The sequence below is a fragment of the Streptomyces sp. NPDC107581 genome (assembly GCF_055657175.1).
The window spans coordinates 208,043-264,662 of record NZ_JBVKBH010000011.1 but is presented as its reverse complement, the minus strand read 5'-3'; the positions used below and the strand labels follow the sequence as shown (position 1 = coordinate 264,662).

At 69.3% G+C, this 56,620-nt stretch carries 51 protein-coding genes, 1 tRNA gene and 2 pseudogenes (2 of these 54 cut by a window edge); 31 read left to right on the top strand and 23 right to left on the bottom strand.

All coding sequences use genetic code 11. The features are described 5' to 3' along the window. A protein-coding gene (locus ACZ7P3_RS27715) for a glycosyltransferase family 39 protein (RefSeq protein WP_472085761.1) crosses the window boundary here: on the top strand, positions 1-1,179 show its 3' portion. 306 nt of this gene lie to the left of the window's left edge; the window shows 1,179 of its 1,485 coding nt (coding positions 307-1,485); its start codon lies off the left edge, out of view; its stop codon occupies positions 1,177-1,179. Between the two features lie 270 nt (positions 1,180-1,449). On the opposite strand, the gene ACZ7P3_RS27710 is transcribed toward ACZ7P3_RS27715, so the two are convergent. Continuing rightward, entirely contained in the window at positions 1,450-2,139 is a 690-nt protein-coding gene (locus ACZ7P3_RS27710; protein WP_472085760.1) for a DUF8175 domain-containg protein, read from the bottom strand. 246 nt (positions 2,140-2,385) lie between these two features. Continuing rightward, a protein-coding gene (locus tag ACZ7P3_RS27705) for an IS5 family transposase (RefSeq protein ID WP_472085759.1) occupies positions 2,386-3,194 on the bottom strand; the annotation gives its coding sequence in 2 pieces (ribosomal slippage) (positions 2,386-2,874 and positions 2,877-3,194; 807 coding nt in all). A gap of 907 nt (positions 3,195-4,101) precedes the next feature. On the opposite strand from ACZ7P3_RS27705, the gene ACZ7P3_RS27700 reads away from it, so the two are divergent. Then, positions 4,102-4,635, top strand: coding sequence for an NUDIX hydrolase (locus tag ACZ7P3_RS27700; protein WP_472085758.1), 534 nt, complete (start codon positions 4,102-4,104; stop codon positions 4,633-4,635). Here the strand turns inward: ACZ7P3_RS27700 and ACZ7P3_RS27695 are convergent. Then, complete coding sequence (locus ACZ7P3_RS27695; RefSeq protein WP_472085757.1) at positions 4,613-5,953, bottom strand: hypothetical protein; 1,341 nt, start codon at positions 5,951-5,953, stop codon at positions 4,613-4,615. The two genes, ACZ7P3_RS27700 and ACZ7P3_RS27695, sit on opposite strands and share 23 nt — an antisense overlap. Positions 5,954-6,076: 123 nt before the next feature. Between ACZ7P3_RS27695 and ACZ7P3_RS27690 the strand changes: the two genes are divergently transcribed. From ACZ7P3_RS27690 to ACZ7P3_RS27680, 3 genes are all read left to right on the top strand, one after another. Continuing rightward, positions 6,077-6,307: a hypothetical protein gene (locus tag ACZ7P3_RS27690; protein WP_472085756.1), complete on the top strand. Its 231-nt coding sequence runs from the start codon at positions 6,077-6,079 to the stop codon at positions 6,305-6,307. A gap of 248 nt (positions 6,308-6,555) precedes the next feature. Continuing rightward, positions 6,556-6,999, top strand: coding sequence for a glycine-rich domain-containing protein (locus ACZ7P3_RS27685; protein ID WP_472085755.1), 444 nt, complete (start codon positions 6,556-6,558; stop codon positions 6,997-6,999). A 71-nt stretch (positions 7,000-7,070) separates the two neighbouring features. Further along, positions 7,071-7,907: a protein kinase family protein gene (locus tag ACZ7P3_RS27680; protein ID WP_472085754.1), complete on the top strand. Its 837-nt coding sequence runs from the start codon at positions 7,071-7,073 to the stop codon at positions 7,905-7,907. 1,724 nt (positions 7,908-9,631) lie between these two features. Here the strand turns inward: ACZ7P3_RS27680 and ACZ7P3_RS27675 are convergent. Next, the gene (locus ACZ7P3_RS27675) at positions 9,632-10,060 is read right to left on the bottom strand and encodes a GntR family transcriptional regulator (RefSeq protein WP_472085753.1); all 429 of its coding nucleotides are present in this window, start codon (positions 10,058-10,060) and stop codon (positions 9,632-9,634) included. Positions 10,061-10,227: 167 nt separating this feature from the next. Between ACZ7P3_RS27675 and ACZ7P3_RS27670 the strand changes: the two genes are divergently transcribed. The 6 genes from ACZ7P3_RS27670 to ACZ7P3_RS27645 all read left to right on the top strand — a co-directional run bounded on the left by ACZ7P3_RS27670 (position 10,228) and on the right by ACZ7P3_RS27645 (position 14,872). Then, entirely contained in the window at positions 10,228-10,602 is a 375-nt protein-coding gene (locus tag ACZ7P3_RS27670) for an SCO3933 family regulatory protein (RefSeq protein ID WP_472085752.1), read from the top strand. Next, the gene (locus ACZ7P3_RS27665) at positions 10,599-10,838 is read left to right on the top strand and encodes a hypothetical protein (RefSeq protein ID WP_472085751.1); all 240 of its coding nucleotides are present in this window, start codon (positions 10,599-10,601) and stop codon (positions 10,836-10,838) included. Before ACZ7P3_RS27670 ends, ACZ7P3_RS27665 begins: the two co-directional genes overlap by 4 nt. 2 nt (positions 10,839-10,840) lie before the next feature. After that, positions 10,841-12,253, top strand: coding sequence for an FtsK/SpoIIIE domain-containing protein (locus ACZ7P3_RS27660; RefSeq protein WP_472085750.1), 1,413 nt, complete (start codon positions 10,841-10,843; stop codon positions 12,251-12,253). Positions 12,254-12,301: 48 nt separating this feature from the next. Then, positions 12,302-13,099, top strand: a complete 798-nt coding sequence (locus ACZ7P3_RS27655; protein ID WP_472085749.1) for a DUF2637 domain-containing protein — start codon at positions 12,302-12,304, stop codon at positions 13,097-13,099. 148 nt (positions 13,100-13,247) lie between these two features. Further along, entirely contained in the window at positions 13,248-14,726 is a 1,479-nt protein-coding gene (locus ACZ7P3_RS27650; RefSeq protein ID WP_472085748.1) for a replication initiator, read from the top strand. Next, positions 14,717-14,872 carry a hypothetical protein gene (locus tag ACZ7P3_RS27645; RefSeq protein ID WP_472085747.1) on the top strand — a complete coding sequence of 52 codons (156 nt, stop codon included), beginning with the start codon at positions 14,717-14,719 and terminating at the stop codon, positions 14,870-14,872. Before ACZ7P3_RS27650 ends, ACZ7P3_RS27645 begins: the two co-directional genes overlap by 10 nt. Here the strand turns inward: ACZ7P3_RS27645 and ACZ7P3_RS27640 are convergent. Then, positions 14,866-16,491: a recombinase family protein gene (locus tag ACZ7P3_RS27640; protein WP_472085746.1), complete on the bottom strand. Its 1,626-nt coding sequence runs from the start codon at positions 16,489-16,491 to the stop codon at positions 14,866-14,868. The two genes, ACZ7P3_RS27645 and ACZ7P3_RS27640, sit on opposite strands and share 7 nt — an antisense overlap. A gap of 45 nt (positions 16,492-16,536) precedes the next feature. On the opposite strand from ACZ7P3_RS27640, the pseudogene ACZ7P3_RS27635 reads away from it, so the two are divergent. Together ACZ7P3_RS27635 and ACZ7P3_RS27630 are read left to right on the top strand one after the other, a co-directional pair. After that, positions 16,537-17,625, top strand: a pseudogene (locus tag ACZ7P3_RS27635) (PTS fructose transporter subunit IIC); the annotation flags it as partial. Between the two features lie 112 nt (positions 17,626-17,737). Beyond that, positions 17,738-17,989 (top strand): hypothetical protein, encoded by a 252-nt coding sequence (locus tag ACZ7P3_RS27630; RefSeq protein WP_472085745.1) that lies wholly within the window; start codon positions 17,738-17,740, stop codon positions 17,987-17,989. A gap of 122 nt (positions 17,990-18,111) precedes the next feature. Here ACZ7P3_RS27630 and ACZ7P3_RS27625 read toward each other — a convergent pair whose 3' ends face one another. The 5 genes from ACZ7P3_RS27625 to ACZ7P3_RS27605 all read right to left on the bottom strand — a co-directional run bounded on the left by ACZ7P3_RS27625 (position 18,112) and on the right by ACZ7P3_RS27605 (position 23,575). After that, positions 18,112-18,717: a dihydrofolate reductase family protein gene (locus ACZ7P3_RS27625; RefSeq protein ID WP_472085744.1), complete on the bottom strand. Its 606-nt coding sequence runs from the start codon at positions 18,715-18,717 to the stop codon at positions 18,112-18,114. A gap of 156 nt (positions 18,718-18,873) precedes the next feature. Continuing rightward, positions 18,874-19,620, bottom strand: a complete 747-nt coding sequence (locus ACZ7P3_RS27620) for a DUF6227 family protein (RefSeq protein WP_472085743.1) — start codon at positions 19,618-19,620, stop codon at positions 18,874-18,876. 157 nt (positions 19,621-19,777) lie between these two features. Continuing rightward, positions 19,778-20,998: a L,D-transpeptidase gene (locus ACZ7P3_RS27615; protein WP_472085742.1), complete on the bottom strand. Its 1,221-nt coding sequence runs from the start codon at positions 20,996-20,998 to the stop codon at positions 19,778-19,780. Between the two features lie 254 nt (positions 20,999-21,252). Continuing rightward, positions 21,253-22,296, bottom strand: coding sequence for a P1 family peptidase (locus ACZ7P3_RS27610; RefSeq protein WP_472085741.1), 1,044 nt, complete (start codon positions 22,294-22,296; stop codon positions 21,253-21,255). 40 nt (positions 22,297-22,336) lie between these two features. Further along, positions 22,337-23,575, bottom strand: coding sequence for a low temperature requirement protein A (locus ACZ7P3_RS27605; protein WP_472085740.1), 1,239 nt, complete (start codon positions 23,573-23,575; stop codon positions 22,337-22,339). A 91-nt stretch (positions 23,576-23,666) separates the two neighbouring features. Here ACZ7P3_RS27605 and ACZ7P3_RS27600 point away from each other — a divergent pair, with 91 nt between their 5' ends. Next, positions 23,667-23,843 (top strand): hypothetical protein, encoded by a 177-nt coding sequence (locus ACZ7P3_RS27600; protein WP_472085739.1) that lies wholly within the window; start codon positions 23,667-23,669, stop codon positions 23,841-23,843. 163 nt (positions 23,844-24,006) lie between these two features. Here the strand turns inward: ACZ7P3_RS27600 and mscL are convergent, their stop codons facing one another. The 6 genes from mscL to ACZ7P3_RS27570 form a co-directional block, all read right to left on the bottom strand. After that, positions 24,007-24,465: a large conductance mechanosensitive channel protein MscL gene (gene mscL, locus ACZ7P3_RS27595; RefSeq protein WP_472085738.1), complete on the bottom strand. Its 459-nt coding sequence runs from the start codon at positions 24,463-24,465 to the stop codon at positions 24,007-24,009. 135 nt (positions 24,466-24,600) lie between these two features. Further along, positions 24,601-25,080, bottom strand: a complete 480-nt coding sequence (locus ACZ7P3_RS27590; RefSeq protein WP_472085737.1) for a hypothetical protein — start codon at positions 25,078-25,080, stop codon at positions 24,601-24,603. A gap of 506 nt (positions 25,081-25,586) precedes the next feature. Continuing rightward, positions 25,587-26,420, bottom strand: a complete 834-nt coding sequence (locus ACZ7P3_RS27585) for an S-methyl-5'-thioadenosine phosphorylase (protein ID WP_472085736.1) — start codon at positions 26,418-26,420, stop codon at positions 25,587-25,589. A gap of 99 nt (positions 26,421-26,519) precedes the next feature. Continuing rightward, positions 26,520-26,846 carry an FmdB family zinc ribbon protein gene (locus tag ACZ7P3_RS27580; protein ID WP_472085735.1) on the bottom strand — a complete coding sequence of 109 codons (327 nt, stop codon included), beginning with the start codon at positions 26,844-26,846 and terminating at the stop codon, positions 26,520-26,522. Positions 26,847-26,913: 67 nt separating this feature from the next. Continuing rightward, positions 26,914-28,209, bottom strand: coding sequence for an MFS transporter (locus ACZ7P3_RS27575; protein ID WP_472085734.1), 1,296 nt, complete (start codon positions 28,207-28,209; stop codon positions 26,914-26,916). A 566-nt stretch (positions 28,210-28,775) separates the two neighbouring features. Further along, positions 28,776-30,332, bottom strand: a complete 1,557-nt coding sequence (locus ACZ7P3_RS27570) for a potassium/proton antiporter (protein ID WP_472085733.1) — start codon at positions 30,330-30,332, stop codon at positions 28,776-28,778. Between the two features lie 217 nt (positions 30,333-30,549). Here ACZ7P3_RS27570 and ACZ7P3_RS27565 point away from each other — a divergent pair, with 217 nt between their 5' ends. Then, on the top strand, positions 30,550-33,366 hold the full coding sequence (locus ACZ7P3_RS27565) for a penicillin acylase family protein (RefSeq protein WP_472085732.1): 2,817 nt from the start codon (positions 30,550-30,552) through the stop codon (positions 33,364-33,366). A 130-nt stretch (positions 33,367-33,496) separates the two neighbouring features. On the opposite strand, the gene ACZ7P3_RS27560 is transcribed toward ACZ7P3_RS27565, so the two are convergent. After that, a complete protein-coding gene (locus ACZ7P3_RS27560) occupies positions 33,497-34,132 on the bottom strand; it encodes a 5-formyltetrahydrofolate cyclo-ligase (RefSeq protein WP_472085731.1) in 636 nt (211 codons plus the stop codon). Positions 34,133-34,230: 98 nt separating this feature from the next. Here ACZ7P3_RS27560 and galU point away from each other — a divergent pair, with 98 nt between their 5' ends. From galU to ACZ7P3_RS27525, 7 genes are all read left to right on the top strand, one after another. Next, a complete protein-coding gene (gene galU / locus ACZ7P3_RS27555; protein ID WP_472085730.1) occupies positions 34,231-35,142 on the top strand; it encodes a UTP--glucose-1-phosphate uridylyltransferase GalU in 912 nt (303 codons plus the stop codon). Next, the gene (gene glp, locus ACZ7P3_RS27550; RefSeq protein ID WP_472085729.1) at positions 35,139-36,461 is read left to right on the top strand and encodes a molybdotransferase-like divisome protein Glp; all 1,323 of its coding nucleotides are present in this window, start codon (positions 35,139-35,141) and stop codon (positions 36,459-36,461) included. The genes galU and glp overlap by 4 nt, the downstream gene beginning before the upstream one ends. 149 nt (positions 36,462-36,610) lie before the next feature. Continuing rightward, positions 36,611-37,123: a cyclic pyranopterin monophosphate synthase MoaC gene (gene moaC, locus ACZ7P3_RS27545; RefSeq protein WP_472085728.1), complete on the top strand. Its 513-nt coding sequence runs from the start codon at positions 36,611-36,613 to the stop codon at positions 37,121-37,123. Then, complete coding sequence (locus ACZ7P3_RS27540) at positions 37,120-37,695, top strand: MogA/MoaB family molybdenum cofactor biosynthesis protein (RefSeq protein ID WP_472085727.1); 576 nt, start codon at positions 37,120-37,122, stop codon at positions 37,693-37,695. The genes moaC and ACZ7P3_RS27540 overlap by 4 nt, the downstream gene beginning before the upstream one ends. 20 nt (positions 37,696-37,715) lie before the next feature. Next, positions 37,716-38,396: a GNAT family N-acetyltransferase gene (locus ACZ7P3_RS27535; protein ID WP_472085726.1), complete on the top strand. Its 681-nt coding sequence runs from the start codon at positions 37,716-37,718 to the stop codon at positions 38,394-38,396. Positions 38,397-38,627: 231 nt separating this feature from the next. Next, entirely contained in the window at positions 38,628-39,815 is a 1,188-nt protein-coding gene (sepX, locus tag ACZ7P3_RS27530) for a divisome protein SepX/GlpR (RefSeq protein WP_472085725.1), read from the top strand. Between the two features lie 93 nt (positions 39,816-39,908). Further along, positions 39,909-39,982, top strand: a tRNA-Ala gene (locus ACZ7P3_RS27525). A 49-nt stretch (positions 39,983-40,031) separates the two neighbouring features. Here the strand turns inward: ACZ7P3_RS27525 and ACZ7P3_RS27520 are convergent. Beyond that, the gene (locus ACZ7P3_RS27520; protein WP_472085724.1) at positions 40,032-40,508 is read right to left on the bottom strand and encodes a GNAT family N-acetyltransferase; all 477 of its coding nucleotides are present in this window, start codon (positions 40,506-40,508) and stop codon (positions 40,032-40,034) included. Between the two features lie 152 nt (positions 40,509-40,660). Between ACZ7P3_RS27520 and ACZ7P3_RS27515 the strand changes: the two genes are divergently transcribed. After that, positions 40,661-41,464, top strand: a complete 804-nt coding sequence (locus ACZ7P3_RS27515) for an exodeoxyribonuclease III (protein ID WP_472085723.1) — start codon at positions 40,661-40,663, stop codon at positions 41,462-41,464. A 114-nt stretch (positions 41,465-41,578) separates the two neighbouring features. On the opposite strand, the gene ACZ7P3_RS27510 is transcribed toward ACZ7P3_RS27515, so the two are convergent. After that, the gene (locus ACZ7P3_RS27510) at positions 41,579-42,199 is read right to left on the bottom strand and encodes a MerR family transcriptional regulator (protein WP_472085807.1); all 621 of its coding nucleotides are present in this window, start codon (positions 42,197-42,199) and stop codon (positions 41,579-41,581) included. Between the two features lie 332 nt (positions 42,200-42,531). On the opposite strand from ACZ7P3_RS27510, the pseudogene ACZ7P3_RS27505 reads away from it, so the two are divergent. The 4 genes and pseudogenes from ACZ7P3_RS27505 to ACZ7P3_RS27490 all read left to right on the top strand — a co-directional run. Further along, a pseudogene (locus ACZ7P3_RS27505) lies at positions 42,532-44,028 on the top strand (flavin-containing monooxygenase); the annotation flags it as partial. Between the two features lie 350 nt (positions 44,029-44,378). Next, complete coding sequence (locus ACZ7P3_RS27500; protein WP_472085806.1) at positions 44,379-45,347, top strand: alpha/beta fold hydrolase; 969 nt, start codon at positions 44,379-44,381, stop codon at positions 45,345-45,347. After that, entirely contained in the window at positions 45,344-46,228 is an 885-nt protein-coding gene (locus ACZ7P3_RS27495; RefSeq protein ID WP_472085722.1) for an SDR family oxidoreductase, read from the top strand. Before ACZ7P3_RS27500 ends, ACZ7P3_RS27495 begins: the two co-directional genes overlap by 4 nt. Before the next feature lie 94 nt (positions 46,229-46,322). Further along, on the top strand, positions 46,323-46,586 hold the full coding sequence (locus tag ACZ7P3_RS27490; RefSeq protein WP_472085721.1) for a hypothetical protein: 264 nt from the start codon (positions 46,323-46,325) through the stop codon (positions 46,584-46,586). A 305-nt stretch (positions 46,587-46,891) separates the two neighbouring features. Here ACZ7P3_RS27490 and ACZ7P3_RS27485 read toward each other — a convergent pair whose 3' ends face one another. Continuing rightward, entirely contained in the window at positions 46,892-47,602 is a 711-nt protein-coding gene (locus ACZ7P3_RS27485) for a trypsin-like serine protease (protein ID WP_472085720.1), read from the bottom strand. Between the two features lie 341 nt (positions 47,603-47,943). Next, complete coding sequence (locus ACZ7P3_RS27480; protein ID WP_472085719.1) at positions 47,944-51,516, bottom strand: S41 family peptidase; 3,573 nt, start codon at positions 51,514-51,516, stop codon at positions 47,944-47,946. Positions 51,517-51,672: 156 nt separating this feature from the next. Here ACZ7P3_RS27480 and ACZ7P3_RS27475 point away from each other — a divergent pair, with 156 nt between their 5' ends. Both ACZ7P3_RS27475 and ACZ7P3_RS27470 read left to right on the top strand, forming a co-directional pair. Next, entirely contained in the window at positions 51,673-52,275 is a 603-nt protein-coding gene (locus ACZ7P3_RS27475) for a TetR/AcrR family transcriptional regulator (RefSeq protein WP_472085718.1), read from the top strand. A 103-nt stretch (positions 52,276-52,378) separates the two neighbouring features. Then, a complete protein-coding gene (locus tag ACZ7P3_RS27470; RefSeq protein WP_472085717.1) occupies positions 52,379-54,604 on the top strand; it encodes an MMPL family transporter in 2,226 nt (741 codons plus the stop codon). 75 nt (positions 54,605-54,679) lie between these two features. On the opposite strand, the gene ACZ7P3_RS27465 is transcribed toward ACZ7P3_RS27470, so the two are convergent. Then, positions 54,680-55,078, bottom strand: a complete 399-nt coding sequence (locus ACZ7P3_RS27465; RefSeq protein ID WP_472085716.1) for an ATP-binding protein — start codon at positions 55,076-55,078, stop codon at positions 54,680-54,682. A 140-nt stretch (positions 55,079-55,218) separates the two neighbouring features. Between ACZ7P3_RS27465 and ACZ7P3_RS27460 the strand changes: the two genes are divergently transcribed. Both ACZ7P3_RS27460 and ACZ7P3_RS27455 read left to right on the top strand, forming a co-directional pair. Continuing rightward, positions 55,219-56,067 carry a helix-turn-helix domain-containing protein gene (locus ACZ7P3_RS27460; protein WP_472085715.1) on the top strand — a complete coding sequence of 283 codons (849 nt, stop codon included), beginning with the start codon at positions 55,219-55,221 and terminating at the stop codon, positions 56,065-56,067. Then, on the top strand, positions 56,064-56,375 hold the full coding sequence (locus tag ACZ7P3_RS27455; RefSeq protein ID WP_472085714.1) for a DUF397 domain-containing protein: 312 nt from the start codon (positions 56,064-56,066) through the stop codon (positions 56,373-56,375). The genes ACZ7P3_RS27460 and ACZ7P3_RS27455 overlap by 4 nt, the downstream gene beginning before the upstream one ends. Here ACZ7P3_RS27455 and ACZ7P3_RS27450 read toward each other — a convergent pair. Next, a protein-coding gene (locus ACZ7P3_RS27450; RefSeq protein WP_472085713.1) for a hypothetical protein crosses the window boundary here: on the bottom strand, positions 56,368-56,620 show its 3' portion. The gene runs 248 nt beyond the window's last position; the window shows 253 of its 501 coding nt (coding positions 249-501); the start codon falls outside the window, past its right edge — the gene reads right to left on this strand; its stop codon occupies positions 56,368-56,370. The genes ACZ7P3_RS27455 and ACZ7P3_RS27450 overlap by 8 nt on opposite strands.

Here is a 56,620-nt window from a genome sequence, read left to right as displayed (position 1 = left end):
ATCGGCATGGCTGTCGCAACAGCTGGTGTGTCAGCTATTGCGATGCGCCTGGCTGGATTTAGAACGGCAGTGGCTTCCGGGGTAGTCTTTGCAGCGCTTCCTGTCATTCAGCAGTATAGCCAGGAGGGTCGCTCATACGCTTTGGTCACGGCTGGTGTTGTGTGGGCCATGTACTTTTTCGTGCGCGCCATTCAGACGCGTCATCGCTATCACTGGGTTCTGTACACGGTAACGCTAACCGCTACATCTGCACTGCACGAGTTCGCAATGCTAATCGTTCTGCCTCACGCTCTGATGGCGTACCGAGATCGCTTGTTCCGTCGCTCTGCCGTCGTATCCTTCAGTGTTGCCGGCATTGCAGTTATGCCACTGGCAATATTCTCGCAGACACAAGCCCATGCCCAACTCGGTTGGCTGGGCAAACCTGGTGCGGCACAGTGGTTGCAGTTCGCAGTAATCGCGTGTGTTGGTTGGGGGTGCCGTCTCTTCGCTAACCGCTCACGCCCGTCCACCGTCGGCTCTCTGTTGCCCGACTTGGCCCTTTCGGTACTGGTTATTCCGCCCGCCATCCTTCTGGTGGTGTCTCTGGCGAAACCCTATTATCTGGAGCGCTATGTTCTCTACTCGATGAGTGGCCTAGCTTTGCTGCTCGGATATGCCATCAATGAGGGTTGGACTGCGATCTCCTCGCCGCGATGGTCCCTAGTTCGCCGTTGGACGCTCATTGCGGGAGTGATCGCATGCGCTCTTGGCGTGCTTGTCCCGTGGTCTTTTATCGTCCGTTCGCCGGAGAGTCGTAAGGATGACACAGTCGCCATTGCTGACGCTGTGCAAAGAGTCGCTAAGCCAGGGGATGGCGTTCTGTTCATGCCTGCACGTCGCAGGGAGTGGAAAATGTCCTGGCCTGCCGTATATGGATCGCTAAAGGATATTGCTCTGGAAGATACTCCTGAGGAGTCGGGAACTCTCCAAGGAGTTGAATCGCCTGCCCCCAAGATTAAGCAGGCGATCCTCGCGGAAAAGCGTATCGTGGCGCTGATGGATCCTGCGGGGCAGCCTCTTGACAAGTTCTCCCAAGAAGCCGTCAAGAGAGATGTGTTGAGCCGCCATTTCGTTGAATGCTCGCGTCGGCAAGCCCGCGGGGCCCAAATAGTGGTGTACTCGCGTGGGAGTTGCTAAGAGCTCGTAACACGATCTTGTTGAAGTGGTCTGGCCGGGCGTGACCGTTCTGATGATTCGGCCGTTCGTGATGCTGTGAGTACGCGGCCGTGGATCGTGGACGACGACCTGTGGGCACTGATCGAACCGCTGCTGCCGCCAAGAAAGACCCGATCATGATCGCGTTACGAGCTCATAGACTGGGAACCCACCAAAGCGCGAGCGCCGGCGAACCCGCGGCGGCTGCCCGGTCCGCTGGCATCCGCACTCGGCAAGGCCCTCGACAGCCGCTCAGTTGGTGCCGCTCCAGGTCACGTACCCGGCCAGGCTCGCGACTTGCGAGACACTGGAACTGTCTGCCCCGCTGGCCTGGATCTGGATTTTCCAGTCCCCGTCGAGCCACTTCACCGTGAACGTGGCGACGTTGAAGGTGCCGTTGTCCATTCGGTTGGCGAGGTTGATGACGGCGGTGTCGGGGGTGTAGTCGACGAACTGGAAGCCGGCCAGTTGCCCGTCGCTGCTGCCGTCTCCTACCTCGGGCCCAGCCAGCATCCGAAGATCGCGGTCTACGCCCGGGCCGGGGACGGCCTGTTGCTTGAAGATCTCGGTTGCTTCGCGGTTAGACGCCAAACCCAGCCGGTCGCCGATCTGGGAGGCGGCGATCAGTGCGCCGAGTGGCGTGTGGGCGTAGCAACGGGCGATGGGACCCTCAATCCTGCCTGGGCCGGCGCTCGGTGAAGAGGGCAGCGCATCGCCCTTGATGAGTTGCCAGGTGACGTCTTTGGGCGTGCTGGTGGGCGGGGTCTGGTTGGTGTCGGTCAGCCCGCAGCCGTTTCCCTGGCTGGGACTGGTCGCCTGGGCAGTATGGGACGGGCTGATGTGGGGGCGCCCGTGGCTTGGCGTGGCATCGCCGCCCGCGTGAGAAACCGTTTTGCCGCCACCGCATCCAGCCACGGACAACGTCAAGCTGGCTGCCAGCACCCATACGTGAGCGCGTATCCCACGCCGAAGGTGACGCACGAGACCCCTCCCCAGTTCGGTCAAAGTACGAGGCAGAGCATAGAAGGGTCCGGCCCAACGGGAGACGATCAGCCCAGGACTGGGAAGCGATCTTCAGTAGCCCGCGTTGCCGCAGCCAAGACGCACTCGACAACACCCGGGTGTGACGCTTCCCCGGGGTGTTGTCGTACCAGGGCGATAGCTTGCCGCTATGAGCTCGTCACGCGATCATGATCGGGCCTTCTTGAGGCGTCTCCAGCAGATCAGGCTGCAGGCCAGGGAGACGAAGGCATCGTGGAGCTCGGTGCGGCGTTCCCAGCGGACGGCGAGTCGCTTGAAGTGGTGGAGCAGGGCGAAGGTCTGCTCGACGACGTAACGGAGCTTGCCCAGGCCCTGGATGTTCGGGGCGCCCTTGCGGGAGATGACAGGCAGGATGCGGCGCTTGCGGAGCTCGTCACGGTTCGGATTGGAGTCGTAGCCCTTGTCTCCGAGCAGGGCTTCGGGACGCCTGCGAGGACGGCCGGGGCGGCCGGCGACGGGTGTAATGCCGTCGACCAGGGCAAGGGTCTGGGTGACGTCGTTGACGTTTGCCGCAGTCGTGATGACCTTGAACGGGGTGCCGTGTCCGTCGCAGATCAGGTGGTGTTTGCTGCCCGTCTTACGCCGGTCGACCGGCGACGGACCGGTGTCGGCCCCCCCTTTTTCGCGCGGATGTGGGAGCCGTCCACACAGGCCCGCGACCAGTCGAGTTCGTCCGCCGCGTTCAGTTCGGCGAGCAGGACGCGGTGCAACTGATCGAAGACGTCGGCCTGCTGGCACCGCTCCAGGCGGCGCCAGCAGGTCTGTCCTGAGCCGAACCCCAGTTCCAGCGGCAGCAGTTGCCAGGCTATGTCGTTGCAGAGAACGTAGAGGATGCCCTGCAGACAGAGGCGGTCCGGCACCGGCCGCGGCCCCGGTGACCGCTCGGGCCAGGGCGGCAGCAGCGGTTCGATCAGTGCCCACAGGTCGTCGTCCACGATCCACGGCCGCGTACTCACAGCATCACGAACGGCCGAATCATCAGAACGGTCACGCCCGGCCAGACCACTTCAACAAGATCGTGTTACGAGCTCTAAGTAGCGGACCGGTCGGAATGGTCGCCCCGCGCCACCTACAGTATGAGCGTTATGATCCCCGCAACCAGCAGGACGAGTCCTCCTGTCAGCACTCTGCGCGCTGGGCGAATCGCCATAAGAAGCTGTTCGCTTCTTTCCTTGCGGAGTTCATCGGATCTTTTGTGCCTGGCTGCGGCAGGAGCCGTGCGGGCGAATTCCCGGACGACGATCATGGCCATAACAAATGAGGACAAAAGCATTAGAATGCCGATGCCGAGTTCCCCTAGGGCTATCAGTCTCACGTCGCACTCTCTCCCTTGCTTCATCGAGGCGAAGTCGGTAGATCGTATGTTCATTCCCTGTCGCGTGTCTTGCACCCCTGCCCGTTGAGGACGGTGCACCGTCCGTGGTCCATGGCCGATTCCCACACTTCACGAATTGCGCAATCGTTTACTGGTCGCCGGCGTCAATGACATTGGCGCGACCTCGTGGGCGTGAGCGTGGCCGAGTGCCGTCTTATCGGTGTCCGATGGTCCTTGGATCTGAAGTGGCCAGCGGGGATGTGCGAGAGCGTCCGGGCCTGGTCCGAGGGGCTGGCGTTCGGACTTTTTCGTATCGAGGTCGACGTTGCATGAGACCGCGTAGTCCCCTTCCTGAACCTGTCTCCGCGTGAACGCCACTCCTGGAACTGCTCTGTCGACGCCTTCATAAGGTCTGGTTCGTCCTGGTATGCGTCCTCTAGGGCAGCATTGTGGAATAATCTCGTCGGAGTGACATAAAAGGACTTCACCCGTGTTGCTCGCTCTGTCGGTCTGAGATCCTGAAGGCCGACGCGAGAGGGGCCGCAGGTATGGAGTGGAAGACCCACGGTGAGCGACAGATCTACACCAACAAGTGGGTGAACCTATGTCTGGTTGATGTCCAACAGCCGGACGGGCGCAGGTGGGAGTACCACGTCGTTCGACTCCGGCACCTGGCCGTGGCCGCCGTGGTCAACGATCGTCAAGAGGTCCTGATGATGTGGCGCCATCGCTTCATCACGAACTCGTGGGCCTGGGAGCTGCCCATGGGCCTCGTGGAGGAAGGCGAGACTCCAGAGGAAGCGGCGGCTCGTGAAGTGCTGGAGGAGACGGGATGGCGGCCCGGTCCCATCAAGCCTCTGATCTACGCCGAGCCGGCCAACGGGATCACTGACTCTCAGCACCACGTCTTCCGTGTGAACGGTGCGACCTACGACGGGCCTCCCACCGAGAAGAACGAGTCCGACCGCATCGAGTGGATCCCGCTCTCAGAGGTGCGGGGGATGATCGACCGTCGTGAGGTCGTCAGCAGTGGTTCCCTCGTGGGCCTGCTGTACCTGCTTATGGATGAAGGGATCCGCTGACCGGTGGGAGGAGTTCCCGTAGCCGCGCCTCGAAGGCCAGGGCTACGGGCTCCTGCCTGTGTGGGGCCAACTGGTTGTAGAACTCACGCAGATGGCCGGTGACTCGCTCTGAGGCAACTGCCGACGCGGGCGCCAGGGCCTGCGTGGCCGTGTGGCACGCCTGATCGAGCTTCCCTTGGTCCAACTGCGTACGAGCGAGCCAGAACGTGTGAAACGCCCGTCCGCGCTGTTTCGTGTGGTCTTCTCGCCGCAGTGCGTCTGCGATCAGTGGTTCAGCGGTCGTTGTCTCGCCCAGCCGACCGTGAGCGATGCCGGTGTCGACGATGAGCTTCGGCTCATCGAAGTAGGTCACCCATGACGGGTCCGGGTCGCTCGCCTCGATCTGTTCGAAATGGCGGTGAGCTTCTTTGATCGCCTGGTGCGTGGCGTCCCGGTCTCCGAGAGTGGCATGGGCGAAGGCTTCGCGCATGGACAGCATCGAGAGAACGCGCGGTGTCGTCACCTGGGATGAACGGGCCTGGTCCTGGGCGGCGGTCACGAGGGCCAGTGAGTCGACAGGCTTGTCCTGGTAGGTCGCCTGCAAGCTCATGCAGGCAAGCACGTTGGCCATGAACTGCCGGTCGTCGATCTCCTTTGCCAGTTTCAGAGCCTCGGTGAAGTACGCGCGGGCTTGGCTGTACTGGCGGGCATCGAAGTAGGTCCAGCCGGTCAGACGCGCCAGTTCGGCCGCGATGCCATACAGGTGGTTCTGAATGGATGGCTGCCGGTTGTCCTTCAGGAGCCCTACGACGTATCGGAGCTGCCCGACGATGGCCGGCCTCAAGGCTTCGCCGCCGTGCTGGTCGTCGCGGCGCCAGTAGTCCTCGATGGAGGAGCGGAAGGCTTCAAGTGTGCTCGGGTTGAGGCTGGTTCGGGCGGCAAGCGCAAGGATGCTGTCCACATCCGGGCCTGGCAGAGAAGCAGCCGTCTGCTGCTCCGGCTCCGGCAACTGCGGCGCCTCTCGCTCGGTCACGGCAAGGGCTTGAGGAGTCTCCCAGGGGCGCCGGGCGAGACCAAGCATGTGTCCTGGGAGGCGCAGGCCATCAGAGATGCGCTCCACCACGTCCATGTGCAGCAACTGCCGTCGCCCCGCGATGACTTCGCCTACCCGACTTGGGGTGAGGTCGCATCGCCGGGCGATCAGCGACGGGAAGATGCCTGCCCGCGTCTTCACCAGCCGGAAGACTCGGGAGAAATCCCTGAGCCGACACGCGTCGATCATCTCGGGATCGGTGAGCAGCCTTGCGGGCAGCTCTTGCGGTCGTTCGGCGTCAGGCATTGGCACGCTCCCCACTGCGAGGGCTACGCAACGTCGATGGGTCTCTACTTGCAGCGATGTTACCCAAGTTGGGTAATCAGCCTGACCTTATGGGCGCCCCCCTTGGACCGCGATGCTCCTTCCATGGCGAGCAACCAGCAGACCAGACCGGGCATCGGCGAACTGGCGAAAGACACCGCCAGTGGACGAATCGGCGTCGTCATGGGTGAGGTCGGCGCTCGGGTGCAGATAAGGCGCGTGGGCGGCGGCGTTGAGTGGGACGCCCTGCCGGACAACGTGGTGGCGCTGACGGCGCGGGAGGAGCTGACCACCCGTCTGGCCATCAAGAACGGCAACAGCCGGGACGGCCTGTGATGCGCGCCATCGGTCGGTATGCGGGGGTCCTGTTCATCATCATGATCAGCGGGTCCTGTGGCCTGGTGATCGGCATGGCCCTCGGTACCAGTCAGTAGACCGGCTGCCCCGAACGGGGTGCCATTTCCCCGGCTCCCCCTTCCCCGTTCGGGGCAGCCTTCCAAGCCCTCCGGTAGTCCGTGGTCCATGCCTGGGCGACCGACGCGGGCGTAAGTGCCAGAGCACAGCGACACTCAAGGAGTATTCGCATGACGGCAACGGCCAACGATCAGAGGACCGGTCGCGCGGTGGCTGGTGAGGAGTTGTTCGACAGCCTCGCGCACTTCGTGGTGGTCCACAACGGGCAGACGCGCGAGCGGGCCGAGCGGATCGCGGACCAGTCGGTGGCCTTCGTGGTCACGGCAGCGACCGCCACCGTGCCCATGGTCCCGTCGGACGACGTGGACCTTGGTCTGCACGCGCTGATCCTGCACACGAAGGAGTACGCCGAGCTGTGCGAGCGGTTCGCCGGCCGCTTCCTCCACCACAACCCGAAGCCGGGCGGAGGGGCGCGTGACCCGGAGAAGGTCGCCGCGTCCGCGCACGCGATGAAGGCTGCCGGGTTCATGGTCTTCGACGACCTCTGGACCGTGAACGGCACGAACCTCGCACAGTGCGATTCGGACTGCGGTCGACCGTACGGTCAGGCGTAGCGACAGGACACCAGCGACGCGGCCGGCCTCGGCACGGTGGTTGGCCGCGTCGCCCGGAAGGAGAACAGACGTTGTCCGGGACACCCCCTCAACTGCCGATCGTCGTACTCGACGCACTCATGCCCACGGCTCAACGCTTGATCCTCAATCGCCGGGGCTCCATGGTCTGGGAGGTCGAAAGCCCTCGGGGTCACTACGCCGTGAAGGTCGGATATCCGATCGAGGCAACGGCCGACTGGCCAGCCCAGCCCTGGACGGCGCTCGCACCTGCACGCGAAGGTGCCGTGCTGCATCGCCTCGGGTTCAACGACTTCGCGTACGGCGAATGGGAGGGTGGCACCTGGAACTTCCAGCCGTGGCGCGAAGGACCGGACCTCTACCAGTTGTGGGAGCTCTGCCGTGGCCCGGACTCGCGCATCGAACCGCACCCCACTGTGCCTTTGGGGTGTGTGGAGGCGCTGGCCGAACTCCACGGCAAGGGTTGGGCCCACGGCGACGTGCAGCCCGCGCACTTCATCATCGGTCCGGAACGGACGCACCTCATCGACTTGGCCCTGGCGCATGGCGGTCGTGTGCCGGAGGGGTACGACTTTCCGTTCCGCGGCTGCCTCGTCCATTACGAGGCGCCGGAGATTGCAGCCAGTGTGCTTGCGACAGGAGAGGCAGAGCCCACGCAGGAAGCCGACATTTACGCGCTGGGCGCGTCGCTCCTCATCTCGGCCACAGGCTGGCGGGCGGTCGAGTACCCGGATGACGCACCTCGCCCCGTGCAGCGAAGGGCCGTGGCAGATGGCAAACGGCGGCCTGTGAAGGTGCCCGGTGAGCTGGGCGAACTGATCGGGGCCATGCTCAGCCATGCTCCCGAAGACAGGCCAACGATCTACGAAGTTGGCAAAGCCCTGAGCTGAGCCCTCACGGGTTCACTTCGTCGGCGCTGCGCGCGGCGACCGCCGACCACAACAAGAGACCGGACCACCCCTCAGCCTGGACAGCATTGCGGGTGGTCCGGTCCGGAAGCCCTGTTCAGGACCCCGGTGCCGATGGTACCGGGGTGGTCGGCGTGCTCGAATGCGGGTGCGACTGCAACCCCCCTTCCTTATTGCCGAGTTTGAGAGGGTCACTGTTGCGGTCTGGTCGACAGAATCCCAGTTCTGACCTGAGCCACCGAAAGTCAGCCACGACGGCGGGTGTGCCGAACGAGCACCCGTCACGTGTGTCTCCAGCAACCCCCCCGCCGGCCTCGGCCACGCTATCCATTCTCGTCACGGGGGATGCCCCGGCTGGCCGTTGCGCTCGGTGGCTGCGGAGGGCACTGCGGAATCCGTCGAGCTGGCTGCTGGCCGCGTGGGCTTGGTCGTGGTGCCTGCGTGGTCGTTTCCGCCCGGGTCGACCTGGTGGTGCCGCTGCGGCTGGTGGGGTTGCTCCGTGGCCCCGGTCGTCACGCTGCTTGATGTTGCGCGCTGAGTGGCGGCCGCCGCGTAGCGGTGGCGTAGACAAGGAGCGGGCGGCGGTTTCCGCCGCCAGCGCGCGGCGGTCCGCGCAAGCGGGCCGCCCTTGATCCAGTAAAGAAACTCGTAACAGCTCCGCTGCTGCGCCGCGTTGGCCGCGTCCGACGGATGGTTCCGGCGCTGGCTCCTCGCCCATCGCGCTCGAGCCCCTGCTTGCCCCCGCTTCGCATCGGATTTCACATGTTCCACTCCGCTTGGTGCCGGTTTGCCATTATCTGTCTCGCCGGTCGCCGGAATCTATCCACAGGGTCATTGTCGGAAGCTACTTCCATGAAGGGAATTCCCGCGTTTCGCTTTGTCCGCCGCTTTCTGGTCAGACTGTTTGCTGCTCCGCAAACCCCTTGTGCCGCAAGGGACATCCTCTATTCCGTGCTGCCTGCGGCGGAGCCGTTCATCGCGCGGATAGTTATCCACAGGGGGGTGTCTGTCGTGTGCTCCCGCTCGGTCTCGATCCCGGGTCCACGGTCCACAGAGCATCGCGGCGGCTGTGGCGTGCCTCACATGTGTCACACGCGGGAAGTTTTCGGCACCTGTAGCAGACGACTGGGGTGGTTCGCCGAAAGGGAGGTGTCCGCTTTCGCTGATCTGCTTCCGGTCATGCCGGAGAGTCCGGCAGTGCTTGACGGATGGGAGTACGACAGGTGAACCGGGTCACAGCAGAGAGGGCGCGCCAGGCCCGAAAGGACACCTCTATGGGTGATTCCTGTGAATTGGGTGCGGCTGGTGAGCGGCGAAACATAGCCGACGATCGCCGGTTAGCAAAACCGGGGATTCTCCGGATCCTTGTGGGCGTGCCGATGACGAGCGAAAGGAGGTGGTACGGGTCATGTGCGGTGGTGGGTTTGCGGAAGAAGGGTTCCGCCCGACCGAACCGGCGTCTGTGCGGGTGGTGGGAGTTGACCGTGGGACCGGTGCCCCTGCTGGTCGGGTCAGGCATGCGGTTCGTGGTTTACCCGACTCCGGCGATTCGTGGTCGGTGGGATGGACGGCGCGGGACAGGCACGGAAGCGAAGTGGGGAAACAGGAAATGACCGAGCACGAAATCGCCACGCTGGATGCGGAGTTGACCGACCTGTGCGCGACGGTTGCCCGGTTGGATGCGATGGTCAGGCAGATGGCGGAGGCTATTTCCCCGACTGCTGCGCCTGCACCAGCGCAACGAGGTGAGTCACAGTGGCCTCAAGCTGCTTGACGGCGGCTTTCAGGTCCTGGACATCGGCGGCGAGGGATTCCGGGGTGGGGTCGGGAGCGTGGTCGGCGGCTTCGGCCTCCACCTCCTGGCTCTCCTCGCCCGCCGCGCCCTCCATGGGTGTGCCGGCACTGTTGCGTACGAAGCTGCCCCGGCCCTGAACGCTGTAGATCAGCTCTTCGCTCTTGAGTAGCCGCAGCGCGTTCTGCACGGTCCCGCTGGCGATGCCGTAGCGGTCTTGCAGCACACGGGCTGAGGGGAGCTTGTCGCCGGGCTTGAGGCGGCCGGTGCTGATCTCCCGGCGCAGCACCTCGGCGGCCTGGATGTAAGGCGGCCGGGAGTCGTCTTCGAGCGGCAGTCTCATGCTCGCAGGATACGGCGCTCCCCCTCTTCGGCGATACACCTACGGCACCCCTGCGGCCTAGGTGTATCAATACACACGGGCATGCAAGTGTTGCATCTGTATCAGGTCTGTGGTTACGTAGTGGTGCGGCCGGAACTACTGGCCCATGATCGAAAGGAAGTTCCCCCATGGCGCGCATTCGCGTTGGTCTGCTCGAGTCGACCCGGTTCATGGTCGGCACGATGCCGGTGCCGAAGTACACGGATCAGGAGAAGACGACCCTGGCCACCGACCGTGAGACGGGACAGACGCTCTACACGCTGACGGTCTTCCTGATGGAGGACGAGCGGGCCGAGGCGCTGAAGATCACCGTTGCGAAGGACGGTCTGCCCAACGGCCTCATGCCCGGCGCTCAGGTGCGGCTGGTGGAGCTGTTCGCCACCCCGTGGGCGAACATCTTCAACGGCCAGCTTTCGCAGGGCATCGCCTACCGTGCGGCCTCCCTGGAACTGGGCGCCCCGGCTGCGCCGGTCGTCGACGAGCCCGCAGACCTGGCCGCATGAGCGGCGGCGAACCCCGTTTCTGCCTCGCTCCCTCGCTGTGCCACCACTGCCGGTCCTACCCCCTGGTTCACGCCGGGCCGGATGAGCGGTTCTCCGAGGGGCTGATCAAGTCCGTGGTCGCCGTGCTCGTCGGCTGCGGCTACCCGCCGGTGGAGAACGTCTACGACTGGTCGGACCTGGAGAGGGCCCTTGCGGGCTTCTTGTACACCCACGAAACGAAAGACAACCCGAAGTGACCGTGAATGAAGTAATGGGCTTCGCCTCGGCTGCGGCCGGGGCCGCCCTGGCCCTGATCGCCCTGTGGGCGGTCGTCTGGGTCGTCCGCTATATACGGGCGGACAAGGAAATGAGGGTCAGCATCCGGCAGGCCGTACGGGTCCGTCGGGGCTGGAAGCGCCTGGCTCAGATGGCGGGGCTGTCGGTCACCGACAAGATGCCCACCGCCCTTGCCTCGCTGGCCAACACCGACGGCAAGGCCCCCAGGCCCCGTGTTCTCATCCCCGCCCTCAAGGTCAAGCCGGACCGGTTCGGCGTCGTGGCTCGGGCGAAGTGCCTGCCGAAGGTGAGTCTGGCGGAGTTCCAGAAGGCCACTCCGTACCTGGCCGACGCCTGGGGCTGTGAACGGGTCTCCGTCACTCCTGACGGACCCGGCCGCGTCATCATCCGTGGCGTGCGCACGGACCCCCTGCGCACCAAGACGAAGCACGTGCCGACGGGCGCGGTACCGGCCGATGTGCCGACCTGGCATGTCGGGGTGGACGAGTACGCCCAGCCGGTCAGGGTGGACCTGTCGAACGTGCCTGGCATCACTGTGGCCGGCCTGCCCGGCTACGGGAAGACCTCGCTGATCAACCGTCTGGTCTGTGACTGGGCGCCCTCGCCCGCGATTCAGTTCGTGACCGTGGACGGCAAGGTCTCGACCGCTCGTGAGGGTGACTACGCCTACCTGTCCAAGCGCATGTTCGCCTTCGCGGGGGATGACCTGGGGGAGGCCAACGCCATCTTCAAGCGCCTGGTGAACCTGCGTAGTGCCCGGTCCACCTCGATTGAATCCGTGCTCGGCGTGACCAACTTCTGGGAGGTCGGCCCGAGTGAACAATGGCCGCTCGTCGTGGCCATCGTGGACGAGGCGCACACCTACTTCCGCGAACACAGGGGCTCGGACAAGCGGTCCAAGGAACTGGCCGCGCTGGCGGCGGAGAACGCCCGCCTCGTGGAAGACCTGGTGAAGAAGGGCCGGTCCGTGGGCATCGTGGTGATCCTGGCCACGCAGAAGGCCACGGGCGACGCCATCCCCACCTTTATCCGTGACGTGTGCCCCGTGGGCCTGTCCTTCGCGCAGAAGACCGCCGAAGCCGCCGTGGCCGCCCTGGGCGACGACATCCGCAACTGGCCCGACGCCAACCCCACCAACCTCCAAAACCCCGCCTACGTCGGCGTCGCTGCGATGAAGCACGACGACCGCCCCGGCTTCCTGCGCGTACGCACCCCGTATGTGTCCGCCGCTGACGCCCGCCGCATCGCCGAGGAAACCGCGCACCTGACGCGCGATCCCGCCGACCTGCTCATAGGCCAGCTCCCCGGCGGCGACGTGCGCCGCGTCCTGCTCCTCAAGCCGGACCCCGCCGACGGCACCCCCGAAGCGGCCTGACCCCAGCACCCCGCAACAGCAACGCATGTGGAAGGAGGTGAACACTCTATGAGTGAGGACCGGATCACTCAGCGGACCGTGACCGTCGTCATGGGCGTGATCGCCCTGCTGGCGTTCGTCTTCTCCTTCGGCAACGTCTGGGCCCTGGCCCTGCGCCTGGGGGTCCCCGCCCCCATCGCACCCCTGATCGCCCCCATGGTCGACCTGTCGGTGGTCGGACTCCTGGTCGCCCTGCGCTACCTCTCCCTGCACGGCGTCCCGCCCGAGCAGATGAAAGCCGCCACCCGGCTCATGCACGTCTCCGGCCTGCTGACCCTGGCCCTCAACATCGCCGAACCCCTCACTGCCCGCCACTACGGCCGCGCCGCCGTAGACGCGGTGGCACCCCTGCTTCTGCTCGGATGGGGCGCGGTCGGCCCCCAGCTCCTGCGGGCCTTCCACACCGTCACCACCCCCGACACGCCACCCGTCCCGGATCCGGCCGACGAGCACGCACCCGCCCCGGCGGACGAGCCCAAACCGGCCGCAGCCCCGGTGGTCGCCTCGGCCCTGGTCGCCTCGGCCCCGAGACAGGAACCGGCCCCCGCCGCTCCGGTCGTCGAACCGGCGCCCTCCCCGGCCCCGGTCGAACCGGCTCCGGTGGCTCCTCGCCCGGCCGTACCCGATTCCGCGGTTGCCTCGGCGCCTGCGGTCAAGGTGCCTGAGCCGCTGCTCAACGAGGCCCGTTCCATCGCGGACACCCACCAAGCGGAACACGGCGAGTCCATCACCATCGCCCAGCTCAAGCGGCGACTCGGCGTCGGCCTCCCCATGGCCACCGCCCTACACACGGCCATCACGGCCTGACTTTCCGCCGGCCTTCCCGGTACCCCCTCGCACCGCTGCCCGCACCCGGGCTCGGCCCCCCTATGCCTGCGGGCAGCAGCCCGAGCGCACTGAATCGCTGCTGCCCGCAGGCGCCCAACCCTCACTCCAGGAAGGACACCCCCACAACATGACACGCCTCCTGGACCTGCGCCACGTCATCAGCCCCGCCGCGCGGGACCTGGTCGAGCTGGCCAACCTCCAAGACTTCGACCGCGTGGTCGAGCAGGTCCGCAACGTGCGCGGCTGCTCCCGCCCGGTCAACCTCGTCGGCCACACGGCCACCCTCGACGCCGCCACGAACACCGTGCTGCGCGCCTATTCCACCGCCGACGAACCCACGGGCCGCCTGCTGACCACCTGCGGCAACCGCCGCGCCTCGCGCTGCCCGGCCTGCTCCCGCGTCTACGCCGCTGACACCTACCACCTGATCAAGGCCGGACTCTCCGGCGGCAAGACCGTCGCCGAATCGGTCCGCACACACCCGCGCGCCTTCGTCACCCTCACCGCACCCTCATTCGGCCCTGTCCACAACCGCCCCACCACCAACACGGGCAAGCTGCTGGACTGTCGCTGCGGTGAACGTCACCGCGAGGATGACCCGGCCTTGGGCACGCCGCTGAACCCAGCCACCTACGACTACACGGGCGCCGTGCTGTGGAACGCCCACACCGGGGACCTGTGGCGCCGCTTCACCATCTACCTCCGCCGCGAACTCGCCGCTCATCTCGATATGACGCAGAAGGCGCTGAACGCCGCTCTGCGTGTCTCCTTCGCCAAGGTCGCCGAGTATCAAATGCGCGGCCTGGTCCACTTCCACGCGGTCATCCGCTTCGACGGACCCGACGGCCACACCACCCCGCCCCCGCCTTGGGCCACCCTCGATGCCCTCACACACGCCGTACACGAGGCTGCCCAACGCGCCCGGGTCACCGTGGCCTCCGACGCCATCGGCGAACGCGAAATCACCTGGGGCGACCGCATCGACGTACGAGAGATCACCGCATTCGGGGACGGCGAACTCACTGACGCCAGGGTTGCCGAGTACACAGACGCGAAGGTCGCCGGATACGTCGCCAAGTACGCCACCAAGAGCGCCGAAGGCTCCGGCACCGTAGACCGCTCCTTGGTGTGCCGCCCCTGTGGCGGACGAGGCTACACACGCGGCCCCGACGACTTCCGCGACCTGTGCACCGACTGCGACGGCACCGGACAAGCCGAACCCATCAAGGACCTCAGGGTGCAGCAGCACATACGCCAGATGATCCGCACTGCCTGGGCCCTCGGCCACCTGCCAGAGTTCGCCGATCTCAAGCTCTGGAAGTGGGCTCACATGCTCGGCTTTCGGGGCCACTTCTCCACCAAATCCCGTGCCTACTCCACCACCCTCGGCGCCCTCCGTGACGTACGCCGCGCCTGGCGCCTCGAACAAGCACGCGCCCATGCCGGCCACCCGGCCCCGGACGAGAACACCACCCTCGTCACCGACTCCTCGTGGGCGTACCTGGCCTCCGGCTACCGCCCCGGCGAAGAACTCCTAGCCAACCAAGTCCGCCACGACATCGCCCAAGCCGAACGAGCGAAGACGGAGGGGGCCCCATGGCTGTGATCGCCTCCGTCGTAGTAGACCGCTCACGCATCGAGGATGAAGATCCCATCATGCGTCGCTTGGATGCGTGGGCTGCACAGCACGCAAAAGCTGCCCCCCGCTTGGGCGAAGGGCAGCTTGAGATCCTGCGCGACCTCTTTCAGTGAGGCGTTCGGAAGACCGGTTCCAACAGGTCAGGATCGAACTCCGCGCTGCGTGACCGGCCTTCCGGAATCGGATGGATGATCACGGCCTGAAGGACGGTCGCAGCGGCTTGGCGTCGCTGCCGCATGTCGAAGTCCCTCCACTTCTTCTGCGTGAACCCGGCGAGGAAGTTCTTGGCGGCCTGCTCGGCATAGAACTCGTCCCGGTCCTTCTGAGACTCGCTGATCTGCTCATCGACCTTGTCTCGGAACTCCAGGTACTCGGCAACAGTCAGCCTGCCGTCCTTGTGGAGCTGCTTGTACTCCTCGCGCTGGGCGAGCAGCGCCTTCAAGGTCTCCTCGCCGTACCACGTACGCTCGTCCGGTACCAGCGCGGCGAACTGGTCCTCTAGTACCTTGATCACTAGCGCCTCTATGGCCTTGTCCACGTAGTCGGCCCGACGGCTGACCTTGTTGCAGCGAGGGTCACCGCACCGGTACCGGTCCTGCTTGTTCGTCCCGGTGGGCGGGTTGCCCTTCATCTTCGCGTAGCACCTGTTGCCCTCGGCGTCCACGTAGCCGCAGCGAGCCAGGTTCGTCAGGAAGAAACGCCGCGTCGCCTCGGCCAACCCGCGATAGTCCTTCTTCCCCTCCCGCCTGACCTTCTCCCGGTAGCGGGTGCTGGCCGTGTCGCCATCGAGGTTGAACCACACGGGGCAGCGGCTCACCATCTTCAGCCACTCGTCCGGCGTGCAAATGGTGTCCCACTTGCCCTTCACGGGTTCCCCGGTCTTGCGGTCGCGTACCAACTCGCCGTTGATCACGCGGTAGCCGCACAGCGCGGGATTGGTCAGCATGTACTGCACGGGTGTAGTCGACCAGCGGTTCCCTCGCACGGTGAGGAACCCGCTCTTGTCCAGGTACTCAACGATGGTCGACCAGTGCTTGCCTTCAAGCCCCATGTCCAGAGCCTTCCGCAGTACCGGCGACTCCTCGGGGTGCAACTTCTCGTTGACTTTGCGCCCCGCCTTGGCGTCCGCCCCCAGCCAGCCAAACCGGCGCGGCCCTGTCGGGTGCCCCTCTAGCGCCTGGTCCCGGACGTTGTGCTTGACTCGACGCTTGACCTTGACCACTTCTCGCTCACCCATGGCGGAGGTGAGGAGTCCCCGGATCATCTCGGCGTCGCTGTGCACGTCGAGGATGGTCTTCGTATCGGTCACGGCGTACAGGCCGCGATTGTCCACGGTGAGCGCGCGGTGCAGCTTCAGGTAGTCCTCGGGGAGCCGCACCACCCGCTCTTCCTCGACCACGAAGATGCCGTGGACGGGATAGCCCTCCTCCACCTTGCGGGCGCGGAGATCGCGCACCAGTCGCAGGAACGCCGGCCGCTCGATGTCCGGGTCTGCTGCGGTGATGTGGTTGTCGGTGTACCGGTAGACGACGGCGCACCCGTGCTGCTCGGCGAACTCGTCGCAGTTTCGGTGCTGACGCCCAACGCCGACTTCGTTCCGCTTGTCCAGCGTGATCCGGGCGTATGAGCAGCAGGGCCGCCGGCCCCCAAGCCACTCCTCGAAGGTTCGCCCTTCGGCAAGTGCCCGTTGTAGGTCAGGGTGCAACTGCCACTTGGAAGACGCTTTGGCCACTGCTAGCCTTCCCTCCCAGGTCAAGTGTCTGGCCAAAGGTACACCGTGAGCTACATGGTCCCGTTCGTCGCCGCGGGCGGCCTGCTGATCGCCCTCGGCTACGCGATCGGCGGCTGGAAGGTCGACAAGGCGCCGTCGGTCATCGACCACTTCGTGTGGACCCAGACGGGCAGCTGGGGCGCGCTGCTGTTCCAGATCGGCCTGGTGTCCTTCAACTTCCTCGTCCCCGTCCTCGCCGGCTACATCGCCTACGGCATGGCGGACAGGCCGGGCCTGGTCCCCGGTTTCGTGGGCGGCGCGATCTCGCTGACCATCAACGCCGGCTTCCTGGGCGGCCTGGCGGCCGGTCTGGTCGCCGGCGGGGTGGTGCTGGCGATCCAGAGGATCAGCGTCCCGGCGGCGCTGCGCGGGATCATGCCGGTGGTGGTGATCCCGCTGATCTCCTCGGCGGTCGTCGGCTTCCTGATGTTCGTCGTGATCGGCAAACCCATCGCCTCCGCCCAGAAGGGCCTGACCGACTGGCTCAACGGCCTCACCGGCGCCAACGCGGTCCTGCTCGGCGCCCTGCTCGGCCTGATGATGTGCTTCGACCTGGGCGGTCCGGTCAACAAGGTCGCCTACACCTTCGCCACGGCCGGCATCGCGGTCGCCGGTCCGAGCGACTCGGCGATGAAGATCATGGCGGCGGTGATGGCGGCCGGCATGGTCCCGCCGCTGGCGATGGCCCTGGCCACGACCGTCCGCGGGAAGCTCTTCACACAGACCGAGCGCGAGAACGGCAAGGCCGCCTGGGTGCTGGGCGCCTCCTTCATCACCGAGGGCGCGATCCCGTTCGCCGCGGCGGACCCGCTGCGCGTCATCCCGTCCGCCATGGTGGGCGGCGCGGTCACCGGTGCCCTGTCGATGACCTTCGGCGCCACCCTGCGCGCCCCGCACGGCGGCATCTTCGTGGTCCCGCTGATCGGCAATCCGTTCCTCTACCTGATCGCCATCGCGGCCGGCGTGTGCGTCACCACGGCTCTGGTCGTCATCCTCAAGGGCATGCGCAGGCCGGCCCCGGAGGCCACGGCCACCGACCCCGCCGCGAGCGGGTCCCCGGCGGCGAAGGGGACCGAGCAGGCGATCGCCGCCTGACGGCCCACCATCACCGCTTGTCCCTTTGGTGCGCTGTGAGTTGTTCACGCCACCTGCGAGATACGTCACGGTCCGGGATCAAAGTCCCGGACCGTGGTGTCTACTGGAACGCATGCCTGAGCACGTCTCGACTCTTCAGCTGATCGGCGCGGCCGCCCTCACTGCGGCGGGCGTCGCTTGGGCCGTCGTGGTGACACGTCTGCTGCGCCGCGCCCGTGTCCAGGCCGTCGCCGAATGGCGCTCCGCCGTCCTCCCGGCCCTCCCGCACCAGGCCCAGGTCGGCCCCTCGCAGGAGTCCGTCGAGCTGACCCCGGCGGAACAGGACGCCTTCGCGGGCCTGGTCCGCCGACTCGGCCACCGCTGACCGCAGAGGGCGCCGAAGGCTCCGCCGCGCCCCGGAACTCCCGCCGCGGCCAGGCGGTTCCGTTTGCGCAGGCACGGTATCCGGACGGTCTCCGGTCCGCTCGGTGACCCGGACGAAACCGCCTAGTAGCTGTCGTAGCTGGGCTTGCCGTTCGGCCGGTAGACGCCGACGACGGTGCCGCCCTTCGTCGTCGAGACGCTGACCGGCTCCAGCGCAGTGGGGATCGCTCCGTCGGCGAACAGCCGCTTGCCGGTGCCGATGATCACCGGATGGATGGTCAGCCGGAACTCGTCGACGAGATCGTGCTGCATGAGGGTCTGGGCGAGGTCACCGCTGCCGACGACGTTGATGTTGCCGCCGTCGGACGCCTTCAGCTTGCGTACGGCATCGGCGATGTCGCCCTCCAGCAGCGTGGAGTTCTGCCACTCGACGGACGTCAGAGTCCGAGACGCCACGTACTTGTGCATGCTGTTCATCCGGTGGGTGAACGGGTTGTCGGGATCGGCGGTCGGCCAGTACGACGCGAAGATCTCATACGTCTTGCGGCCGAGCAGCATCGCGTCGGAGTGCTCGTACCAACCGGCGATGGCCGCGCCGACCTCGTCGTCGGCCACCGGTTTCTGCCAGCCGCCGTACTCGAAGCCGCTCTCGGCGTCCTCGTCCGGACCGCCCGGCGCCTGCATGACGCCGTCCAGTGTCAGGAACGTGCAAACGATGATCTGGCGCATGGTGCGCTCCCTTCGTCGACGGATAGACCACGAAGCCGCCGGAAACTCATCGGCGCAACTTCCGCGGTGCAGCACCCGCGCCGTCGGGATGATCCGGACGACAGGGCCCGGCGGCGAGGGGCAAGGGGGGCGGGTGAGAGGCGGGAGCCGCGGGAGCTAGCCCCGTCGCGCCGCGCGCTGCTCCATGGCGTTCCGCGCCGCGTCCGCCGTCGTGTACACCTCGCACATGTGCCGTCCGTCGGGCGTCGCCGTGTGCTCGACCTCCCACAGGGAGACCTCCCGGCCGTCCGGCAGCAGGAACGCGTGCTCGTACAGCGCGAAGCTCAGCCCCGCCCTCGCGGCCCGCCCGGGCCGGCCGAACGCCTGGGTGATCTGATGCGCGGACGCGGTCGCCAGCAGCGCCGCCACCTCCGCGCCCGGCGGATCGGGGTTCTCCGCGCGGCGCAGCAGCCGGCGCGCGTGGTCCGGCGAGTCGTCCGGGGCGTACACGTGCCGGGGCTCGGGAATCGCCGACAGATGCGTCAGCGGCGGCAGCTCGAAGTCCGGGGTGTCCGGCGGCAGCGGGAGCCGGGCGGTGGAGGCGTGCAGCTCCTCCTTGTCCACGTACACCTCGTGATGCGTGTCGCCGCCCGCGGCGGTGTTGTGGACGAGCTCCCACAGGGTCACCGCCGAGCCGTCGGCGAGCAGCCAGGTGTGCCGGTACGTCTCGCAGTGCAGGCCCGCGCTGTGGTGGGCGGAGTGCAGGGAACTGTCGTGCGCCAGTGCGCAGTCGAGCCGCCGTATCACCTCGTCGGGCAGCTCGAAGGAGTTCAGGGCACGGCCGAGGAGTCGCGCGAGATGCTCCTCCGGAGACTCGGGCGACTCGGCTGGTTCGTACGCTGCCGTCTCGTACGGAACGCTCAAGGCTTCTCCCGGCGTTGCTGCATGTCACCTTGTGGGTGCATACCGTAGCCCCTCGGTCGGACATCATGTCCAGGAACCGAGAAAACGTATGACGGGAAAACGCGAAGGCCGCGCGAAATGTTCCCGCGCGGCCTCACATTCCGTCAAAAGCGGCCGGTCAGGCGGCGCTTCCGGCGGTCCAGGCGCTCCATGCCATGTTCCAGCCGTTGAGCCCGTTGTCCGGGGCCACCGTCGTGTCCGGGGAGTGCTTCACGATCACGACGTCCCCGATGAGCGAGTTGTCGTAGAACCACTTGGCGGTGGTGTCGCCCTGCGCGCCCTGCACGTCCGCCATGCCGACGCAGCCGTGGCTGGTGCCCTCGCGGCCGAAGGGCGCGTTGCCCTTGTTGTACCAGTAGTTGCCGTGGATGAACGTGCCGGACTGGGTCAGGCGCATCGCGTGCGGCACGTCCGGGATGTCGTACTCGCCGCCCAGGCCGACCGTCTGGCTGTTCATGCGGGTCTGGGTGAACTTCTCGGAGATCACCATCTGCCCGTTGTACGTGGTGTGCTGCGGGCTGCCCGTGGACACCGGCACCGTCTTGATCGTCTTGCCGTCCCGCACCACCGTCATGGTCTGCGTGTTGACGTCGACCGTGGAGACCTGCGCACGCCCGACCGTGAACGACACCGTCTTCTTCTGCACGCCGGAGATGCCGCTCGCGCCCTGGACCCCGTCCAGGTCGATCTTCATCGTGACCTTGGAGCCGGCCTTCCAGTAGTCCTGCGGCCGGAAGTCCAGCCGCCGGTCGCCGAACCAGTGCCCGACCACCTGCTGACCACTGCTGGAGTTGACCGTGATGTGCGACTGCACGGCCTTCTTGTCGGTGATCGACTTGTCGAAGGTGAACGACACCGGCATGCCCACGCCGACCGTCGAGCCGTCGTCCGGCGTGTAGGTGCCGATGAAGCTGCCGGCCGAGTTGACGGTGGTGAAGATGGAGTTGGCCGCCGCCGTGTGCCCGCCCGCGTCCTTCGCGGTCGCGGCTATCTGGTACTTGGTTCCGCGCTCCAGCTGCTGCTTCGGCTTCCAGCTGCTGCCGTCCGCCGAGATCGCGCCCGGCACGGACTGTCCCGAGCCCGCCACGGTCATCTTCACGTCCGTCAGCTTGCCGCCGCTGACCTTCACTCCGGTCGCGTTGATGGACGCCCCGGTCGAACCGTCCTTGGCCGAGATCGCGATCTTCGCCGTCGACGTCTTGGGGGAGGCGTCGCCGCCCTTGCCGTCGTCGTTCGTGGCGTTGGCGTTGCCGCCGCAGGCGGTCAGGGTGAGGGCGCCGACCATCAGGGCGGCACAGGCCCCCAGTGCGCGCCGCGCTGTAATGTCCGGCGTTGTCACGGGCTGCTCCAGGTTCGTGTGATGTGCGTGATCCGTTCCAGTGCGTGAAGAAAGAGGGCACCGGCCCCTCGGAAGGTTCCCTCCTCGGCCCGTGAACGCCATCACGTGACAGAACCGCGACAATTCAAGCCCCGGAAGCCCCTCCGGCACGCCCCGTTGGCCCTTCCGGGGCACCCGCGGGCTCCTCCGGGAAGTGCCGGAAGCTCCTCCAGGACACTCCGAGGGCTCCTCCGAGGAGCCCTCGGGCCGCCGCCTCAGCCGCCGTGCGCCCGCGGCTGCCCGTACAACTCCCCGTACGACGGCCACACTCCGCCCGGCCCCTCGGTCGACTCCGCGGCGTGCACGGCCCGTACGATCGCGCGCGTCACGAGGTCGGCGCCGGCCGCCAGGAGGTCGTTCAGCGCCAGCGGATGCCCGCCGTCGAGCGGGCGCGCCCCCGTAGCCAGCGCGAACACCGTGTCGCCGTCGTGCAGAAGGTGCACCGGCCGCACGGCGCGGGCGATGCCGTCGTGCGCCGTGCCCGCCATCTTCTGCGCCTGCGCCTTCGTGAGGTCCGCGTCGGTCGCGACCACCGCGAGCGTCGTGTTGAGCGGCGGGGGCGCGCCCTTCGCGGCCAACTCGGCAAGGCGCCGGCGCGCGGCCTCGTGCACACGCTCCTGCGGGTACTGCACACGCCCCTGGAACAACTCCCCGTACAGGACACCGGTTCCGGGGTCGGCCACCGACCCCGCGGCATTCGCCACCACCAGCGCCGCCACGGTGATCCCCGAGTCGAGGACGGTGCTCGCGGTGCCCACCCCGCCCTTGATCGCGCCCACCACGGCCCCCGTACCGGCCCCCACGCACCCCTGCGGCACCCTTGCACCCGGTGTGCCCGCCGCGGCCGCCTCGATCGCCGCGCGGCCCATCGCCGCGTCCGGGCGGGCACGGAAGTTCCCGCCCCGGCCCAGGTCGAAGACGCAGGCGGCGGGGACCACGGGCACGACATGCGCCGGATCCGCCCCCACCGGCACCCCGCGCCCCTGCTCCTCCAGCCAGGCCATGACCCCGGAGGCCGCGTCGAGCCCGTACGCGCTGCCTCCGGTCAGTACGACGGCGTCTACCTTCTGGACCACGTTGCGCGGGTCGAGGGCGTCGGTCTCCTTGGTGCCGGGGCCGCCTCCGCGGACGTCCACGGCGGCGACGGCGCCGCCCTCCGGAGCGAGGACGACCGTGGTGCCGGTGAGCCAGCCGTCCCCGCTGCGGGAGGCGTGGCCCACCCGTACTCCGGCGACGTCCGTCAGTGCGTCAGCTGTCATGGCGGCCAGTCTGGCCCACCGCGGGGCGCCTCGGCAGAGGTCAGGCGGCCGGTGCCGACGCGCCCGTGCGCCGCTCGCGGGCCGCCGTGCGCGCCGTGAGCAGCACCCCGGTCGTCACCGCGGCCGCCGACACGAGCCCCGCCGCCAACACAGCCCAGTCGCCCAGGAAGGTGCAGCAGATCACCAGCAGTGCCGTGACCGGAAGCACCAGCTGCTGAGTGATGCCGATCTTGAAGTGGCGCGAGTGCAGCGCCCAGACCGTCAGCAGGTACAGGGCCGTCGGCAGGGTCACGGCCGCCGAGGCGGACAGCGTCGAGATGTGCGCCTTGCCGACCGCCTGCTCCACCGCCACCTCCAGGCCGGCGCCGATCGCGGCGGCCGAGGCGAAGATCAGATAGTGGCCGTAGCCCCACAGGAACGCCTGGTCGTTGGAGCGCAGATGGCCGTGGATGGGCACCACGAAGTAGATCCACCAGGCGGAGAAGACGATCAGCAGACCGCCCGCCGCGATCGGCAGCAGCCGGCCCAGGGCGTCGTGCTCGGCCACCGCCGACTGCACGGCGACCGTGGCCGCGGCGACCGTCTCCCCGAGCACGATGATCGTGAACAGGCCGTACCGTTCGGCGATGTGGTGCGGATGCCAGGATGTCTGGTGGCCCTTCTCGGCGTACAGCGGCACGCACAGCTCCGCGATCGCCATCACCAGGAACACCCACGGCCGGGCGGGCCCGGGCAGCACGACCAGCCCCAGCCAGCCGACCTGGCACAGCAGTACACCCGTGGCGTATCCGATCGCGGTGCTTCTCTCCGCTCCCTCGGCGTACCGGGCCGCTCTCAGCCACTGCGCGGCCATCGCCAGCCGCATGATCAGATAGCCGAGCCAGACCACCAGGTAGTCGTGCTGGTCGAACGCCCGGGAGATGCCCGCGGCCAGCACCAGCACGCCGGCGATCTGCACGAGGGTGACGATCCGGTAGAGCGCGTCGTCGTTGTCGTACGCGGAGGCGAACCAGGTGAAGTTCATCCAGGCCCACCAGATCGCGAAGAACACCGTCGCGTAGTTCAGGATGCCGGTGCCCGCGTGGCCCTCGGTCACCGCGTGCACGAGTTGTACGCCCGCCTGTGCGATGGCCACGACGAAGCACAGGTCGAAGAAGAGCTCCAGCGGGGAGGAGACCCGGTGCTCCTCGTCGCGCCCGCGTGCGGTGAGCCGACGCAAGGGCCCCTGAGGGTGCTGTGGGCCCGGGGAAGCGGGCGCAGGAGCAGAACTCGACGTCATGCCTCCCAGGACAGCAGAAATCCGCCGCAATTTCTTGTGAACGGATTCACAATCTCCGGAGGACTGGAAGTCCGGGCCGTACTCTTGAGGGATGAGTACCGCCCCCGAATCCGAGCCGCGCGACCCGAAGGCCGCGCTGGTCTTCGACGACCCGCTGAGCCAGCAGTCCTCGGACGACACCGACCGCGGGTGGGGCGAGCGCGGGGACGGCGACAGCGCCGCCGACCTGAAGCGCTTCCTCGACGAGAAGCCGCCCCACCACCTCTGAGTCCCCCGGCCCTCTGGAGTGCCCCACCACTTCTGAGTCCCCCGGCCCTCTGGGGCGCCCCACCACTTCTGAGTCCCCCGGCCCTCTGGGGCGCCCCACCACCTCCGAGACGCCCTGCCCTCTGGAGTGCCCCACCGCCTCCGAGTCGCTCGCGGCGGCGCCGCTAGCGCCTGTCGCGTTCCGGCCCGCGCTGCGCGACCAGTTCGTCGCGGATCTCCTTGAGCACCTCCAGCTCGGTCACCTCGACGACCTCGCGCGTGCCTTCGCGTGCCCTCCTGCGGGCTTCCACGCGTGCCAGGTACTTCGCCATCGGCAGGACCATCAGGAAGTAGACGACCGTCGCCGTGATCAGGAAGGTCAGCGTGGCGCCGAGCACGGAGCCCCACATCAGCCGGATGCCGTGGGTCCCTGTGCACGAGGAGCTCAGGCACGAGCTGTAGTTGTCCAGGTTCTGCGTGCCGATCGCGCCCACCAGCGGGTTGATGATTCCCTTCACCACCGCGCTGACGATGTTCGTGAAGGCCGCGCCGATGACCACCGCGACTGCCAGATCGACGACGTTCCCGCGCATCAGGAAGGCTTTGAACCCCTGCCAGATGTTCGGTTCCTTCTGTGTGCTCACCTCGGGGACTCTCCTTGCCTGCACAGGGTGTGGAACGAAACGCTCCGCAACCTACGGCACGGTGCGGCCATGGTGTCCAGTTCCGTAACTCGATCGATGGACTTGACAACGACTGTCCGACGAGATCGAGGCGGCTCAGCACAGCGTCACCGCCAGCCGTTCCGTGGCGCTCGCGCCGACGAGCCGTGCCGCCGTGGCACGCGGCACCGACAGCACGACCAGTGCTCCGCTCTCGGCCGCACCCTCCACGGGCTCCGGCACCTTCGTCACCCGCACCCCACGCGCGAGCACCCGGGCGCCGCTCCCGTTCGTCGGATCCTCGGCGGCGATGACGTCGACCCGGTCGCCGGGCCGCAGCAGCCGGACGGCGGCCGCGTCGGCGATCCGCACCGGCGCCGTCACCCTGTCCGCCGCCGGCGCCGCCCCGGCCCCGTGCCGGCGTACGGGTTCGGTGACGGGGTGCCCGCGGGCCCGGTCGGCGCGATGCGGGTCCGGCGCGGTCCCCTGCCCGGCCGCCACCAGAGCGGCCGCCGTCACGGCGAGAGCGGCTGCCAGGGTCCGCCCGCGGTGCCGTACGAGCAACTGCAGCCGATAGCGCCCGCCGCGCACGCGCACCGGGGCGAAGTGCGGGATCCCGCAGGTCGCGGGCGCGTCGGTGCCCAGCGGACGCGGCAGCCGCAGGGGAGGCGCGAACGGCTGGTGAGGGCCTGGGGGAGAGAGGACGGAAGGGGTGAGTGATGAAGAGGGGGCGAAAGACGCGTGGGGCGGAGACGGGGCGAAAGGCGCGCGGGACGGAGAGGGGGCGTAAGGCGCGCGAGGCGGAGAGGGGGCGAAAGACGCGCGGGCCGGAGAAGGGGCGAACGGAGTGAGGGACGGCGAGGAAGCGGAAGGGGTGAGGGGGGACGACGGGGCCAAGGGCATGGGGATCACCGCTTGCGACGAGGAATCGGCTTGCGGTTCCACGATGACGCCTCGCGCCGAAGCCCGTCGGAGCCGGTGGACCACTGACCGCTTGTGGACAACTCGCCCACTCGAACGGGTAATTCCACTCGGTCGGCCGCCGTACCGTCCCCAGGTGGGCGGCCCCCGACCGGCTGCCGCCCGACCCGCGACTTCTCCCGTTACGGCAGCTCGAAGCCCGGGTTCATCCCGCCGAGCGCGTTCATGCACAGGCAGTCCCGCGCCCCGGTCTCCGGCAGTGCCGCCACCGCGTCGAACAGCACGCCCCGCAGCCGGTCCACGTTGGCCGCGAACACCTGCAGGACCTCGTCGTGCGAGACGCCCTCGCCGGTCTCGGCGCCGGCGTCCAGGTCGGTGACCAGGGTCAGGGACGCGTAGCACAGTTCGAGTTCACGGGCGAGCGCCGCCTCGGGATGGCCGGTCATGCCCACCACCGACCAGCCCTGCGCCTGGTGCCACAGCGACTCGGCGCGGGTCGAGAAGCGAGGCCCCTCGACCACGACCAGCGTGCCGCCGTCCACGGGCTCCCAGTCCCGTCCGCGGGCGGCCTTCAGGGCGGCGGCCCGTCCCGCGGGGCAGTACGGGTCGGCCACCGACACGTGCACCACGTTGGGCACCGTGCCGTCGGGCAGCGGCAGCCCGTCGAAGTACGTCTGCACCCTGGACTTCGTGCGGTCCACCAGCTGGTCCGGCACGAGCAGGGTGCCCGGGCCGTACTCGGGGCGCAGGCCGCCCACCGCGCACGGACCGAGGACCTGCCGGACACCGACCGAGCGCAGGGCCCACAGGTTGGCGCGGTAGTTGATGCGGTGCGGAGGCAGATGGTGGCCGCGGCCGTGCCGCGGCAGGAAGGCGACCTGCCGACCGGCGATCTCGCCGAGGAAGAGGGAGTCACTGGGCTGCCCGTACGGCGTGTCCACCTGGACCTCGGTCACGTTCTCGAGGAACGAGTAGAAGCCCGAGCCGCCGATTACGCCGATCTCTGCGTTCGCCATGACGAGCACACTAGCTGGCGGCGAACCCCCGGTGGGAGCCGGTACCGGGTACTCCGAAGGCCCTGCCGTCGTGCGACGGCAGGGCCCGGAAGCGAGGTCTCAGGCGGCGGAGGTGCCGGCGGAGCTCGACGAGGACGTCGAGGACGACGTGGATGCCGTCGAGGACGACGTGGACGTCGACGAGGACGACTTCGCGTCGGACGACGAGGCGCTCGACGGCTTCGACGCCGGGCTGCTGCTCGACGTGGAGCCGCGGGAGTCGTTGCGGTAGAAGCCGGAGCCCTTGAAGACAATGCCCACCGCGGAGAACACCTTCTTCAGGCGGCCACTGCAGCTGGGGCACTCGGTCAGGGCGTCATCGGTGAACTTCTGCACCGCCTCGAGGCCCTCGCCGCACTCGGTGCACTGGTACTGGTAGGTGGGCACTGACTTCCTCCTGGCACTCTCACTCGATGAGTGCTAACGACGGTCCATAGTGACGTATTCCCGGGGATCAGTCCACCGTGACCGGCACACGGTGACCGACGCCACGTGCCACGGTGCGGTTCCGGGGCCGGGCGGTCAGCAGTGAGCGCAGGGCCAGCAGGGTGGCCAGCGCCAGCAGGGTGCCGGCCATCGGGACCAGGAATCCCGCGCCGTCCCACAGGCGGTCCTCCAGCTGTCCGGCGATGGTGACGGCCGCCGCCTGGCCGAGCGCGACGGCGCCGGTCAGCCAGGTGAACGCCTCGGTGCGGGCGCCGACCGGGACCAGGCCCTCGACCAGCGTGTAGCCGGTGATCAGCGCCGGTGCGATGCACATGCCGACCAGCAGGCCGAGAGCGGCCAGCAGCAGGACGGAGTGCGCGGTCCACAGCGCGGACGCGGTCAGCGCGAGGCCCGTGTAGCCGACGATCAGGCGCCGCTGCGGGGCGACCTTCCAGGCGATCGCGCCGCAGACGATGCCGGAGAGCATGTTGCCGGCGGCGAAGACGCCGTACAGGACGCCGTTCAGGCCGGGCTCGCCGATCGATTCGGTGAACGCCGCGAGCGCCACCTGCATGCCGCCGAAGACCGATCCGATCCCCAGGAAGGTCACGACCAGCACCCGTACGCCCGGGATGCGCAGCGCGGAGGCGTGCTTCACGCGCGCGTGCCCGTCCTCGGCGGTCACCGGAGGCTGCGTGCTCTTCTGCGCGGCGAACAGCAGACCGCCGACGAGCGTCAGCGCGGCCTCGGTCATCAGGCCCGCGGACGGGGACACGGTGGTGCACAGCGCGGTCGCCAGCAGGGGACCGAAGACGAAGGTCAGCTCGTCCGTGACGGACTCGAACGCCGCCGCGGTGGTCATCAGGGGCGAGCCCTGGAGCTTCACGCCCCAGCGCGCGCGGACCATGGGGCCGACCTGCGGCACCGAGGCGCCGGTCGGGACGGCCGCCGCGAACAGCGCCCACAGGGGCGCGTGCGCCAGTGCGAGCGCGGTCAGGGACAGGCCCGACACCGTGTGCACCAGGACACCCGGAAGCAGGACGGCGCGCTGCCCGTAGCGGTCGGCGAGCCGGCCGCTGTACGGCGCGAACAGGGCCATGGACACACCGGTGGCGGCCGCGGCGGCGCCCGCGGCGCCGTACGAGCCGGTGGTGTGCTGGACGAGCAGCACGATGGAGATGGTGAGCATCGCGAACGGCTGGCGTGCCGCGAAGCCGGGGAGCAGGAACGTCCAGGCGCCGCGGGTGCGCAGCAGCTGTCCGTATCCCGGGCGGGGCGACGACGGCGCGTTCTGCGCCGCGTCGGTGGTGACCGTGGACTCCACGGCCCGTGCCTTTCTACCGCCTGGTAGCGCGCCCGTGCGGGGGCGCCGAGAGCTGTCCTCTTGCGCGGAACTGCGGTAGATACCGGTGCCACTGCGGAGGGCGTTCCGGCCGCCATACGGTCGCGCCAGCTCTGCGTCAGACAGAGTTGGTTCGATCAGGTGTGCCTTGATACTACAGGGATCAAGGGCTTGTGCTCCTGTGAAAATGAGCACCACGGGGCGTGTTCACCTGAGATTGGCGAAGGTGTGAATAGAGCGAAACACACCCTTAACGCACGCTCGCGCAGCTCACGTCACTCACGCCGGCAACGCATCGCCTCCCGCGCCCCGCACCTCGGTACCCGGGCCTCCCACGCCCCGCACCTCGGTGGTACCCGAGCCAGCGCCCCGCACCTCGGTCCCCGAGCCTCAGCGCCCCGCACCTCGGTACCCGGGCCTTCCACGCCCCGCACCTCGGTGGTACCCGAGCCAGCGCCCCGCACCTCGGTCCCCGAGCCTCAGCGCCCCGCACCTCGGTACCCGGGCCTCAGCGCCGCCCCCATGTCCCGGCGCCCCGAGTCTCGCGCTCAGCGCCCCGTGCCCGCCCCGTTCGTGCCCAGCCAGCCGGCCAGCTTGCCGCCGTGGGCGACCGCGCGCAGGCGTCGTTCCGCCGCGTCGCGCACGGGGTCGGTGGCGACCACGAGGAGCTCGTCCCCGTGCCTCAGCACCGTCGTGGGCAGAGGAACAAACGATTTTTCATCCCGGACGACGAGGGTGACGGCAGCGCCGGGCGGCATCCGCAGCTCACCGACCTCGACGCCGTGCATCAGCGAGCCCTCGGGGATCGAGATGGACAGCAGGTGTCCGCGCAGTCGCTCCAGCGGCGCCGACTCGATGCCGAGGTCGGACGCCTCGCCCTGCTCGCCGAGGCGCAGCGTGCGCGCCAGCCACGGCAGGGTCGGTCCCTGGACGAGGGTGTAGACGACGACCAGCACGAAGACGATGTTGAAGATGCGATGGCTGGAGTCCACCCCGTTCACCATGGGGATCGTCGCCAGGATGATGGGCACCGCGCCGCGCAGTCCGGCCCAGGACATCAGGATCTGGTCCTGCCACGGGACCCGGAACGGTGTCAGGCTGACCACCACGCTCACCGGGCGCGCCACCATGGTCAGCACCAGCCCGATGACGAGGGCGGGCCAGATGTCGTCGCCCAGCTCGTGCGGGGTGACCAGCAGGCCGAGCAGGACGAACATGCCGATCTGGGCGATCCAGCCGAGTCCTTCGGCGAAGCCCCGGGTGGCGGGCCAGTGCGGCAGCTTGGCGTTGCCGAGCACCATGGACGCGAGGTAGACGGCCAGGAAGCCGCTGCCGTGCGCCAGCGCGCCGCCCGCGTACGCCGTGACGGCGATCGCCATCACGGCGATCGGGTAGAGGCCGGAGGCGGGCAGTGCCACGTGCCGGAGGCCGAAGGAGCCCAGCCAGCCCACGGCCAGACCCATGGCCGCGCCGATCGCCAGCTCCAGGGCTATCTCGCCCAGCAGCACGTACCAGTGCTCGACCGGGCCCGCCTGGGAGAAGGCCACGACCAGGATGACCACGGGGGCGTCGTTGAAGCCGGACTCCGCCTCCAGCATGCCCGTCACGCGCGCGGGCAGGGGGATTCTGCGCAGGACCGAGAAGACCGCGGCCGCGTCCGTCGAGGAGACCACCGCGCCGATGATGAGCGCCGGCCGCCACTCCAGCCCGATCAGGTAGTGCGCGCCGGACGCCGTGACACCGACGCTGATCGCGACCCCGGCAAGCGCCAGCGCTGAGGCGGCCGGCAGGGCCGGTTCGATCTCCTTCCACTTCGTGCCCAGACCGCCCTCGGCCAGGATCACGACCAGGGCCGCGTATCCGATGACCTGGGTCAGCTCGGCGTTGTTGAAGTGGATGTTCCCGATGCCGTCCTGCCCCATGAGGACGCCGATCCCCAGGTACACGAGCAGGCTGGGGAGCCCGCTGCGCGAGGAGATCCGCACGGCCGCGACGGCGACCAGGAGGACCAGGGAGCAGACGAGCAGGAGCTGGTCGAGGTGGTGGACAGTCAGCGGCGGTTCCCTTCCTTGGCCCGCACGCCGGACGCGCGGGCACACGTACACAAGACCCGAGGCTGCGGCGCACCGCACCCAAGTACTTCGTTACCTTACCTAACTCTTGACGCTTTCTTGACGCTTGCCGAGGCAAGATCGAACGTCCGTGCGCGCTTGTTCCCGACTCCGCGTCAAGCGGTTCGGGGCCCTACGCCTATGGTTGCTCCAGCGCTCATTCAAAGTCACAGCCCGACCTGCCGCTCGCGTTAGGACAGCAAGGACAGCGATGCCCCCCAACACCACCGCCACAACGGGTGACACCGCCACCACGGGTGCCACGTCCGTCACGTCCGGCAGGAAGAAGGGGCGCAAAGCCCGACTGATCGTGCTGGTGCTGGTCCTGGCCATCATCGGTGGCATGGCCTACGGGGCGTACTGGTCGATCAGCACCGTGCGCGCCTCCTTCCCGCAGACCAAGGGTTCGATCACGCTCGACGGCCTGTCGGGGCCCGTCGACGTGAAGCGGGACGGCAACGGCATCCCGCAGATCTACGCCTCGTCCGACGAGGACCTGTTCATGGCGCAGGGCTACGTCCAGGCGCAGGACCGGTTCTACGAGATGGACGTGCGCCGTCACATGACCTCCGGGCGCCTGTCGGAGATGTTCGGCAAGGGCCAGGTCAAGAACGACGAGTTCCTGCGCACCCTCGGCTGGGACCGCATCGCCAAGCAGGAGTACGACACCAAGCTGTCGGCCTCCACGAAGAAGTACCTCCAGGCGTACGCCAAGGGAGTCAACGCCTATCTCCGGGGCAAGGACGGCAAGGACATCTCCCTGGAGTACGCCGCCCTGGGCTTCACCAACGACTACAAGCCCGCGCAGTGGACCCCGGTCGACTCCGTCTCCTGGCTGAAGGCGATGGCCTGGGACCTGCGCGGCAACATGCAGGACGAGGTCGACCGCGCGCTGATGACCAGCCGCCTGGGCCCGCAGCAGATCGCCGACCTGTATCCGCAGTACCCCTACAGCCGCAACAAGCCGATCGTCCAGGAAGGCCAGTACAGCCAGCTGACCAAGGCCTTCCAGCAGGGCGGCGGCACAGCGGCCTCCCAGGGCACCACGGGCGCGACCGGCTCCTCCACCTCGTCCACGACCGGCTCGTCCGGCTCGTCGACGGGCGGCTCGGCCACGTCCGGTTCGGGCCTCACGAGCCAGCTGTCGGGTCTCTACGACGTCCTGGACAACGTGCCCACCGCCGTCGGGGTGAACGGCCAGGGCATCGGCTCCAACTCCTGGGTCGTCGGCGGGCAGTACACCATCACCGGCAAGCCGCTGCTCGCCAACGACCCGCACCTGTCCGCGTCGCTGCCGTCCGTCTGGTACCAGATGGGCCTGCACTGCCGCACCGTCTCCAGCAAGTGCCAGTACGACGTCACCGGCTACACGTTCGCCGGCATGCCCGGTGTGGTCATCGGCCACAACGCGGACATCGCCTGGGGCATGACCAACTCCGGTGTCGACGTCACCGACCTGTACCTGGAGAAGGTCAGCGGCAACGGCTACCTGTACGACGGCAAGGTCCGGCCCTTCAAGACCCGCGAGGAGACCATCAAGGTCGCCGGCGGCCAGTCCAAGACGATCGTCGTCCGCCAGACCGCCGACGGAATGCCGCTGCTGTCCGACCGCGACGACGAACTCGTCCAGGTCGGCAAGAAGGCCTCCGTGAACACCGCCGCACCCGACCGCGGTGACGGCTACGGCATCGCCCTGAGGTGGACGGCGCTCGACCCGGGCACCTCCATGGACGCCGTGTTCGCCATCGACAAGGCGGCGAACTGGAGCGACTTCCGCTCCGCGGCGGCCCTGTTCGACGTGCCCTCGCAGAACCTGGTCTACGCCGACACCGACAACCACATCGGGTACACCCTGCCCGGCAAGATCCCCACCCGCTCCTCGGCCACCGACGGCTCCGTCCCGGTGCCCGGATGGGACCCGAAGTACCGCTGGACCGGCTTCATCAAGCAGAACGAGCTGCCCTACGAGTTCGACCCCAAGCGGGGCTACATCGTCACCGCCAACCAGGCCGTGGTCGACAAGAACAAGTACCCGTACACGCTCACCACCGACTGGGGCTACGGCACCCGCAGCCAGCGCATCACCGACCTGATCGAGTCCAAGATCAAGGACGGCGGCAAGATCTCCACCGAGGACATGCGCCAGATGCAGATGGACAACAGCAGCGAGATCGCCAAGCTGCTGGTGCCCAAGCTGCTGAAGCTCAACCTCAAGGACAAGGACGTCCGCGACGCCCAGAAGCTCCTGGAGGGCTGGGACTACACCCAGGACGCCGACTCCGCGGCGGCCGCCTACTTCAACGCCGTGTGGCGTAACGTCCTCAAGCTCGCCTTCGGCAACAAGCTCCCCAAGGAGCTGCGCGTCAAGGGCCAGTGCCTGTGGGTCGACAAGATCGACAACACCGGCCCGGTGGACGACGACACCAAGGTGCGCGAGTGCGGCCAGCGCGACGCCGACCAGGCGCAGCCGGACGGCGGAGACCGCTGGTTCGAGGTCGTGCGCAAGCTGATGGACAAGCCGGACAGCGACTGGTGGAAGACGCCCAAGTCGGGCACCCGCCCCGAGGCGAACAACATGGACCAGCTGTTCGTCCGCGCCATGATCGACGCGCGCTGGGAGCTGACCGCCAAGCTCGGCAAGGACATCGACAGCTGGAGCTGGGGCCGGCTGCACCGCCTGTTCCTGAAGAACCAGACCCTCGGCACCGAGGGCCCCAAGTTCCTCCAGTACATCCTCAACCGCGGGCCCTGGAAGCTCAGCGGCGGCGAGGCCACCGTCAACGCGACCGGCTGGAACGCCGCCGGCGGCTACAACGTCGTCTGGGTGCCGTCCATGCGGATGGTGGTCAACCTCAAGGACCTCGACAAGTCCAAGTGGATCAACCTGTCGGGAGCCTCCGGACACGCCTACAGCGCCCACTACACCGACCAGACGGGCAAGTGGGTCAAGGGCGAACTGCTGCCCTGGTCGTTCTCGGACAAGGCCGTCGACAAGAGCACGAGCGACACGCTCGTCCTCAAGCCGTGAGCGTTCCCCCGGCACCTGAAGAGCCCGGGTAGGTCCGCGGACCCCCGGCACGCCGACGAGAAAGGCCCTTCACGCGCGCGTGAAGGGCCTTTCTCGTGCGAGGACCGGAGCCCCCGGGGGCCCGGGCTCGTCAGGCGCCCGCGAAGCGGCGCACGCCCGACGGCGTCACCGCCGCGTGCACGGGACGGTCGTGCGCCTCCGCCGGGACACGGGCGACGACTTCCGTGTCGTACAGCAGCACCACGAGCGCGGGGCGCGCGCCCGCGCGCTCCAGACGCGCGAGCACCCGGTCGTACGACCCGCCGCCGCGCCCCAGGCGCATCCCGCGCGTGTCCACCGCCAGCCCGGGCAGCAGGACGACGTCCGCGCCGGTCACCGCGTCCGGGCCGAGGCGTTCGCCGGCGGGCTCGAACAGGGCCATCCTGCCGCCGTGTTGGATCTTCGCGAGTGAGTCCGGGCCGGCGTACTCGCCCCAGTCCAGGTCGTTGTCGGGCAGCAGCGCGGGGAGCAGGACGCACACGCCCCGCGCGCGCAGCGCGTCCAGCAGCGCGAGTGTGCCGGGCTCGCTCCCGACGGAGACGTACGCCGCCACCGTGCGCGCACGCGCCACTTCGGGCAGCTCCAGGGCGCGCCCGGCCAGCATGGCGCCCGTCTCCCGTACGACATCCTCCGGCAACCCGTTCCTCACCGAGAGGAACCCCCGCCGCAACATCCGCTTGTCACGCTCGTCCGCGCGTCCGTCGTGTTCCACAGGTCGTTCCTGCATCCTTAGGTCGCTCCTGCATCCTCTGCAATGTGCTCATATGAGAGCCAAGTAGCCGGAGCCACAGATTCGCTGCAAAGGCACCGGATATGGTTGCGGGCATGACTCAGTCGCACCCCAGGATCAGCAAGGCTGTCATTCCCGCAGCAGGTCTCGGTACCCGGTTCCTGCCGGCCACCAAGGCCACTCCCAAGGAGATGCTGCCGGTCGTGGACAAGCCCGCGATCCAGTACGTGGTCGAGGAGGCCGTGTCCGCGGGCCTCGACGACGTCCTCATGATCACCGGACGCAACAAGCGTCCGCTCGAGGACCACTTCGACCGCAACTACGAGCTCGAATCGGCGCTGCAGAAGAAGGGCGACGCCGGCCGACTCGCCAAGGTGCAGGAGTCCAGCGACCTGGCCACCATGCACTACGTGCGCCAGGGCGACCCCAAGGGCCTCGGCCACGCCGTGCTGTGCGCCGCCCCGCACGTCGGCCACGAGCCCTTCGCCGTCCTGCTCGGCGACGACCTGATCGACCCCCGTGACCCGCTGCTCCAGCGCATGATCGAGGTCCAGGAGCAGCACGGTGGCAGCGTGATCGCGCTCATGGAGGTCGCGCCCGAGCAGATCCACCTCTACGGCTGCGCGGCGGTGGAGGCCACCGCCGACCCCGATGTGGTGAGGATCAGCGGCCTGGTCGAGAAGCCGGACCCGGCGGACGCCCCGTCGAACTACGCGGTCATCGGCCGGTACGTCCTCGACCCGCACGTCTTCGACATACTGCGCAAGACCGAGCCGGGCCGCGGCGGCGAGATCCAGCTCACCGACGCCCTCCAGCAGCTCGCCCAGGACGAGAAGGTCGGCGGCCCGGTGCACGGCGTCGTCTTCAAGGGCCGCCGCTATGACACCGGCGACCGTGGCGACTACCTGCGTGCCATTGTCAGACTGGCGTGCGAACGTGAAGACCTGGGCCCGGACTTCCGGACCTGGCTTCGCAGTTACGTAGCCGAGGAGATGCAGCAACGTTGAGCAGCGCCGCGACCCGCCCCGCCGGCTCGGACCACCTGTGGTCGGTGGACGAGCACCTGGAGGACATCCTCGCCACCGTCCGTCCCCTGGAGCCCATCGAGCTGCAGCTGCTGGACGCCCAGGGCTGCGTCCTGGTCGAGGACGTCACGGTGCCGGTCTCCCTGCCGCCGTTCGACAACAGCTCCATGGACGGGTACGCGGTGCGGGTCGCGGACGTCGCGGGAGCCAGCGACGAGTTCCCGGCCGCCCTGGAGGTCGTCGGGGACGTGGCGGCGGGCTCGGTCGGCCTGGTCCGGGTGGGCCCCGGCCAGGCGGTGCGGATCATGACCGGCGCGCCGGTCCCGCCCGGCGCCGAGGCCGTCGTCCCCGTCGAGTGGACCGACGGCGGACTCGGCGAGGGACCCGTGAGCGGGATGCGGGCGCGCAGCCTGGCCCCCGAGGGCGCCGAGGGGCACGTACGCGTGCACCGCCCCGCCGAGGCACGCGCGCACGTGCGCGCCAAGGGCAGCGACGTGAAGGCCGGCGACCTGGCCCTGGAGGCCGGGACGATCCTCGGCCCGCCGCAGATCGCCCTGCTCGCCGCGATCGGCCGGAGCACGGTGCGCGTGCGCCCGCGCCCGCGCGTCGTCGTCCTGTCCACCGGCAGCGAGCTGGTCCAGCCCGGCGAGGAACTGGCCGGCGGCCAGATCTACGACTCCAACAGCTTCGCCCTCACCGCGGCGGCCCGCGACGCGGGCGCCATCGCCTACCGGGTGGGCGCCGTCGCCGACGACGCCGACACCCTCCGGTCCACCATCGAGGACCAGCTCATCCGCGCCGACCTGCTGGTGACCACCGGCGGGGTGAGCGTCGGGGCGTACGACGTCGTCAAGGAGGCCCTGTCGTACGCCGGCGACGAGGACGAGGCCGGCAGCGGCATCGACTTCCGCAAGCTCGCCATGCAGCCCGGCAAGCCCCAGGGCTTCGGCTCCATCGGCCCCGACCACACGCCGCTGCTGGCCCTGCCCGGCAACCCCGTGTCGTCGTACGTCTCCTTCGAGCTGTTCGTCCGCCCCGCGATCCGCGCCCTGATGGGCCTGGAGGACATCCACCGGCCCAGGACCCGGGCCACCCTGAAGGCGGAGGAGGCGCTCCGCTCGCCCAAGGGCCGCCGGCAGTTCCTGCGCGGCACCTACGCCGACGGCGAGGTGAGCCCGGTGGGCGGCGCCGGTTCCCACCTGGTCGCGGCGCTGGCGCACGCCGACGCGCTGATCGTCGTACCGGAGGACGCGGAGTCCGCGGAGCCGGGCACCGAGGTGGAGGTCGTGCTGCTCGGCTGACCGGGCCCGGTGCCGCGCACCCGGGCGCGTCGCGGCGGGCGTCCGCGGGGTCCTGCTCCGGTGCGGGTGCCGACTTGGCGGTACCGTGTCGCGCACGACAGGCCCGTGCTCCGCACCGCGACGGGCCAGGACCGGGAGCGCCTCACAGCATGACTGAGCCTTTCCGGGGGGAGACCCCCGGACCCTCTGCGCAGGACCGACTGACGCACATCGACGAGGCGGGCGCGGCCCGCATGGTCGACGTATCCGGAAAGGACGTGACCGCGCGCACCGCCCGCGCGAGCGGCCGGGTCCTTGTGTCACCCCGGGTGGTCGAGCTGCTGCGCGGCGAGGGGGTCCCCAAGGGAGACGCCCTGGCCACCGCGCGCATCGCGGGCATCATGGGAGCCAAGCGCACCCCGGACCTGATCCCGCTGTGCCACCCGTTGTCGGTGTCCGGTGTGAAACTGGACCTGTCGGTCGCGGACGACGCCGTGGAGATCCGGGCCGCCGTGAAGACCACGGACCGCACGGGCGTCGAGATGGAGGCCCTCACCGCGGTGACGGTCGCCGCGCTCACCGTGATCGACATGGTGAAGGCGGTCGACAAGGGAGCGGTCATCACGGACGTGCGTGTGGAGGAGAAGACGGGCGGCAAGTCGGGCGACTGGAGCCGGGCATGAGCGCCGGGCCGCCCCTGGACGGTGCCCCGGGGGCGCCGTACCGCGCGCTGGTCGTCACCGCCTCCAACCGGGCCGCCGCCGGTGTCTACGAGGACAGGGGCGGACCCCTGGTCGCGGAGGGCCTGAAGCGGTTCGGGTTCGCCGTGGAGGGGCCGCAGGTGGTGCCCGACGGCGATCCCGTGGAGGCGGCGCTGCGGGCGGCGGTGCAGGCCGGGTACGACGTCGTCGTCACCACCGGGGGCACCGGCATCTCGCCCACCGACCGCACACCGGAGGCGACCCGACGGGTGATCGACCTGGAGGTGCCGGGCATCGCGGAGGCGATCCGGGCGTTCGGACGGGAGAAGGTGCCGACCGCCGTGCTCTCGCGGGGCCTGGCCGGAGTGGCCGCAGGGACGCTGATCGTCAACCTGCCCGGGTCCAGCGGCGGGGTGAAGGACGGACTGGCCGTCCTGGAGCCGCTGCTGGGGCACGCCGTCGACCAGATCCGCGGCGGTGATCACACACGGCCGGCCGCAGAGCCCGAGCGGGCCGGCGAGGAGAACTCCAGACGTCCCGGGGGTGTGAGCTGAACAGCCCTTCGTGGCCCGTCGTGCTGACGGACGGAGATGTCGTCCTCCGGCCGATAAAGCTGCGCGACCAACGGGTCTGGCGTGAGGTGAACCGGCGCAACCGGGACTGGCTGCGCCCTTGGGAGGCGACCATTCCGCCGCCCACGCCGAGCGGCCCGATCGCCCACCGGCCGACCTACCGCCAGATGGTCCGGCACCTGCGGTCGGAGGCCCACGCGGGCCGGATGCTGCCCTTCGTCATCGAGTACCAGGGGCGGCTCGTCGGCCAGTTGACGGTCGCCGGGATCACCTGGGGATCGATGTGCTCGGGCCACGTCGGCTACTGGGTGGACGAGTCGGTGGCCGGGCGTGGGGTGATGCCCACGGCCGTCGCCCTCGTGGTGGACCACTGCTTCCGCACCGTCGGGCTGCACCGCATCGAGGTCTGCATTCGCCCCGAGAACCGGCCCAGCCGCCGGGTCGTGGAGAAACTCGGATTCCGCGAGGAGGGGCTGCGGCCGCGTTATCTGCACATCGACGGAGCCTGGCGCGACCACCTCGTCTTCGCGCTCACGGCGGAAGAAGTGCCCGAAGGGTTGCTCAGGCGCTGGCAGCGGGCACGCTCCGAGAGGGCGTCGCACGCACCGCGCCGGTCCGACGCCGAGGGTCCGTCCGGTGCTCAGGGGACGTCGGACGCGCCGGACGTGCCGCGCAGGCCGTAGAACGCCCCGCGGCAGGCCGTAGAACACCCTGCGGAATCCGGCCCGTCCCCGGAAATTGAATATGTGTTCGAAATTGATCGGTCGGCGACCGCCTCGGGGCATTCAATTCGCGTCTTCGGCGCTGTGCTGATCGCATCGGTCGCAAAAAAAGCTGGAAATATCAGCCAGATCGTGCGACACACCGGGCCAATTGGCAGATGGCCTCATGCAAACCCCTCTACCGTGTGAGGCGTGAGCAGCAGCGGCCTCATCTACGCAGTCATTGTCGGGGCCTGGGCCGCCTACTTGGTGCCGATGTGGCTCCGTAGGCAGGACGAGCTGAACGAGGCCCGTCCGACGGAACGCTTCAGCACCGCCATCCGGCTGCTGTCCGGACGGGCGGGGATGGAGCGCCGGTACGCCAGGGACCTGCGGGCGCGCTCCGCCCAGGAGGGGGAGCCGGACGCCAGTGATCCGGACGCAGTCACCGACTCGGTGGACGTCCGGGCCTTCGCCGTGCCTCCGACGCGCCGTCAGGTGCGCGCCGAGGCCGGGCCGGAGGCGCCCGTGAGGGCGGAACCGGCCCGCGAGCGGAAGGTCTCCCCGACGCCCAAGTCCCCTTCCCCGCCCCCGCAGAAGCGGGTGCCGGCCGCACGGCGCGCCCCCTCGGCGCAGGCGGCCGCGGCACGCGCCCAGCGCCTGAAGGTGCTCGCGCGCCGTCGGCGCACCACGGTGGTCCTCTTCCTCGCCTTCACCCTCGGCGCGGTCGTCGCCGCGGTCGGCGGTCTCGCCTTCCTGTGGGCGCCCGCCGCGCCCGCGGTCACGCTCAGCGCGTACATCGCCTACCTGCGCACCCAGGAGCGCCGCCGCTTCGCCTACCAGATGGACCGCCGGCGTGCCGAGGTCGCGGCCCAGCGGCTGCGTGAGCGCCAGCCGCGCCGACGTGCGCCGCTCGACGCGGGCCTCGGCGCCGGCGACGCGCAGGAGGGAGCGGAGGCCGAGGCCGACGCCGGCCTCTCCGCGCTGGCCGCGGACCGGCGTGCCCTGGTCGAGCAGACCGACCATGCCGAGTGGGTCGACCAGCAGCAGCGCGAGCGCCAGCGGCGGCCCGGGCACGGGGACAGCTGGGACCCGGTCCCGGTCCCGCTGCCCACCTACGTGACCGCGCCGGTCGCGCCGCGGGCCACCTCCGGGGTGGACCTGGGGGCGCCCGACACCTGGAGTTCGGCGCGGTCCAGCTCGGTCGTGCCGGAGCACGAGGCGGGCCATGCGCAGGAGGCCGAGCCGGGCGAGCCCGGGTCCGCCTCCGAGGACAGGGCGGCCGACGGCCGCAGCGACGCGCGACGCGCGGCCTCGGCCCGCCGGTCGCGGGGACGCGGACGCACGCCTCTCTTCGACCAGTACGAGGACGGCGACCGTCCGCGCGCGGCCAACGAGTGACGGCTGTCACTCCGCCGGAAGCCCGCCTCTGACCAGTCAGGGAACGGATTTCCAAGCACCCCGGCGGGGATGCTAGAGTTTCACTCGTTGCAAGGGCCTGTGGCGCAGTCCGGTAGCGCACCTCGTTCGCATCGAGGGGGCCAGGGGTTCAAATCCCCTCAGGTCCACGCATCATGAAGCCCCGGTCGGCAGTAGCCGACCGGGGCTTCATCGTGTCTACAGCTGCTTCGCGTAGCAGCGGCTCTCCTCGTAGTGGCGGTAGTAGCCGAACTTGGCGCAGGGCTCGTAGCCGCTCGACGTGTAGAGGGCGATGGCCTCGGGCTGCTTGGTGCCGGTCTCCAGGACCATGCGGACGCGGCCGGCCGTGCGGGCGTCCTCCTCCAGGGCCGTGAGCATGCGGCGGGCCAGGCCGAGGCCGCGCATCTCCGCCACGACGAACATGCGCTTGAGTTCGGCGTCGCCGTCCTCGTTGCCCTCTTCGTTGCGGTCCTGGCTGCGCCAGCCGCCGGTGGCCACCGGGCGCTCGTGTTCGTCGTAGGCGATCAGGTACACGCCCCGGGGCGGGTCGAACTCGGCGGCGTCGAGGGCGGTGGCGTCGCCCCCGTCGCCGTAGCGCAGGTGGTACTCGGCCTGGACCTCGTCGTTGAGCTTGACGGCGTCGGGGTGGTCGAAGTGGACAGGGCGTATATTCATGCTAGGTATCGTACTTCTATGCAGGCACATCGGTGCGGGCGTCGGGATGACCGGGCTCCGACCAGTGTGCCGGTATCGTGCCCTGGTGCTGACTGCGACCTCGGGCGATGTGCCGTGAAACCGGGGTCCGCCGAGAGGTCGAGGAGAGTGCTTTGCTGACGGTGACCTCGGTGAATGTGAACGGGCTGCGGGCCGCCGCCAAAAAGGGCTTCGTGGAGTGGCTCGACGGGACCTCGGCCGACGTGGTCTGTCTGCAGGAGGTGCGCGCCGAGCCGCACCAGCTGCCCGAGGGGGTCCGGCAGCCCGACGGCTGGCACGTCGTGCACGCCCCGGCCGCCGCCAAGGGGCGCGCGGGCGTCTCCCTGTACACGCGGCGCGAGCCCGACCGGGTCCGGGTCGGTTTCGGATCGGCCGAGTTCGACGGCAGCGGCCGCTACGTCGAGGCCGACCTGCCCGGCGTCACCGTCGCCTCCCTCTATCTGCCCTCCGGCGAGGTCGGCACCGAACGGCAGGACGAGAAGGTCCGCTTCATGGGCGAGTTCCTCGCCCACCTCCAGGAGCTGCGGGTGCGGGCCGCCGCCGACGGGCGCCAGGTGGTCGTCTGCGGCGACTGGAACATCGCCCACCGGCAGGCCGACCTGAAGAACTGGCGCGGCAACACCAAGAACTCCGGCTTCCTGCCCGAGGAGCGGGAGTGGCTCACCCGGGTGTTCGCCGCGGAGGAGGGCGGCTACGTCGACGTCGTCCGCGCCCTGCACCCGGACGCCGAGGGTCCGTACACCTGGTGGTCCTACCGCGGGCGGGCTTTCGACAACGATTCGGGATGGCGCATCGACTACCAGGTGGCCACCCCCGGCCTCGCGGCCAAGGCGGTCAAGGGACACGTGGAGCGCGCGGCCACGCATGCCGAGCGGTGGTCCGACCATGCGCCGGTGACGGTCGTCTACGACCTGTAGGGCCGGGCCGACGACTGCAAGGCCGGGCGGGGCCGGCGCCTGCAGGGCCGGGCGGGGCTGACGCGTGCAGGTCTGGGCGGGGCCGGCGCCTGCAGGGCCGGGCGGGGCCGCCGCTCAGGCCCGCTTGCTCAGCTGCCGGTCCAGGGCCAGGGACAGTTCCGCCTCCACCACGCTGCGGGCGAGCGGGCGCAGGCGGTGCAGGTCCTCCTCGGGGGCGTGGCGCAGGATCATGCCGGTGAAGAGTTCGGCGAGGGCGTCGGCGTGTTCCCGGACGCGTTCGGCGGCCGCCAGCACCTCCGCGAGCGGGATGCCCTCGCGGACCAGGGCGGAGGAGACGTCCAGCAGACGGCGGCTGATGTGGACGATCTCGTCGCCGTCGGTGCCGAGGTAGCCCAGAGCCATGGCGGCGGCGAGATTCTCGGGCGTGACCTCGCCCTCGAAGCGGGCGGCGAGCTCCTCGGGGGTGAGGCGGACCGGCTCCTCCTCCGTGGGGCTGTCGACGCCGAGGAGGTCGGCGACATCGCGGCCCTGGTCGAGGGCCTCCGCGAGTTCCGCGATGCCGTTCAGGGTGTGGCCGCGCTCCAGCAGGGCCGAGATCGTGCGCAGACGGGCCAGGTGATGGTCGTCGTACCAGGCGATACGGCCCTCGCGGCGGGGAGGGCGGATCAGCTTGCGTTCGCGGTAGAAGCGCAGCGTGCGCACGGTGATGCCGGCCAGCCGGGCCAGCTCCTCCATGCGGTACTCGCGCGCCGTGCCGTCCTGTCCGTGTGCCGTGCCGTCCTGCCCGGGGCCGTCCTGTCCGTGTGCCGTGCTGTCCTGTCCGCGTGCTGCACCCCGCCCCGTGCCGTCCTGTCCGCGCGTTCCACCGTCCCGCCCGCGCTCCCCACCGTCCCGTCCGCCGCTGTGTCCGCTGCCGTGTCCGCCGTCGTCTGCCACGCCCGCAGCCTATGGCGTACCGCCGGTAACTTTCCTTCCCCCACCCCTACCGCTCGGTACGGAGCTGCTCTACAGTCCCATTGCGCCAGTGTTCACTGGCAGAGTCCAAGGCGATGCGTGGAGGCTCCGGGATGGCCGAGCACGAGCATGTACGAGTGGCGGTGATCGGGTCCGGCTTCGGCGGCCTGGGGGCCGCCGTGCGGCTGCGCCGCGAGGGGATCACCGACTTCGTCGTCCTGGAGCGGGCCGGGAGCGTCGGCGGCACCTGGCGGGACAACAACTACCCGGGATGCGCCTGTGACGTCCCCTCCCACCTGTACTCCTTCTCCTTCGCGCCCAACCCCGACTGGCCGCGCACCTTCTCCGGGCAGCAGCACATCCGCGCCTACCTGGAGCACGTCACCGACGTCTTCGGCCTGCGCCCGCACGTCCGCCTCGATTCCGAAGTGAAGAGGATGACCTGGGACGCCGAGAACGTGCGGTGGACCGTCGAGACCGCCCGCGGGACGCTCACCGCCGACGTCGTGGTCTCCGCCACCGGGCCGCTGTCCGACCCGAGGATCCCCGAGATCCCGGGGCTCGACTCCTTCCCGGGCAAGGTGTTCCACTCGGCCCGCTGGGACCACGACTACGACCTGCGCGGCAAGCGCGTCGCCGTGGTGGGCACCGGCGCCTCCGCCATCCAGATCGTGCCCGCCGTCCAGCGCGAGGCCGGCCGGCTCACGCTCTTCCAGCGCACCCCGCCCTGGGTGATGCCGCGCATGGACCGCGCCATCAGCGGCGTCGAGCGACGGCTGCACCGGGCGCTGCCCTTCACCACCCAGGTCCGCCGCGGAGTGCTGTGGGGCATCCGGGAGCTGCAGGTCCAGGCGTTCACCAAGCGCCCCGACGAACTCGGCCTGGTCGAACAGCTCGCCAAGCGCAACCTGGCCCGCGCCGTCAAGGACCCGGCCCTGCGCGCCAGGCTCACCCCCGACTACCGCATCGGCTGCAAGCGGATACTGCTGTCCAGCGAGTACTACCCGGCGCTCGCCCGGTCGAATGTGGACGTGGTCACGAGCGGGCTCGGGGAGATCCGCGGGTCGACCCTGGTCGCCGCCGACGGCACCGAGGCCGAGGCCGACGCGATCATCTTCGCCACGGGCTTCCACGTCACGGACATGCCCATCGCCGAGCGCGTGGTCGGCGCCGAGGGCATCACGCTCGCGGAGTCCTGGAAGAACGGCATGCAGGCGCTGCGCGGCGCCTCGGCCGCCGGGTTCCCGAACTGGATGACGATCATCGGGCCCAACACCGGCCTCGGGAACTCCTCCATGATCCTCATGATCGAGTCCCAGCTGAACTACCTGGCCGACTACCTGCGCCAGCTCGACGTCCTCGGCGGCCGGGCCGCGCTCGACGCCCGGCCCGCCGCCGTGGACGCCTGGAACCACACGGTCCAGGAGCGCATGAAGCGCACCGTGTGGAACACCGGCTGCACCAGCTGGTACCTCGACGCGAGCGGCCGCAACACCACCATCTGGCCGGGTACGACGACGGAGTTCCGGCGCGCCACCCGGCGCGTCGACCTGGCGGAGTACGAGGTCGTCCGCGCGCCCGGCGCGAAGGGAGCGGACACCGGCGCGGGGCTGACGGCAGCGCCCGCACGCACGACCGGGCAACCGGCGCGCATCACCGGGAAACCGGCCGGCGCGACCGGGCAGTCGGCCGGGACCACCGGGAAACCGGCAGGGGCCACTGGGAAACCGGTCGGCGCGACCGGGGAGTCCGCCGGGACCACCGGGCAATCGGCCGGCACGACCGGGAAATCGGCCGGGACCACCTCCGCATCCGTCGACGGTGACGCGCAGCAGAGCGAGGCCGCCGTATGAGCCGTCTGACCTCAGCGTCCTCAGCGTCCTCAGCCTCCTCGGCGTCCTCAGCGGCCACTGTTTCGGCCACTGCGGCCACTGCGGCCACTGCGCCCTCTGCACCCTCTCTGCCCTCAGCGGCCTCCGTGGTCTCCGGCCCTTACGCCCCGCCCGCCCCCGCCCGCGAACTCACCGTCGTCTCTGCCGACGGCGCGAAGCTGCATGTCGAGGTGCACGGGCCAGAGGACGCGCCGCCCGTCGTCCTCGCCCACGGCTGGACCTGCTCGACCGCCTTCTGGGCGGCGCAGATACGGGAGCTGGCGGCCGACCACCGGGTGATCGCGTACGACCAGAGGGGGCACGGGCGCAGTCCCGCAAACCCCGCGTGCACCACCCGTGCGCTTGCGGACGACCTCGAAGCGGTGCTCGCGCAGACCCTCGCCCGCGGGGAGAAGGCCCTGGTCGTCGGGCACTCCATGGGCGGCATGACGGTCATGGCCGCCTCCGCGCGTCCCCGTTTCCGCGAACACGCCGCCGCCGTCCTGCTGTGCAGCACGGGCAGCTCCCGGCTGATCGCGGAGTCGCGCGTGGTGCCGCTGCGCGCCGGGCGGATGCGTACCCGGATCACCGGGCGCATCCTCGTCTCGCGCGCACCCCTCGGACCGGTCACTCCGGTGGCCAAGCGCATCCTCAAGTACGGCGTCATGGGTGCCGGTTCCGCCCCGCACATGGTGGAGGCGTGCGCGCGGATCGTGCACGCCTGCCCGCGCGCCGTACGCCACGCCTGGGCCACCGTGCTCGCGGAACTCGATCTCGATGACGGCGTACGGGAGTTGACCGCGCCCACCGCGGTGGTGCACGGCGTGGCCGATCGGCTCACGCCCCTCGTGCACGCCCGTGCGCTGGTCGCCGCGCTGCCCCACTGCATCGGCATCACCGAACTGCCCGGCGTCGGCCACATGAGCCCGATCGAGGCGCCCGGGCCGGTGACCGGCAAGATCCGGGAACTCGTCACCGCGTACGTCACCGGGAACACCCCCGGGGACCGGGCCGGGTCCCACCCCACCCCCGTGCAGCACATCAAGGAGGGCGCATGAGCAGGGTCAGCCTCGAAGGTCAGGTCGCCGTCGTCACCGGAGCGGCGCGCGGCGTCGGCGAGCTGCTCGCGCGCAAGCTCTCCGCGCGCGGTGCGAAGGTGGCGCTCGTCGGCCTGGAGGAGCAGGCACTCAAGGCGGTCTCCGAGCGGCTGCACAGCGACAGCGCGCACTGGTACGCCGATGTCACCGACCACGAGGCGATGAGCCGGGTGGCGCAGGAGGTGAAGGACCGGTTCGGGAAGGTCGACATCGTGGTCGCCAACGCCGGCGTGGCGAACGGAGGCCCGTTCATGGACTCCGATCCGCAGGCCTGGCGGCGGGTGATCGAGGTCAACCTGATCGGTTCGGCGGTGACGGCACGCGCGTTCCTGCCGGTGCTCGTGGAGAGCCGCGGCTATCTGCTGCAGGTGGCCTCGCTCGCCGCGATCACCCCGGCGCCGATGATGACGGCCTACTGCGCCTCCAAGTCGGGTGTGGAGGCGTACGCGCACAGCCTGCGCGCCGAAGTCGGCTACCAGGGCGTGCGCGTCGGCGTCGCGTACCTGTCCTGGACCGACACCGACATGGTGCGCGGCGCCGACCAGGACGAGGTCATGCGTGAGCTGCGGCAGCGGCTGCCGTGGCCGTCGAACAAGACGTACCCGCTGGGCCCGGCGGTGGACCGGATCGTCGCGGGGATCGAGCGGCGTTCGGCCCATGTGTACGGGCAGTGGTGGCTGCGCGGGATGCAGGGGGTGCGCGGATATCTGCCCGCGGTCATCGGCAGCGTGGGGCAGCGTGAGATGCGGCGGTTCGCACCGCGTGTGCAGGGGATGCGGTCCGGGCTCGTCGGCGCAGGTGGGGCGGCTGATGAGGAGGCGCGTTCTACGCACCGTAACTGATCGAAGTGCGTTCCGTGTTCGCCCGTGTGAATCTGGTCGAGGCCCCTTCGAGGGGCCGACCCCCCACTCTCACTCACTACAGGAGTGAACCCACATGGGTATGAAGGACAAGTCCAGCGACTGGCAGGACCAGGGCAAGCAGAAGACCGGCGAGGGCCGCGAGAAGGCCGGCCAGCGCGGCCAGCGGCCTGAGGGCGGCCAGCAGCAGCCCGGGCGCGGTCAGCAGCCCGAGCGTGGCCAGCAGAAGGGCCAGCCGCAGCGCGGTCAGCAGCCTCAGCGTGGTGGTCAGAACTACCGCGACATCGAGGACACGGAGCAGCAGGTGGAAGACCGGTTCGACCAGGACTACGACGCGTAGCGCTGCGCTCGGCCTTGGCCGGATTGATGTGGGGCGCCCTGTTGTTGTGGGGCGCCCCATGTTCTTTGTGTGCTGCGGGTGCGTTTTCGGGTGCGGGTGCTTGGGGGCTTGTCGCGCAGTTCCCCGCGCCCCTGTTTATGTGGGGGCTTGTTGGGTAGTTCCGTGGGCCCCAATTCGTGTGGGGGCCTGTTAGGCAGTTCCCCGCGCCCCTGTTTATGTGGGGGCTTGTCGGGTTGTTCCCCGCGTGCCGAGTCGCCGAGTGGATTATCCGAGCTGGGCCCGGCCCGCTCGACGCGAATCAAGCATTAGACCCCGGAGACGTTGGATACTTGCTTGATCCAGGCGGCCAGTGGTGCGGTGGGTTCGGCGTCCGCCTCCGTCTGGTCGTCGCCTCGGGTGAAGACGCCCCAGATCACACCGCCGATCCACACCCCGGCCCCGGAGTCGCCGCTGCTGGGAATCCCGCTGATCCGGCGGAGTTCGATCTCGTCGGCGACGGATGTGTCAACCGCCATCGAACAGACCTTGAGCGACGGGGCCGGAACGGGAACCGAGCTGGTCCGGCCCCAACCGCGGACGGCCACGTTGGCGCCGGCCTTGAGAATCGCGGGACCCTTGCTGTACTTGACGATGTTCTGGAGGTTGCTGACCGGCCGCGCCAGATGCAGGACCGCGACGTCCGGCAAGGTCGCGCCCTGCGGCTTGGGCGCGTGAGCGTAACCGTCGACGCTGATCTCCTGGCCCTGCTTCAGCTTCCGGTTCCCCGACCAGATACGCATGCTCTTGGGGGCAATCGCCTTGCCGCCTCTGATATCGCTGTTCTCGTAAAGACAGTGGTCTGCCGTCAGGACATACCTCGAACCGATGAGAGAACCGGTGCAATCGAAGGTTCCACCGTCTTTGATCCAGATCTGAACCTGCCCGTTCAGAGAACCGCTGGTCGTGCCCCCGATGATGGCGTTCGCCTGTCCCGGGACCAGAACCGAGAACAGGATCGCCACCGCCATTGTGGCCATGGCGGCAACACCCCTGCGGTTACCGATCGCATACCTTCGCCGCATGTCGCTCCTTCACGGTGTAGCGCACCGGCCGGGAGGATTTCCCGGCCTCGCTGCGAAGGCTCACAGAGACCACCCTCCGGGCACCAGGGCACCGCTGGAGACATCAGAGAATGGTCATAATTACCGGTTGCCGTTTGCCCGTTGCCGCCGAGGCGGGGCATGACGAGCGCGATGACGGCTTCGGTGCTGCGGAAGCCGCGTGGAAGGAATCCATGGCGCGTACGGCGTTGTGTTCGGGGCCCGCCCGGAGACGGCATCGGCGGCGTACTCCGCCTCTGTTGTGCGGCCCTTGGCCGTCAAGTGGTCCTTGGCGGGAGCTTTGGCCTGGTGCGGTCGGGGGTGTCGCTGTAGTCCGGGGGGACTGCCGCGGGGTTGGACTCCAGGAGATCCAGGGCCAGTTGGATGGCTTCGTCCATTTCCACGTGGCGTCCCTCGGCCCAGTCCAGGGGGGTGCGCAGGACCTCCACGTCGGGGGCGACGCCGTGGTTCTCCACGGACCACCCGTAGGCGTCGAACCAGGCGGCGTTCATCGGCACCGTGATCACCGTGCCGTCGCCCAGGCGGTGCCGTCCCGTCATGCCGACGACGCCGCCCCAGGTGCGCTGCCCGACCACCGGCCCCAGTTTCAGCAGTTTGAAGGCCGCGGTGATCATGTCGCCGTCGGAGGAGGTCGCCTCGTCCGCCAGGGCCACCACCGGGCCCCGGGGCGCGTTCGAGGTGTACGACACCGGCTGCGCGTTGCGGGTCAGGTCCCAGCCCAGGATGGTCCGGGTCAGTTTCTCGATGACGAGTTCGCTGATGTGGCCGCCCGCGTTGCCGCGCACGTCCACGATCAGCGCGGGCCGGGACACCTCCTTGCGCAGGTCCCGGTTGAACTGGGCCCAGCCCGAGCCGCCCATGTCGGGGATGTGCAGGTACCCGCACTTGCCGCCGCTCAGCTCCCGGACGACCTCCCGGCGTTTGGCGACCCAGTGCTGGTAGCGCAGCGGCCGTTCGTCGATCAGCGGGACGACGGCGACCCGCCGGGCGGCCCGGCTCCCGTTGCCCTCCGGCGGGGCGAAGGTCAGCTCCACGGTGGTGCCGCCCGAGCCGGCCAGCAGCGGATACGGTCCCGTCACCGGGTCGACCGGCCGGCCGTCCACATGGGTCAGGACGGCGCCCTCCCGGATGCCCGTGCCGGCCAGCGGTGAGCGTGCCTTGGAGTCGGAGGAGTCGCCGGGCAGGATGCGTCTGACCGTCCAGGCTCCGTCCCGCCGCACGAAGGCGGCGCCGAGCAGCCCCTGCCAGCGCTGGTAGTGGCGCGGGCCCTCGCTGCGGCGGGCGGCGGTGACATAGGCGTGCGAGGTGCCCAGCTCGCCCAGGACCTCGCGCAGCAGATCCGCGAACTCGTCGGGCGAGGCCACCCGTTCGACCAGCGGCCGGTACTGGTCGAGCACCGCGTCCCAGTCGATGCCGCTCATGCCCGGGTCCCAGAAGTGGGCGCGGATGAGGCGGCCAGCCTCCTCGTAGGACTGGCGCCATTCGGCGGCCGGGTCGACCTCGTGCAGGATGCGGCGCAGGTCGATCCAGACGGTCGTGTCGCTGTCGCCGGACTCGGTCGACGGCACCGCCCGCAGGTCGCCCTCGTCGACCACCACGAGCCGGGTCCCGTCCCCGCTCACCGCGAACCAGTCCAGGTGGTCGACGAGTTCGGCCTTCTTCGCCTTGGTGATGTTGAAGTACTCCAGCGTCGGCCGCCCGCTGATGTCGGCCGGGTTGACGAAGGTCTCGCCGAGCGCGCCGGAGATGGGCCAGCGCAGCCAGACCAGTCCGCCGCCCGCGACCGGGCACAGCGCGGAGTATTTGGAGGCGATGACCGGGAACGGCGTCACCCGGTTCTCCAGGCCCTCCACCTCCACCATCACCGTGCCGGCCTCGCCGGTCTCCTCGTCCTCGACGGGGTCGAGCCCGCCGGCGGCCGGGCGCCCCTCGGGGTTCAGGGCGAACGGGGACGGGGTCGCCGAGGAGAGCGGGACCAGGTACGGGCGGCAGCCCAGCGGGAAGGACAGGTCGCCGGTGTGGACGTCGTACACCGGGTCGAAGCCGCGCCAGGAGAGGAAGGCGAGATAGCGGCCGTCGCGGGTGAAGACGGGATTCTCGTCCTCGAAGCGGCCGTTGGTGACGTCCACGACGAGGTGGTCCTTGATACGGGCCAGCTTGATCTGGCGCAGCGAGCGGCCGATACCGGGGTGGGACCACGTCAGCCAGGAGCCGTCGGGGGAGAAGGCGAGGTCACGGACGGGGCCGTTGAGGGACCGGATCAGCTCGGTGACGTCACCGTCCGAGCGCTCGGCGGCCCGGCCGTCCGAATCTCCGGCGGCTCCGGCGGCTCCGGCGGCTCGGTCGGCTCCAGCGGCTCCGTCGGCCTCACCGTTCGAGCCCCCGGCACCCTCCGCACCCGCTTGCTCCCCGCCCGCCTCCTCCGTACCTGCTGCCGTCCCTCCCGCATCCGCTGCCGTCCCTCCCGCATCCGCTGCCGTCCCTCCCGCATCCGCCTCACCCGCACCCGCTGCGGTCCCTCCCGCTTCCCCTGCACCGGCTTCCCCTGCACCGGCTTCCCCCGCACCCGCATCTGCCGCACCCGCACCCGCTTCCTCGCCCCCCGCGTCCGTCACATCGAGCAGCAGCAGTCGTCCGTCGTGCGAGGCGATCGCCAGTCGTTCGCCCAGGGGGTCGCTGATCATCTCCTGGACCCGCCCCAGCTCCCCGGAGGCCAGGCGGCGCGGGGCGCGGTCGCCGGTGGCGCGGGGCAGCTGGGCGATCTCGACGGCGTCCTCGCCCTCGGCGTCCGTCACGTACGCCACCTGCCCGGTCGAGCCGAGCATCTCCGGGAGCCGGACCCTGACCCCCGGCGTGTCGGTGATCGTGCGTGCCGGGCCGTCCCGGTGCGTGAGCCAGTACAGGCTGCCGCGGATGACGACGGCGCTGGCCCGGCCGGTCTCGTCCACGGAGATGCCGTCCACGTGCTGGGCGGCCGGCACCTGGTACCTGCGGCGCCCCGCGCGCGGGGCGCCGAGCCGGATGTCGAGGCGGCGCGGTACGGCGCCGGGTGCGAAGTCGTCCACCAGCCACAGGTCGCCCGCGCACTGGTAGACCACCCGGGTGCCGTCACTGGAGGCGTGGCGGGCGTAGAACGCGTCGTGGTCGGTGTGGCGGCGCAGGTCGGAGCCGTCGTAGGCGCAGGAGTAGAGGTTTCCGACGCCTTCGTGGTCGGAGAGGAAGGCGATCCGGCCGGCGACGAACACGGGGGCTTCCAGGTGCCCGCCGATGTCCGGCAGGAGCCGCTGCCCGTGCAGCCACAGCCGGCCCATGGCGCCGCCCCGGTACCGCTTCCAGGAGGCGGGTTCGTGCGGCGGGGTGCCGGTGAGCAGCAGGGTCTTGTGCCCGCCGTCGACGTCGGCGACCTGGATGTCGGCGACCGGGCCCCAGGGCAGCTTGCGGCCGGGGTCGCCGTCCGGGGTGACCTTGTAGGCCCAGGTGAAGTAGGAGAAGGGTTCGCCGTGGGAGGCGACGGCGAGGATGTCGCTGCTGCCGTCCTCCTCGGGGGGCGTCCAGCCGCGGACCTCAGTGTCCGTGCTGCCCCAGTAGGTCAGTTGCCGCCCGGGGCCGCCGTCGACGCCGACGAGGTGGATCTCGGGTTCGAGGCTGCGCCAGCTCGTGTAGGCGATCTGGCGGCCGTCGGGAGAGAAGCGGGGGTGGCCGGCCTTCGTGCGGTCCACCGTGAGCCGCCAGGCGCGGCCCGGGGTGTCGAGGGCGGCCAGCCAGAGGTCGTCCTCGGCCACGAAGCACAGCAGGTCGCCGCTGAGGTGGGGGAAGCGCAGATAGCTCACCTCCCCATGCTTTTCCGGAGGCGGGGGCCCAGCAACTTATGCGGAACCGACAGCCGTGAGGCAGGACACGTACGAAACGGTTTCGTTTCGCAAGGTTCTGCGGTACCTTCATAGACGTACGGAGCCGTGTCGTTCGAAGCAGGAAGGGTGAGGCAGATGACTGAGACCGCCACCGTGCGTCGCAGTCGGATCACGCCCGAGCGCGAGGCCGAGTTGTACGAGGCCGTGCTCGACCTGCTCCGGGAGGTCGGCTACGACGCCCTCACCATGGACGCCGTCGCCGCCCGTACCCGCTCCAGCAAGGCCACGCTCTACCGCCAGTGGGGCGGCAAGGCCGAACTGGTGGCGAAGGCCGTGCGGCACAACAAGCCGGGCGGGTCCGCCGACGAGGTCGACACCGGGTCGCTCAGGGGCGATCTGCACGCCCTCACGATGCGTTCGGACGACTGCGAGATGGAACAGAACTCCGCGCTGATGCGGGGTCTGGCCATGGCGATCCACGGCAACCCGGACCTCCTGCGGGCGTTCCGGGAACACCTCATCGAGCCGGAGACGGCGGAACTCCGGCGCGTGCTGCAACGGGCGGTCGACCGCGGCGAGGTCCGCGCGGACAACCCGGCGATCGACTACGTGATGCACATGATGATCGGCGGGTTCGCCGCCCGCACGATGCTCGACGAACAGCCGCCGACCCAGGCCTTCCTGCTCTCGTACATCGACGCCGTGGTGCTCCCCGCCCTCGGCGTCACCACCCGCTGAACCCTCTCCCCATCAAGCCCACCACCTGACGTCACCGCTCACGTCGTCGGGCTGATCGCCCCTGCCCTGATGAACCCCACGACTTGACCGGGAGTACGCCCTCGTGGCCACGTTCCTCTACAAACTCGGCCGGCTCGCCTTCCGGCGACGGCACTTCGTCGCCCTCATATGGGTCGCGCTGCTCACCCTCGCCGGGGTGGGCGCCGCCTCCGCGCCGGCCGCCGGCAACTCGTCCTTCTCCATCCCGGGCACCGAGGCCCAGAAGGCCTTCGACCTGCTGGAACAGCGCTTCCCCGGAATGAGCGCCGACGGCGCGACCGCACGGGTCGTCTTCAAGGCGCCGGGCGGCGAGAAGATGACGGACGCGGACAACAAGAAGGCCGTGAACAAGACGGTCAAGGAGCTCAAGACCGGCTCCGAGGTCGCCTCCGTCGCCGACCCCTACACCGGGCACGCCGTCAGCAAGGACGGCAGGATCGCCTACGCCTCGGTGAAGTACAAGGTCTCGGGCATGGAGCTCAAGGACTCCTCCCGCGACGAGCTGAAGAGGGCCGCGCAGGACGCGCGGGACGCCGGGCTCACCGTCGAGGTCGGCGGTGACGCGCTGCAGGCGACGCCCGAGACCGGCTCCAGTGAGATCATCGGCATCGCGGTCGCCGCGGTCGTCCTCGTCATCACCTTCGGCTCGCTGCTCGCGGCCGGATTCCCGCTGCTGACCGCGATCATCGGCGTCGGCATCGGCGTCTCCACGATCACCGCGCTCGCCAGCGCCCTGGACCTGGGCACCACCACCTCCACCCTGGCCTCGATGATCGGCCTCGCCGTCGGCATCGACTACGCCCTCTTCATCGTCTCCCGCTACCGCTCCGAACTGGCCGAGGGCCGCGAGCGCGAGGAGGCGGCCGGACGGGCCGTCGGCACGGCGGGCTCGGCGGTGGTCTTCGCCGGCCTCACCGTGGTCATCGCCCTGGTCGGCCTGTCCGTGGTCAACATCCCGATGCTGACCAAGATGGGCGTCGCGGCCGCGGGCACGGTCGCCATCGCGGTCCTCATCGCCCTCACCCTGATCCCGGCGCTGCTCGGCTACGCCGGCCGCAGGATCAAGCCGACCGGCGAGAAGAGCAGGCTGCTCGGCGGCGGCAGGGCCAAGAGCGCCGAGAAGCAGGCCCGCCCCAACATGGGCACCCGCTGGGCGAGCTTCGTCGTACGGCGCCCGGTCGCCGTCCTGCTGCTCGGCGTGATCGGCCTCGGCGCGGCGGCGGTCCCGGCCGCCTCCCTCGAACTGGGCCTGCCGGACGACGGCTCCCAGCCGGTCTCCACCACCCAGCGCCGCGCCTACGACCTGCTGTCCGAAGGCTTCGGCCCCGGCTTCAACGGCCCGCTGATGGTCGTGGTCGACGCCAAGGACAGCGCCGACCCCAAGGCGGCCTTCTCCAAGGTCGGCCATGAGATCAAGGGCCTGAAGGACGTCGTCACGGTCACCCCGGCCGCGCCCAACAAGACCGGCGACACCGCGACGATCACCGTCGTCCCGAACTCCAAGCCGTCCTCGACCACCACCGAGGACCTGGTGCACGCCATCCGCGGCAAGGGCGCGGGCATCACCTCCGCGACCGACGCGAAGCTGCTGGTCACCGGCTCCACTGCGATGAACATCGACGTCTCGCAGAAGCTGAACGACGCGCTGCTGCCGTACCTGGCGCTCGTCGTCGGCCTGGCCTTCCTCCTGCTGATCGTGGTCTTCCGCTCGATCCTCGTCCCGCTGAAGGCGGCCCTCGGCTTCCTGCTCAGCGTGATGGCGGCCCTCGGCGCCGTGGTCGCGGTCTTCCAGTGGGGCTGGCTGTCGGGCCTGATGAACGTCGAGCAGACCGGTCCGGTCATGTCGATGATGCCGATCTTCATGGTCGGCGTGGTCTTCGGTCTCGCCATGGACTACGAGGTGTTCCTCGTGACCCGGATGCGGGAGGCGTACGTCCACGGGGAGAAGCCCAGCCAGGCCGTCGTGACCGGGTTCAACCACGGTGCACGGGTCGTCACGGCCGCCGCCGTCATCATGACCGCCGTCTTCTCCGGCTTCATGGGCTCCAGCGAGGCGATGGTCAAGATGATCGGCTTCGGCCTCGCCATCGCCGTCTTCTTCGACGCGTTCATCGTCCGCATGGCCATCGTCCCGGCGGTGCTCGCGCTGCTCGGCAAGAAGGCCTGGTGGCTGCCGAAGTGGCTGGACCGCGCCCTGCCCAACGTGGACGTCGAGGGCGAGGGGCTGCGTACGGCGGCGGACCGCAGGAACGCCGACCCCGACGGGGAACGGGAGCTGGTACGCGTCTGACGTACCGCTCGTGAAAGACCGCCGGTGAGGGATCCGTGGGGACGGGGCGCCCTCACCGGCTTCTTTCTGCCCTCTTCACAGCGCCACTTCGGCCCACACCGTCTTGCGGGGGTGCGGGCCGTGCGCCACGCCCCAGCGGTCGGCCAGCGCCGCCACGAGGAGCAGCCCGCGGCCCGACTCGCCATCGGGGGTGGGCCGTACGAGGCGGGGCATCTGCTCACCACGGGTGTCGGTGACCTCGATACGGAGGGTGTCGGCGACGACGTAGAGCGTCAGCCGGAAGCCGCGCCCACGGACGCGTCCGTGGGTGGCGGCGTTCGCGGCGAGCTCGGCGACGATCTGAGGCGCGCGGTCCAACGGGAGCCCCCAGCAGCGGAGTTGCCCGGTGGCGAGGACGCGGGCGAGGCGGACGCCCTGGGGGGTGGGGGAGAGGCGCACCGTGAAGTTGGGGACGGCGACGGTTTCTTGATTCACGTCACTCAGCGTGGCCGGTTCTGCTTACGTGGGGGAGTGATGACGCCTGTGCGTAGCGTGACTGTCCCGGGTTTGTCCCGGGCTGTCTCGGCTGTCTCGCGGGCCGTACGGGTACCGGTGCGCGTTGGAGGTGTGTGAGCGTGAACGAGGGTGTGGACGAGGCGGGTTGGGATGTCGAGCCCGGGGACGAGGTCGAACCGGTGGTCCAGGCGGTGGGACATCTGCTCAAGGTCTGCCGCGAGGCGGCCGGCATGCGGGCGGCCGACCTCGGCGAGACCATGGGCTACGGCGAGGACATGATCCGGAAGATCGAGCGGGGGCAGCGGATTCCACGGCCGGAGTTCCTGGACAGGGCGGACGGGATCCTGAAGGCGCAGGGGCATCTCAAGGCCTTCATGAAGGATGTGGAGAGGGCTCGGTATCCGAAGAAGGTGCGGGAGCTGAAAGCTCTGGAGGACCGGGCGGTTGAGGTCCTGGTGTACAGCAATCACAACATCCAGGGCCTGTTGCAGACACCTGAATACGCGCGAGCGCTGTTCGGGATGGCACAGCCAGCGTACTCACCGGACGAGATCGAGCGCGGAACTGCTGCACGCATGGCACGAAAGGCGATCTACGAGCGAGAGCCTGCCCCGACGCTCAGCTTCGTCCAGGAGCAGGTGACGTTGGAGCGTCCCCTCGGCGGGCGGGCGGTGCTGCGCCGACAACTCGAACACCTGCTACAGCTGTCCCAGCTGCGGAACGTCACGCTCCAGGTCATGCCAACGGACTGCGACGAGCATGCCGGAATTCATCACGGCTTGATCCACTTGCTGAAGTTCACCGACGGCACGGGAATCGGACGGACCTCGGGTGCCTTCAACGGTCGTCCGGTCTCAAACCTCAAGGACCTCCGTATCCTTGAACTGCGCTATGGCATGATCCGGGCCCAGGCTCTCACGCCGAGGGAGTCGCTGGCCTTCATCGAGCAGGTGCTGGGGAGACTATGAGCACGCCGGAACTCCACTGGTTCAAGAGCAGCTACAGCGACAGCAGCAACGGCAACGACTGCGTCGAGGTCGCCCTGCACTGGTTCAAGAGCAGCTACAGCGACAGCAGCGACATCAACGACTGCGTCGAGGTCGCCCTGGACTGGTTCAAGAGCAGCTACAGCAGCAGTGGCGAGCCCGGCGACTGCGTCGAAGTAGCCACCACCCCCGCCACCATCCACATCCGCGACTCCAAGACCCCCGACACCGCGCGGCTGAAGGTCACCCCCTCGGCGTGGACGGAGTTCCTCGGCTACGCGGCTAAGTGAGCCGCAGGCGGAACTTCGGGCAGACGTCCGGGTCGTCGTCCTGGTAGAGGAACGTCCGCTTGGAGTCGAGGGCGATCGACAGGCTGTCGAGGGTGTCGCCATGCAGGAAGAGTTCCGGTTTAGTGAAGGAGAGGCGGACCTGCGCGTGATCGCCGGACCCGGTACCTCCCGCCACATCCCACGTGCCGGACCCGGTGAACGTGGCGCCGAGTTCACTCTTGTGCCAGGAGCCCGACGGCCAGTGG

Bases quoted from the DNA above. Each gene is read 5' to 3' on its own strand.
- ACZ7P3_RS27485 (WP_472085720.1), bottom strand. From the start codon at position 47,602: ATGGCCACAATGGCGGTGGCGATCCTGTTCTCGGTTCTGGTCCCGGGA.
- ACZ7P3_RS27510 (WP_472085807.1), bottom strand. From the start codon at position 42,199: ATGGAGGAGCTGGCCCGGCTGGCCGGCATCACCGTGCGCACGCTGCGC.
- ACZ7P3_RS27700 (WP_472085758.1), top strand. From the start codon at position 4,102: ATGGAGTGGAAGACCCACGGTGAGCGACAGATCTACACCAACAAGTGG.
- ACZ7P3_RS27605 (WP_472085740.1), bottom strand. From the start codon at position 23,575: ATGACGTCGAGTTCTGCTCCTGCGCCCGCTTCCCCGGGCCCACAGCAC.
- ACZ7P3_RS27565 (WP_472085732.1), top strand. From the start codon at position 30,550: ATGCCCCCCAACACCACCGCCACAACGGGTGACACCGCCACCACGGGT.
- ACZ7P3_RS27495 (WP_472085722.1), top strand. From the start codon at position 45,344: ATGAGCAGGGTCAGCCTCGAAGGTCAGGTCGCCGTCGTCACCGGAGCG.
- ACZ7P3_RS27650 (WP_472085748.1), top strand. From the start codon at position 13,248: ATGACACGCCTCCTGGACCTGCGCCACGTCATCAGCCCCGCCGCGCGG.
- ACZ7P3_RS27690 (WP_472085756.1), top strand. From the start codon at position 6,077: ATGGCGAGCAACCAGCAGACCAGACCGGGCATCGGCGAACTGGCGAAA.
- ACZ7P3_RS27695 (WP_472085757.1), bottom strand. From the start codon at position 5,953: ATGCCTGACGCCGAACGACCGCAAGAGCTGCCCGCAAGGCTGCTCACC.
- ACZ7P3_RS27610 (WP_472085741.1), bottom strand. From the start codon at position 22,296: ATGACAGCTGACGCACTGACGGACGTCGCCGGAGTACGGGTGGGCCAC.
- ACZ7P3_RS27665 (WP_472085751.1), top strand. From the start codon at position 10,599: ATGAGCGGCGGCGAACCCCGTTTCTGCCTCGCTCCCTCGCTGTGCCAC.
- ACZ7P3_RS27490 (WP_472085721.1), top strand. From the start codon at position 46,323: ATGGGTATGAAGGACAAGTCCAGCGACTGGCAGGACCAGGGCAAGCAG.
- ACZ7P3_RS27560 (WP_472085731.1), bottom strand. From the start codon at position 34,132: ATGCAGGAACGACCTGTGGAACACGACGGACGCGCGGACGAGCGTGAC.
- ACZ7P3_RS27585 (WP_472085736.1), bottom strand. From the start codon at position 26,420: ATGGCGAACGCAGAGATCGGCGTAATCGGCGGCTCGGGCTTCTACTCG.
- ACZ7P3_RS27675 (WP_472085753.1), bottom strand. From the start codon at position 10,060: ATGAGACTGCCGCTCGAAGACGACTCCCGGCCGCCTTACATCCAGGCC.
- ACZ7P3_RS27645 (WP_472085747.1), top strand. From the start codon at position 14,717: ATGGCTGTGATCGCCTCCGTCGTAGTAGACCGCTCACGCATCGAGGAT.
- ACZ7P3_RS27670 (WP_472085752.1), top strand. From the start codon at position 10,228: ATGGCGCGCATTCGCGTTGGTCTGCTCGAGTCGACCCGGTTCATGGTC.
- moaC (WP_472085728.1), top strand. From the start codon at position 36,611: ATGACTGAGCCTTTCCGGGGGGAGACCCCCGGACCCTCTGCGCAGGAC.
- ACZ7P3_RS27625 (WP_472085744.1), bottom strand. From the start codon at position 18,717: ATGCGCCAGATCATCGTTTGCACGTTCCTGACACTGGACGGCGTCATG.
- ACZ7P3_RS27655 (WP_472085749.1), top strand. From the start codon at position 12,302: ATGAGTGAGGACCGGATCACTCAGCGGACCGTGACCGTCGTCATGGGC.
- ACZ7P3_RS27630 (WP_472085745.1), top strand. From the start codon at position 17,738: ATGCCTGAGCACGTCTCGACTCTTCAGCTGATCGGCGCGGCCGCCCTC.
- ACZ7P3_RS27540 (WP_472085727.1), top strand. From the start codon at position 37,120: ATGAGCGCCGGGCCGCCCCTGGACGGTGCCCCGGGGGCGCCGTACCGC.
- ACZ7P3_RS27520 (WP_472085724.1), bottom strand. From the start codon at position 40,508: ATGAATATACGCCCTGTCCACTTCGACCACCCCGACGCCGTCAAGCTC.
- ACZ7P3_RS27685 (WP_472085755.1), top strand. From the start codon at position 6,556: ATGACGGCAACGGCCAACGATCAGAGGACCGGTCGCGCGGTGGCTGGT.
- ACZ7P3_RS27600 (WP_472085739.1), top strand. From the start codon at position 23,667: ATGAGTACCGCCCCCGAATCCGAGCCGCGCGACCCGAAGGCCGCGCTG.
- ACZ7P3_RS27455 (WP_472085714.1), top strand. From the start codon at position 56,064: ATGAGCACGCCGGAACTCCACTGGTTCAAGAGCAGCTACAGCGACAGC.
- galU (WP_472085730.1), top strand. From the start codon at position 34,231: ATGACTCAGTCGCACCCCAGGATCAGCAAGGCTGTCATTCCCGCAGCA.
- ACZ7P3_RS27475 (WP_472085718.1), top strand. From the start codon at position 51,673: ATGACTGAGACCGCCACCGTGCGTCGCAGTCGGATCACGCCCGAGCGC.